We start from the raw sequence: 44089 nt of genomic DNA, 5'->3' as shown, positions 1-44089 counted from the left end.
AGCACCATGGCAAACGCACCCGTCTGCTCACTGACACTCCCCGAAGCACCCCCACCCAACACCACCGCACCCGACACCCCCGCCGGACTGGACACGGCCGCAGGCACGGAAGCAGCAGCAGTGACAACCGGCACCGTGGTCACCGCCAACACCAGCACCATCGCCAGAGCAATACGCCGCGGCCAGCCTGTATGGCGGCACGCCCCCTTAGCCCGGGGACGGTCAGCGGGCAGGAAGCCGGAGCCCGAACCGGGAAGAAGTGAACGCATTGCGGGTTCCAGTCGGCGGGGGACACTGTTGTGAGACCACTCAACCGTGCCCGGCTGCCGGGCAGTGTCCGGTGATCAGGCTGTTCCCGGCCGACGCGCCACTGGCCGGCCGGCCCGCACGCCGCCCGTACGCGGCGGGTGCCGGCTACGCGGCACCGCCTGCTCCCCGACAGCCGGCCGGGCCAGGGGCCAGGCCCTATGCAGACGGGACGGCAACCGGCCTGCCTTCCCAAATGTCCCAGAGAGACCAGCACGAGACCCCCAGACAGCCTGCTCCTGCACGCCCCCGCTCAGAACCATCCCGCCGCGCGCGGGTCCCGGTCTGCTGCGCGCGATGTCCTGGAACGTCTGCTAGCGCGTTCACGCCCGTCGGCCCGGCGCCCTGCAGAAGCCACCCTGTACCTCCAACCGGATAGGCGGCCTGCCCGCCAGCACCGGCAGCCCGCCGCTGTCACACAGCACCAACAGGATCCCGGACGCCATAACGGTGCTCGCGCGCCGTACCAGGACCGCCCCGGGGCTGCTATGTCGTGTCAAGCAGCTTGTGCAGGTTCCTCGATGCTTCCGGTCTTGGTTCGGTGAGTCCGTTCGGGGATCTTGAAGATCTGGCGGCAGGTGGTGCGCTTGAGGCATCGCTGTGCGTCGCGGGAGGTGTTGCCCTCGGTGATTCTGCGGGCGGTGCACGCCTTTGTGGCGGAGTGGAGCCGCATGGGAATCAGGGTGGTGGTGTGGATGGCCCGGTTGAGCTGCCGGTCTCCGCTGCGGTTGAGGGGGGTGCCGGTTGGTGAGTCCGGAGGAGGCGGGGACCGGGGAGGCTCCGGCGGAGGGCGCGAAGGCGGCTTCCGGGCGGAACCGGCCCTGGTGGGGCCGGCTGAGCAGGATCTGGGCTGCGGTGACCGGTCCGGTGCCGGGCAGGCCGGGAAGCTCTGGAGCGGCTCCCCTGGCCAGGGTGAGGATGTCCTTCTCAGGGTCTTTGGCCTCGGCCTGCAGGGCCTGGATGCTGTGGGCGGTGAAGCGCAGGGCCCGTGCTGTCATCCGGGGGTCCAGGTCCAGGGCGGGCCGGTCGCGGAGCTGGGCGCAGTAGGTGACCTGGGCCGGGCGTTTCAGTTGCGCAGTTCGGCGCGGAGGCCGTCTGGTGCGGAGAGGGTCGGGGCCTTGAGCTGGTTGATCGCCGCGGTCGGGGCAAGGACTGCGCCCTGGCGGGTGGCGAGACGGACGCGTAGTGCCTCGCGTTCGCCGCGGAGCCGGGGCTGGATCAGGTGCTCGGTGGCCAGGGCTTCCTTCGCGGCGCGCTTTGGCGTCGGGCATGCCGGATTTTCGTCCGCCGCGGCTGGCGGCCCGCTTGGGCCGGCAGACCTCGACGGCGTGCTCGCCGGCCTGGTCGAGGAATGGCGCGAGGCCGACCAGCGCCGGGCCCTGGAAGCCCAGATCAGCACCCTGCTGGAGGCCCACCCTCGTCACCCGGTCCTGACCTCGATGCCGTGCGTCGGAGTCAGGACCGCCGCCGTCCTCCTGGTCACCGCCGACGACGGGACCGGCTTCCCCACCGCCGCCCGCCTCGCCTCCTGCGCCGGCCTCGCCCCCACCACGAGGTCATCCGGGACCTCGGTCCACGGCGAACAGGCGCCCCGCGGCGGAAACCGGCAGTCAAACGCGCGATGTTCCTCTCCGCCTTCGCCTGCATGAACGCCGACTCCGCTTCACGGACCTGCTAGGACCGGCAAAGAGCACGCGGCAAAACCCACACCCAAGCGCTCCTCCGCCTCGCCCGCCAACGCATCAGCGTCCTCTTCGCCATGCTCCTCGACGGCACCTTCTACGAATCCCGCACCCCACCATCACCCTCGCAGCATGACCGCCCCAAACAACCAACCCCAAACCCGGCGCCACATCCTTGACGAAGGACAGAGAGACACCCCCCACCCTGACACGCCCTCACCACAACACCGTGCCCGCACCGGTCTGCCCCGCCACGGCGGGGCGCACCACCGCGCGCGTGCACCAGCGGCGGCTCCAGCCCGGGGGCCGCGGACGTCACCGAGGACGCTTGGTGCCGACTGCTGAAGCTCCGCTGGCTCCACGCGGCTTTCGGGGCCGCCCAGGCCCAGGGGAGCTCCTGAACTTCCAGGCACGGCCTGCCCAGCACATACACTTCCGCACCGCCTTTGCCCGGCGGCAGCCGGGTACCTGCCACCCGCGTGGCTGTATGCGGATACGGGGGCTGGCTCCAGCAGGACGTCAGGGCGCGGAACAGATTAGATGCAGGCGGCTGAGCAGTTCGGAACAACGGGTCTCAGCTGGTCCAGAAGTTCCACCAGCGGGTCAGGATCAGCATGCCGATGATCCCGATGTGCAGGACGGGCAGCACCCAGGTGAACTCGGCGAAGAAGGTCCGCAGGGCGCCCGGGGCCGGGATGACGCCCTGGCGGACGTTGTGCGAGGTCACGTACCAGAACATGACGATGGTGGCGACCCAGACCAGGCAGCACCACAGGCACAGGGAGTTGATCTCGTACAGCGACTGGTACATCAGCCAGGTGCAGAACCCGACGCCGAAGAGGGTGCCGGCGTTCAGGCCGAGCCAGTACCAGCGGCGGTAGCGGGCACCCGCGAGGAGGGCGAGGCCGATCGCGACGACCATGGCGTAGGTGACGAGGCCCAGCATGGGGTTGGGGAAGCCGAAGACCGACGCCTGGTCGCTCTCCATGATGTTGCCGCAGGAGACGATCGGGTTGAGGCTGCACCCCGGGGTGAAGTCCGGGTCCTCCAGCAGCTTGAACTTGTCGATCGTGATGACCCAGGCGGCGAGCACCCCGGCCGCGCCGGTGATCACCAGCATCCAGGCGAAGGCCCGGCTCGCGCCGAACGTGCCTGGCGGGCCTGTGCTCACTGCGCTTGGTGGAATGTGCTGATTCATCGCTCGCCGGTGACTGCGCGGTTCATGGCTGCTTGTGCTGCTTCCAGGAGGGTCCTGCTGGTGCCAAGGCCGCAGCCTTCCGTACCAGCATCACTATCCGCATCAGACTTCCTGAAACGGAGATACGGTGCATCTTGCCTGATTATATGGCCCCGCCGCATGGTGGGCGCCTCTCGCCCCGTCCGGACTCCAGTGTCGGCCACAGGGCCTTCTTTCCCGCCTGGTTCACGGCGGCGGCGTGGGCGGTCACCCCCTGGCGGACACCAGGGCCTGTATACACGCCGCTGGCCGTCTCATCCGTTACGCCTTCGCTCCAGCGCCTGCATTCTCCCCGGCCTCACCATGCGGCATCAGCGTGCCGGCATCCACGGTGCGACGAGAGTGCCCAGGGGAGGCTCGTGCCTCTGGCCAACGCTCTGCCCGGAGATCCAGCTGATCACCGGGCGGGCAGGTCTGGCCGTCTGTGCCGGGATGCCGGACCTGTATGACAGCCTGGCTGAGCCTGCGGGTCAGGGGCCATATCTGCCGGTCCCTTTCCGCCGCGGGCCCCGTCGGCGCACTCCTGGCCAGACCACGGCGGAACGGGACTCTTGCGCAGATGGCTGCGCGAATACGGCATCGCACACGCAAGGGGGGCCCAGTGGCCGCAGCGCCGGGGCCCTCGCCAGACCGTTGAACGGACCACGCCTGTGGCGCACCGGGCGCCGCCGGCTCCACCAGCGCTACGAGCGCAAGCCGGTCGCTCGCGTTCGCCAGGAAGCCTGCACCCTCGCAGAATCAGGCTCGTATGACCCACCGTCGCGCGGCTTCAGCGGCGCCGCTTCGGCCCCTGCTTAACAGTGGCCGGAAGCGGCGCCGCCGGGAACCGCTGGCCGGGGCATGCCAGTGCTAACCAGGCCAGCGTGTACACCTGAACGCATTTTCTACGAAACCATGAGCGCGCCCAGAACTCCAGCCGGGCGGTGCAGGGGCAGGCGGGACCTCTCTCACCGCAGATTTGCGCGGGTCAGTCCCCCGGGCGCCGCTGCCGGGGGGATGAACGCCTTGCTGGGGGCAGTACGGGGCTCGAAGCGTCCGGGGCCACAGGGGAATGTTTTTCCGTGAGGTGCCTCGAGGTTTCCGGACAGGGACCCAATAGGATCCTTGTGACGGGAAACGAGGTAACAGTGTCACCACCGAGCAAGTACTCGCCGGAGTTCCGCGAGGAAGCCGTCCAGATCGCGTTGAGGTCTGGCAAGACCGTCACCGAGGTAGCCCGGTAGCTCAACCTCGCTCCAGAAACCCTTCGTGGCTGGGTGAAGAAGCATAGGAGCCAGCAGAAACCGTCAGCCGATGCGGAACTGACGGTGACTGAGCGGGCACGCTTGGGGGAGCTTGAGCGGCGTAATCGCGAGCTGGAAATGGAGAACAGCTTCCCGAAGAAAGCCGCAGCGTACTTCGCGAAGGATCACCGATAAGCGAGAAGTTCGAGTTTATCGATCAGATGAGACTCGACACGGCGGAGTGCGCGTAGCCCATCGACTTCATGAGCATCAGACTCGGCGTCTCCCGCGCCGGATCTTGCGAGTGGCGCAGCAAACCGGATTCCGCGACGACCGCCCGCCGGGAAAAACTCAAGATTCTCGTTGCGGAAGCATTTGAGGATTACGACAGCACCTACGGCTACCGGCGCGTGCACGCACAGCTGTGCCGCTGGGGCGTTACGGGCCGGAGCTGGTCCGGCAGCTCATGCGGGAGCTCCGCCTCGTGCCCTGCCAGCCCAAGCCGAAGCGGTTCAGCCTGACCAAGGCCGGCCTGCCGATTCCCGTGCACGACCTGTCGGCCGCAACTTCACCGCAGATAATCCCGGAGAGAAGCTGGTCGGGGATATAACGTATATCCCTACCGGCCAAAGCTGGATTTTCCTGGCGACCGTTATCGACTGCCGCACCAGGGAAGTTGTCGGATACGCCATGGACGACCACTACCGGACAGCGCTGATATCCCGGGCGATCAACAATGCGGCCCGCAATCGCGAATTGGCCAAGAAGGCCATCGTCCACTCCGACCGGGGCGGTAATTATATGTCGGCCGAGTACGGCAAGACCCTCGACCGTTCCAGCCTTCGACGCTCCGCCGGCCGAACGGGTATCTGTTATGACAATGCCATTGGCCGAACCGTTCTTCGGTGCCCTGAAGAATGAGCGAGTAAGCCGCATCACCTACAGCACACGCGAGGAGGCCAAACAGGACATCACGAGGTACATCGAATTCTGGTACAACCGCAAACGGCTTCACTCGGCACTCGGAGACCTGACGCCGCATGAGGCATATCCTGAACGCTGCAGCATGCAGCTTGCGGCGTAATTTCAAGCGCATGGCAGCTGTCCGGAAACTTCGCAGCTCCTCATCCGTCAAGCCGGCCGTGATCTGCAGTTGTCCCTGGCCGGCGGGGATGTAAGCCTTCCGCACCGCCGCGGCGGCGGTGCGGGGCGCCGCTGCCCTATAGGGCCGGGGCGGGAATTGACGGGGCCCTGGCGCAAGGCACCCGCTGGAGACAGAATCCCGCCCCCGGGAAGCGGAGACTGGCATGCGGCCGGCGGCACACCGGGTTCGCCGAGGCGCTCGGCGGCCTGGCCGGGCAGGCCGGGGGCCGGACCGCCGACGGCGTCCTGGTCTGGCGTCCCGCCGCGCCCCTGGACTGGCGCCAGACCGTCAGGCACGCTGCCACGGCATGCCGGCCGCCTTGCGGGCGGCGGTCCGCACCGGAGGCCCGGGCGCTGTGGTCCTGGCCGGGCCGCTGCGCCCGGCCTGCTCATCCGCCGTGGCGTCCACGCATCGCCGCCGGGCATCCCTGAACGGACCGCGACCAGGACGCCGCGAACCTGTTCTTCCAGCTGATCGCGTCCCGCTACGAGCAGGGCTCGGTGATGGTGACCTCGAACCTGCCCTTCGGACGCTGGGGAGAGACCTTTTCCGACGACGTCGTCGGAGCCGCCATGATCGACCGCCTCGTCCACCACGCCGAGGTCTCACCCTCACCGGCGACTCCTACCGCACCCGCCAACGACGCGAACTCCTCGCCAGGGAAAACCGCACACACCGCGTCAATTCTGCGGGAGCAGAGCGTGCTCAATCGGGAGCATCGACAGCGACTCTTCGGCAAACTTCTTCTGCGCGCTCGGCCAGACCTCTCGCGCCGCCCGGTAGGCGGCCCTGAAAGCGGGGGGAGTGTCGCCCGGCAGGGGATCTGCCTTACCGGCCACCAGCACGGTGAGGGGGACAGGGGGCAGAGGGCCCAGGCGTGCGATCTGCTGCAGGCTCTGGTCCACGTCGTAACTCTCCCTGCCCGGCGCACTCGTGCGCACAGGGTCCTGCAGAAGCGTCTTCCAGTCTTTTGCTGACAGAAGGCTTTTGACGGCTGGCGCTGTGCCGTCGACCGACACCATCCCCCGTGCCTCGGCAGGGTAGGTACGGGCGTAGGCATAGTTGAAGAGTGAGCCCAGCGAGTGTCCCGCCAGCACATAAGGGCCCCGGACGCCGGCGCTGTGCAGCAGAGCATGCAGTTCCTGGACAACGTCCCTGGCCGTCCGGGGCATGTCCGTCAGGTCACAGCGCCCCGGCTTGAGCGGATTCCCCGTCAGAAGCGCGCCCGGGCGGTCGTAGATGCATACCCGGGTCGCCTTCGATACGGCAGCAACGACCGACTCAGGATGCTCTGCAGCATCCCAGATGTCGCCTGCATTGAGGAAACCGGACTGCAGGAGCACGGTAGGGCTGCCGTCGCTGCGCCCCTGGCAGCTGAGGAACACTCTGCGCCCCCCGCCGACATCGAACCGCCCGGAGGGGCTGCCAGTTGCCTGCGTTGGTGGCAGCGGTGTGGGGGTGCCGGCCGGGGCGGCCGCAGAGCCCGGCCCCGTGCCGCCGCTGCCCCCCGCCTGCCCGCCGACCGTTTCCGTACCTCGTGACCCCGTTTCCCCCGAACCCGCCGGGGCGGCGTGTCTGAGTGCCGCAGACGGCGGCGTCACCCTCCTGGCCCTGATTCTTTAGCTGCGTAAGCGCTAGTAGGGCTTGGTCAGGTCGGGGCTGGTGTGGGTATGCCGCGGTGGCAGGTGGGGCAGACGCCGGTCCATGTCGCGACGGAGACGAGGGTGACGTGGTGGTGCCATCCGTTGAAGGTGCGGCCCTCGAAGTGGGCGAGACCCAGGTCCTGTTTCATCTCCCGGCAGTCGTGTTCGATGCGCCAGCGGAGCTTTGCCAGGCGGACCAGGGTGGTCAGCGGGGTGTCGGCGGGCAGGTCGGAGAGCCAGAACTGAACGGGTTCGCTCTGTCCGGCGGGCCACTCGGCCAGGAGCCAGCACTCAGGCAGTTCCGGTCCGTCGACGGCCTGGCGGACCTCGCGTCCGGCAGGCCGGACCCGCGGGGCCACGAACCGCGAGTACATCCGCCTGAAGCCGCTGCGGCCCGTGCCGGGCCGGGAGCCCTCACACCATTGCACCGGCTTCGCCGCCTCCGGCCCGCCGCGATGACCAGCTGTTTCACCGGCCGGGGCTTGTCCGGGTACTTCGCCACAGGCCGGCGTCCGATGCCGGAATAGGGCTCAGTGGCCGGCACGGCTTCGCCGGGCTGGGCCGAGAGGGTGGCGGAGATTCCACGACGTAGTTGAGGCCGCGGGCCTGCAGTCCGTGCCGGAAGGCGGCCGCGTCTCCGTAACCGGCGTCAGCAATGGCCACCGGCACCTCGATGCCCCAGAAACGAGTCTCGTCGAGCATGTCGGGTGCGAGCTGCCATTTCTCCACGTGCCCGATGTCGTCGGGACTGCCGCAGGCGGTGCGGCGGGCGACCTTGTCGGGGTCCGCCTTCACAGACCCGGGCGCCCACGTCCGGGGCAGGAACAGCCTCCAGTTGACCGCAGCCGACGCGTGATCCGAGGCCAGGTGCAGTGACACGCCCACCTGGCAGTTCGTGACCTTGCCCGCGGTGCCGGTGTACTGCCGCGATACACACGCCGAGGCATTGCCGTCTTTGAGGAAGCCGGCGTCATCGAAGACCAGCACGGTGGGCCGGACCGCCTTTTCCATCTTCCAGGCCAGCCGGGCCCGCACATGCGCCGGATCCCAGGGGCTGGCCGTCACAAAGTGGGCCAGGGCCTGCCGGATTCCGTCCTCCCCCAGCCGGGCGGCCATGGGTTCGACCGACTTGCGCTGGCCGTCAGTGAGCAGGCCTCGCAGGTAGACCTGCCCCCACCGACGTTGGTCATTCCTGGCGAACGGCTCGAAAACCTCCGCCGCAAAGTCCTCCAACTCGCCACGCACAGCCGCAATCTCGTCCGGAGCCACGCTCTCTCAACGCAACACCGAACCACAAGGACACGCTCAACCACAACTGACCTGACCAAGCCCTACTAGGTATAGGGACAGGAGCAACGAGAATGCAGCACCCGATGCCCTGAAGGACGAAACACCGTGCGATGTGGGCGCTACGACTATCCCTCCGTGGCCTCGCAGGTCATCCACGAGCTGGGCGGCGTGCTGGTGCGCGAGTGCGGCATCCGCCAGGCAGACCGGGTCCTGGACGTCGTGGCCGGCTCGGGCACGCGGCCATCCCGGCCGCCCTCGCCGGCGCCGACGTCACCGCCTGCGACCTCACCCCCGAACTCCTGGAGGCCGGCCGCCGGTTCGCCGGGGCGCGCGGAGCCCGGCTCGACTGGCGGGAGGCGGACGCGGAAGCCCTCCCCTTCGCGGACGGCGAGTTCGACACGGCGATGTCCTGCGTGGGCGTCGTGTTCGCCCCGCACCGCCAGCGGGCGGCCTACGAACTGGTCCGGGTCTGCCGCCCCGGCGGAACGGTCGGCCTGATCAACTGGACCCCTGAGGGGTTCATCGGGAAGATGTTCGCCGCGATGCGCCCCTACGCTCCGCCGCCGCCGCCCGGTGCCCAGCCGCCACCGCTGTGGGGCGACCCCGAACACGTGCACTCGCTGCTTGGGGACCGCGTGAGCGACGTCCAGGCCCGCCGGCAGCAGCTGCGCGTGGACCGGTTCGCCCGGCCGGAAGAATTCTGGGAGTTCTTCAAGACCTGCTACGGGCCGGCCATCGCCACGTACCGCTTCATCGCAGACGATCCCGGCCGGGCGGCCGCCCTCGACACAGCCCTCGACGGCCTGGCCCGGCAGCACCTCGCCGACGGCGCGATGGACTGGGAATAACTTCTGGTCACGGCACACCGGACAGGCGCGTAGAAAAACAGGCCGGGGCGCGCCCAGGCGTGAGGCGGCCCGGGGGCACGTCTGCGGCAGCCACGAGCCGCGGGCATCTGCGGCCCTGTATGCGGCGCCGGGCTTGGGGCCGCATACAGGGGCCCGGCAGGCCGTCCGGAGCGGGAGCGCGGACAAGGACGCTACGGCTTCCCCGGCGGCCGTGTCCGTGGGCGCGGTATGCCGGGTCCCTCTGACGGGACCGCTCGGGATGCTGCCCGCGGTCCCCCAGCCTGCGTCCTGCGCCTGCGGGACGCGGACCCGCCGCCGGCGGTGGCGGCGGCGCCCGGGCATGACGCGGCCGGGCCGTAACCCTACAGTGCGCCCCGGGCCGTCACCGGGGTGCCGGGACCTGCGGTGCCGCGTCGCGGGACGGCCAGTGACAAGCACGAGCAGTGGCTGGTGCCGCACGGCCCGCGGGCCAGCACCGTCACCGATACGGGCGGCGCCCGGGACCTGACGCTCAGGCACGCTTGCGCAGCCTGCTGCGGAGCAGCCCCGGACGGCGGGATGACCCAGCTGCGGGCGTGCGGCGCCCTCCTCGGGACCCTGTGCTCCGGCTGCGGGCTGCCGTAGCACCACCCAGAGCGCCGCGTCCGGCCTCGGCATCGACCACGTCGTGGCGCTCTCCGAGGCCTGGCGCGACGAGCTCCATCTTTCAGCCGTCCATGTCCGCCCCCTGTGCCCGGCACACGCGGCCGGCCGGGGGTTTGCCGCTGCCTGGCGCACCCGGCCCGCTCGCTCCCGTGCCGCGCGTGCGTCAGCCCCGGCGGCGACGGCCAAAACGGCGGCATGCCGCCAAAGAAGCCCCGCCGGGACGCTCGGCCGCGTTGACGAGGCGCGCTGCCAGCCCGGCGGCCCGCTGCTCCCTCAGCGTGACCGCGGACGGAGCCCAGGGAGACCTGAGCGGGGGCCTGGGGGCGCGCGTGGAGTCGGTTCTCGTGGTGACGCCGGGCCAGCAACTGGACATTTACGTTGGCGGCGCCGCGAACGGCGCAGTCGGCGGGTTCTACGGCGGCGGGGCCAGCGATATCCGTCCCTCTGGCGGCGGTGCTGCGGACCGTCTGCTGGTTGTGGCCGGCGGCGGTGGCGGATCCGGCGCTCTGGCCGGCCCGATTCCCGACACCAGCCCCGGCAGAGCCGCCGGCGGAGCCGCCGACGGGGCCGGGGCCGGCGGTACTGACGTGCCGCCGTCTTTGACCGGCGGCCAGGGCGGTGTCCCACCCAAAGGAGGGCGAGCGGTGCCGCGGTGACGGGAGAGCCCGCATACGTGAGAGGGGGGCCTGCGTTCACACCGGTCAGCACGGCCAGGACCGGGCCGGGACCGGGCCAGGGCCTGCCGGGGCCACGAGCGGGAGCAGGGCGGGAACCGCGGGCAGGTTGCTGGCCAGGACGGCCCGCGGCGCCCGCGAACGTGAGGGCAGCCTGCCGCTGGGCCAGGAGGAGGCGGGCAGCCCGGCGCTGCCTGTCGTGACCGGTGCGTACGGCACCGCCCCGCGCCTGCCCTGCCAGGTCCCCCAGCAGCGCAGGCCGGGCAGGGGTCCGGGGTTCGGGGCGTGCAGCATCGTGACCGCCCGGTTGTTGCGGGCGGAGCCCGTCACGCCCGGGCCGCACACCGCCGCGATCCTCAGGTGGCCGCGGGCCGGGGCGCCAGCGGCGTGCCGCACCGGCTGCAGAACCGGGCGTCCGCCTCGATCGCATGCCGCTGGCACCGGCCGCACACCAGATGCACCGCGCACTGCTGCGCACCCGGTCCGGTCCTGGGCTGCCTTGCGATGCTCATGCCGGCCCGCCTGCGGTGCGCGGTGAGATAGACCAGCCCGTCCGGGCCGGCCTGCAGCCTGCGTGCGGCGCCCCGGGGAAGGAGCGTGAGAGCGCCGGGAACGAGGTCTGACGCGGCGCCGTCCACGGTGAGGGAACCTCCCCCCGCGACGGCCAGGAACAGCACGTCGACCTCGGCTTCCGTGTGGACGGCGACACCGGTGTCCGGCAGCAGCCGCACCAGGTTGGCGTCCAGCTGGCGCCCGGACGTGCCCAGCCGCCACAAGGCACCGCTCTGGCCGCCGGCGGCCTCCGCGATCAGCTCCGCGACCGTGACAGCCACGGCTTCCTCCTCGGCCACCCCGGTCCTCTCTTCGCACAGTGCCAGCACTGACGCCTGCCCCCGCCTGATCTTCGCAGGGAATCCCGGCCCTCGGGCGGGCGGGACTGCGGTCCCGGAAATGCACAGGCGCGCAGCGCCAGAATTGCCCTGCGCCTGCGTCATGACGCTCAGGCAGGCCGCTTGCGGTGTTCCGGTGCAGTCCTGGACGGTGCCCGGAGGCGCCCCGCCGCGAGGAGCGCACCACGCGGCGGGGAAGCCCCGAAGACGGATCCGGTGCCGGTCCGGTGGATGCGGCTGGTGTATCCGGCGCGCAGACAGCGGGAACCGGTGCCCTTCCAGACGCCGGCCGATTCTCCGGACGGGCGGTCCTGGACGGGCGGTGCACGGACAGGTGCTCCGGAGTTCTCGCATCCCTCCCCCATGGCCGCTTCGCGCCGGTTCAGCGCGGCGCCGAAGACCTCGCGCCGGCAGCCGGGGCAGGCCTTCCGGGGGGCAGGCTGCAGAGGGCGTGGATTTCCCGGTGCGCTGCGCGGTGAAGGGGGATGATCCCGGGGGGACGGAGGCGAGCGGTATCACGGCCAGGAGGTGGCGCAGCGGCCCGCGCACCGCCCCGGGGCCGGCCACTGGGAAGCGCAGGGACGGGCTCCTCCCTGAGGACGGCGTAGCGGTGGCCGCCTTCCTCGGCGGATATCCGGGTTCAGCGCGGAAGTGTCCGCCCGCAGCAGTATGTTGACCGCGCCGACGCGAAAAAGAAGGGGGCGGGCGGGGTGATCCGTACGTACAAATTCCTCATGGTGCGCCACGAGGCGCTGTTTCATCGAGTGGCGGTGAGAGACCGCCACCACTGAGTCGTCGCAGCGACTCGGCTGGGGGCAGTCTGAGCCGGGGAACGCCGGGGGTGGGGATGCCGGGCGGCTGGTCCGCCGCGCGGCGGCAGGGTCCCGGCTGTTCGCGGGGCGGAGCCAGTGCCCGCGCCCCTCCGGCGGCTGGCCGCCGCTGCCGCCCCTTGTATCCCCTGTCTATGGCCATGGCCTCCCTTCACGGGCACGAGGCGGTGCAGGCGGCGGACCGGCTAGTAGGGCTTGGTGGTGAAAGGAAGACCGGCCATGTCGGCGAGGGAGCCAAGGACACCTCCTCCAGGCCAGTGCCCGGCTGCTGCAGAGCGAGCCGTGCCCCCCCTTGCACCGGCGGACTGGCCGCGGCGGTGGCCGACAGGCGGCGCGGGGTCACCGCCGCGGCCAGCGGTTGCAGGGCCAGCGGTCAGGGCCGGGCGCGCGGGGGCGCCGTCCAGCTCACCGCCTGCACTGCAGCGGTGAGCCGGTTGCGGTGCGGGCGGACAGGCTTTGCTCCGCAGCCGGGGACATCCCGGGCACCCGGCCGGGCTGCTGCGGCCCGGCCGGTGGGGGGCTGCTGCGCGCCGGGCAGCCTGGGTTCCGGAAGCGGGATCAGCCCCCCGGTCTGCCGGCCGCCTTCGCGTGGGGAGGATGAAAGGGCGGGAGCGCCGGGCCGTGCGGGTGTTCAGCGCATGCCATTGATGATCTTGCGGTGGCCGTTGAAGATGCGGGCGGTCACCCTGGGGTCGGGGTCAGTGGTCGTCACCCCGGCCTCATGGCTGCCGCCGAGAACGATGCCGTCGCTGCGCGGGAACATGTAGAGAAACTCCTGGCCGTCGAGATAGCAGTAGTCGATGTCCTCCTGCGGCCGCAGGACCGTGAGCTGGCCCTTGACCGGCACAAGTTCCTCATCACCGAAAAGTGCCCTGGCGCCGAGCCCGGTGCAGTTGAACAGCAGCGGCTCTGCGAGCCCGGCCAGATCCTGCCGGGAGCTGAACGCCCGTACGGTGATCCTGCCGCCGCGGGCGGTGAATTCGCTGAGGAGGCGGGGAAGGAATACGTTCGTCTCGGCGATCATAGTGGGAAAGCTCGCCGCGTACCTTGCCGGGAAGGGGTGCTCGCCCGGCCCGTAGGAAGTCAGCGGGTAGATCTCCGGCGTCACAGCGAAGTCAGGCGGCTGCGTCTGCGGCTTCGGGCCGATCATCCAGAACGTCACCCACCGCACACCATAGGACTGGCCGACAAGGGGCTGGAAGTAGCGGTGCGCGAACCGCACAGCCTCCTGAAGCTGCGGCAGGAACGGGCCGCCCAGCTGGTCAGGGCCGGCGATCTCGGTGACAGCAAACACCCCGGCCGCAACATCCGACGTGGTTCCAGGAGGCAGCGCCGCGGCGTAGAGCGTCACGGTGAAACCGTGATCCTGCAGCATCCGCGCCGTGGTCAGCCCGATCACACCGCAGCCGATCACCGCCGCCTCGCGGTGAGGCGTTGCCAGACCGAGGCTGAGCGCCATACGGGCGGTGCCCCAGGAGAGCGTCACACCGCACCCGCCATGGCCATAGTTGTGGACCACGGTCTTCTCACCCAGGCTCTCGGCACGCACCACAAACCCGGACCGCCGGAAGGGACGCAGACCCGCCGCCTCCCGGATAACCCGCTCCGGCGCAATACCGACCCTCGGCAGCGACACCACCGGCACCACCGTCGGCGGCCAGCCCCCCACCCGGGCCGGCGAAGGCGGCACCAGCCCCACCAGTCCCGCAAGCGCGGCGCTCTTCAGCACCGACCGCCGGTCCCATCGCACTGCCATCAACCGACCCCGCAGAAAATAGCCCCGACCCCGATGATTTCCCTCAGTCATACCTGCTCCCCCGCCCCCAGCCGCCCCCGGCACGCCATCAGCCCCGCTCCCCTCCCGGCAGGAACCACCGCAGCTGCTGCCGGCCGGCCGGCTGCCCGCAGCAGACCTGCCCGGGCACCGGACCCGCCGGCGCCAACCGGTGAACAGCCCACCGGCCCCGGCATGTCCCCTCACCGGCAGCCTCCACGGCTGAGCACCGCTCTTCCTTCCGCCGCCCCCTGCACATCCAAGGCCCGGCTGGACCAATCAGCACCGACGGATCTGCACCGGCCTCCTGCCGGTCTGAACTGCACTTCTGCAGCACGCACCGTGTCCGGCAGGCAGCGGCGGGCATGCGGCAGCCCGGGCGGCGGGTGAGGCTGGTGACAGGCCATCCGGCCCCAGTCCCGGCGCCAGTGCCGACCCCCCGCGCCGACACACCGCTGCAGCCGGACCGTATTTTTCCACCCGTGTCAGGAGCCCCCATGCTGGAGCGCCAGCCGCGCGAGGACCGCACCGAAGTTACCTTCGTTCTGGCGCAGGAAACACCGCCAGGCCCCGTCAGCGTGGTGGGCGACTTCAACGGCTGGCAGCCCGGCACCCACACCCTGTCCCCCCGCACCGACGGTACCCGTGCCGTCACCGTGATCCTCCCCAGCGAAAGCGAACACTCCTTCCGCTACCTCGCAGCCGGCGACTACTGGTTCGACGAACCAGCCGCCGACCACCACGACGGCCTCAACAACCGCTTGCACACCTGACCCCAGCCCTTCCCGGCGCATCCGCCCCGCTCACCCCGAAGCAGGCACCGCTCCCCCCGGCCCGGCCCCCCGGCTGCTGCCAGAACACCGCCCCGGGCATCGCGCAGCCACTGCACAGCAGCCCCCTGGTCACTGCAGCTCTGCTGCCGGGACTGGGCGCGGTGCAGGTTCATCACGCCCCTGCGGTCGGCCGCTTTCTCCCCCGGCCCAGGACTGCTGCCGGGCCGAACCTGCCTCAGGGGATCCCCAGACCGAAAAGCAGGAATCCCGCATACCAGCCCGAGCTAACCGACAGGGAAACAAGCAGTACGGAGATACAGCGCACGCTGAGGCGGCGCAGGCCGGCAGCCGCAGGAATCACCAGCGGGAACAGCGGCAGCAGGAAGCGGTGGACTGTCCCGAACATCTGCATGCTGGACAGCATCAGCACAAGGGACGCACACGTATACACCATGAGGACTGCCGGAAGCCTGTACCTGAGCATTAGCACGAGCAGCACCGGCAGCAGGAAGAGAACAAGAAGAGCGGCCACGTCCTGGGCGGGAGACGGAAACAGGTAGTCCTGACGCCCCAGCAGGATGGCCCGGGCTGCGGCGAAAGCATTGCGGCCGAAATCGAAGGAGTGCGCCCACGCGCGGCGCTGCAGGATGAAGTACGCAGCCGGATCATCCAGGGACCAGCCCACCCACCCCACATAGAGGGCGGCCCCCGCAGGCGCCACGCAAATCGCCAGCAACGGCCCCCTCCAGTGGCCCTGCCGGGAGTACAGGGCTATCGAAGCAGCCGCACAGACCGCGATAATCAGGGCGACAGCCGAAGGGCGGGTCAGTCCCGCGAGGCAGGAAAGTAGCGCTGCCTCATGCCATGCGTGCCTCATGACCGCACAGCACGTCCAGGCAGCCAGCGCGGTGTAGAGGGACTCCGAGTAGACAGACCACTGCACCCCGGCCCCCGGCATCACCGCCCACAGGCACGCAGCAATCAGACCGGTCCGCGAGTCACCCGACAGCTCCCCGATACGGTAGATCCCGGCTGCGGCAGCGAACGACGCTGCAATGGAGACCGTCATTCCCGCGCCGTAGGGCCCGATACCGGCAGCCTGGACGGCCATGCCCATCAGCCCCGGATAGAGAGGGAAGAACGCCACCGAGTTCTGCTCTATCGTGAAAACCTGGCCGCCGGGAAGAGGCACCAGAGCCGGACTGTAGCCGTCCGTGGCGATCTGCATGTACCACCAGCCGTCCCAGGAACCCAGGACATCCCACGGACGCCGCCCTCCCCCGAACCGGCGGTCCGCAGCCAGATACCTCCCCGACCAGCCCAGCAGACCCAGAAAGACAAGCAGGCTGACACCCTTAACCCCAGCAAAAGCCAGCAGCGCGGGCCACACCCTCCCCCCGTCTGCCGCAAGACGGGAATCACACCGGTCAGCCATAGGCAGCATCATGGCGAACCCCGGCCGCCCGCAGCCGCTACACGCCGACCACCCCCCGCCCTTTCAGCAATCTGCCCCGCAGGGGTGCCAGCCGGCTGGCACCCCTGCGGGCGGCCAGGGCCCACACATCCAGGACCAGGACCTCCGGCGTGCGGGCAGCGCACTGTTTCCCCTGCAGCCCAGGAAAGACACCACACCGCATCCAGCCCGGCAGGCCCTGGGCGGGAGCCGGTCCAGGCGCGCCGCCACCGGCCGGAACACGGCAGCGGCCTGGCACGACGTACCGTCCTGCGGCGAACACCGGCACCCGCCTGCAGGCCATCCGGGCTGCTGGCCGCCGCCTGCGGCATGCCGGAACGGCCCCCTCAGCCCGCCCGGCCGGCCGGCGGGTGGCCGGTAACGGGCCGAGAGCCGTCAGCGCCTTCCGCACGGCCAGGGGAGTCAAGGCCGCACCGGCAGGCTTATAGGATCTTCACCGCCGTAGTCCGGCCGCCGCCCCACGAGTCGCTGCACTGCACCCGGTACACCTGCCACTCCCCCACGCGCTCGCACCGGCTCTCCCCCCACGGGCCGCTCCAGGCCCGGAAACTGACCGCATTGCCGGCACCGTCGACGAACGTGAAAACTGCAGAAACGTTCGCCTCATAGTAGAAAGCCACAGCAAACCGGACGCTCCCTGCCGGTTCAAGAACATAGGGGACGTATGGGTTCCACAAGCGGCCCTGGTCGTCCTCAAAGACCTGCCTCCCCTCTGCGCCGTCCGTCCTGATCTCAGCAAGGGGTGAGCCTCTTCCCGGTTTCATTCGACAGGTCAACGGTGGCATAGACCCTGGCTGGGGCAGCTGCCTGGCCGCCTGCCGCAGCCCGGGAGGGCTCCGGGACAGCGACAGCCGGCGAAACCCCGCACAGGCCCGCTACGGCAAGCACCGCCAGCAGCGCAGCACCGGCCCGCTTTTTCTTCATGACAGACACCTGGAACACACCTTCCGCATGCACAGCGACAGACGGCCTGACAGTACGGACCCGGCCCGCAAAGCGAAGCCGGCAGCACGGAGGAACAGCCCGCTGAATTCCCCCGGCCATCCGGCCGCCCACACCGCACCGACCGGCTGCCGCGCCGGGCTCCGGACCCAGACCCCGGGTGCACGAGGCATTCAGCCCCTTCACCCCCGGCAGCTGCCGGGGGTGAGCCTGCGGAGACTGCCCGGCCAGGCCGCCCTCCCGGGACCGCCCCGGCCGGGGACCCGGGCGGCGCACACTCGGCGGCCGGCAGCAATCCCGCTCCTGGCCGGCTGGCGGCTGGCGGCTGGCGGCTGGCGGGTGCCTGTACCGGGCAGAGCCGTCAGCGCACTGTGCACGGGCCGGGGGCGAGGCCGCACCGCCGGCCTACAGGTTGGTGATCTTCACCGTCGTATTCTGGCCGCCCCACGGGTAGCTGCACTGCACCCGGTACACCTGCCACTCCTCCACGCGCTCGCATATACCCTCCCCCCACGGGCCGCTCTTGGCCCGGAAACTGACCACGTTGCCGGCATCGTCGACGAATGTGAAGACGGCAGAAACGCTCGGAACGTCATAGTGGGCTATACCGAACCGGACTTTTCCTGCCGGCTCAAGGACGTACGGGGTGTGGGGATTCCACAAGCGGCCCTGGTCGTCCTCGAAGACCTGTCTCCCCTCTGCGCCGTCCGTCCTGATCTCAGCAAGAGTCAGCCTCTTCCCGGTTTCATTCGAAAGGTCGAAAGTGGCATAGACCCCGGCCTGGACGACCGCCTCCCCGCCGGCCGCAGCCACGGAGGACCCCGGGACAGCAGCAGCTGGCGAAGCCCCGCACAGTCCCGCTACAGCAAACACCGCCAGCAGCACAGCACCGGCCCGCTTGTCTTCATGACAGACACCCGCAACACACCTTCCTCATACGCAGTGATATACGGCCTGACAGTACGGACCCGGCCCGCAAAGCGAAGCCGGCAGCACGGAGGAACAGCCGGCTGGATTCCCCCGGCCGTCCGGCCGCACAGACGGCACCGACCGGCTGTCGCCCGGGGCTCCGGCCCCGGGGCACACGAGGCACCCAGGACGTCTCATCCGGGCTGTCCGGCAGCCTGGTGCCGCGGCAACAGTGGAGCGGCGGGCGCCGGATGAGTGCGGGGATGCTGTCCGGGCGGGGGGCGCCGCTGCTCCGTCACGGCAGCAGGGCAGCAGCCGCCGTCTACGAGGGCCGCAAGGTGCTGGCAGCAGTCACCTTCGCGGCCCAGACCAGGCGTGTACGCGGTGGCAGCTTCCGCCGCCCTCCGCGCCGTCAGAGGAGGCCTTTAAAACCCGGGAGATCCAGGCATCCGCTGCCAGGCGCAAGCGGCCCCGCATCCTTTGTCCAGGCCCGGGCCATCTGCATACGTACACACCGGATGAGGAGGCCCGACGGGTCCGGATCCCGCAGACGGGGAAAGAGCGGGCCGGAGATCCACTTGACCACCGGACGTTCCGCTCTGCCCCGTCCCGGACGGCACCCGGGCCCGGACCTGCACGACAGCCAGGCCCCCTGGGGTGGGCAGTGCGGGGCATCCCATCCGTCCGCTCACGCCGCCGTCCCCGCCGCCGGCGGCCGGCCAGACTCACCCCGGCAACGCCTGCGCCAGCCCTCCCCTTGCGCCAACGGCTCCGCTCCCGCGGCACCGCCCACCGGCCGCCCGCAAGGGGACCGGGTCCTTCGCCCGCCCGGGCCGCCACCGCTGGACCACCGGGCGCGATGGCACGGCCCGCCGGCTGCCGCCGTCCTCCACCGGCGCTGTCAATGCACAGCCGGCCGCTTCGCCGCCGTCACCAGCACCGCCTGCACCCTCATCTGCTGCCGCCGGCTCCCCGCACGAGACGGCTTCTCCAGCCCGGCAGTGCCCACTGCCAGATCCCGCCCGGGCCCCTGCCGTCCTGCAGAGCGGCATCATCCGTAGGGCCCGCGGAGCTGGGCGCCGAGGTTGGCCGGGAGCCAGACTTCCACTGCCCTCGGAAGGCCGATCTGGGCCTCGTCACCCGCCTCCCGCTTGAATTCTCCGACGGTTGCCATGTAACTCTCATGACCGAAAGCCAAAGAGTGCCGCCTCCCTACTGCATCCAAATAAATTTCTGAATTTTTGTAGTTCAGATATTCTGGCATGATTTCTTTAGCGAGTTCGCCGTAGTAGCCTCTGTACGAGACTCCGAGCGGAACTGCGGTCATCGCTGGTTAGGGACCTGTTGGCGGGGTGTTCTTCGGACCACGGAAGTGCTGGTCACTGTGGAACGGAGCTTCTCAGGTGGGTGCGCGACAGGCGCGGATATGGGTCGGTATCGATGCCGGCAAGGGACACCACTGGGCGGTGGCCCTCGACGCCGATGGCGGGACGGTGTTCTCGACGACGGTGATTAACGACGAGGCCCAGATCTTCACCCTCATCGGCACCGCAAAAGGGACGGGCCGATGAGTCCGGTGGGCGGTGGATATCTCCGGCCGCGCATCGACCCTGCTGCTGGCACTGCTGGCCGCGCATGACCAGCACGTGGTCTAAGTGACCGGGTCGCACGGTCAACCGGATGTCCGGCCTGCCGGGGCGAAGGTAAAACCGAAGCCAGGGATGCCCGGGTCATCGCCGACCAGGCCCGCATGCGACCGAAGGACTTCGTCCCGCTGGACACGCCGCCGGAGCTCGTCTCCGCGCTCCGGGTCCTGACGAACTCCCGGGCCGACCTCATCGCCGACCGCGTCCGGCTGATCAACCGGCTCCGTGACCTGCTGGTCGGCATCTGCCCCGCCCTGGAGCGGGCCTTCGACTACTCCGCGGCCAAGGGCCCGGTCGTCATGCTCACCGAATACCAGACCCCGGCCGCCCTGCGCATAATCGGGGCGAAGCGACTGACGACGTGGCTGGAACGCCGCAGGGTCCGTGGCGCAGACACCGTCGCGGCCAAGGCCGTCGAGGCCGCCCAGTCCCCAGCAGACCGCCCTGCCCGGCGAGAAGCGGACCGCCAGGCTCGTCTGCGAGCTGACCCACCAGCTGCTGGCCCTGGGGGAACGGATCAAGGACAACGATCGGGAGATCCGCGAGACGTTTCGCACCGACGAGCGGGCCGAGATCATCGAGTCCATGCCCGGCATGGGCCCCATCCTCGGGGCTGAGTTCGTCGCCATCGTCGGTGATCTGTCCGGTTACAAGGACGCGGATGTGCATGCTTCGCCGTTCTCGTCGGGGCACTCATCCCCGCTGTAAACCCTCTTGGTGTCTACCCCCACATTCCCGCCGGAGGGGAGGGGAGCCTGCTCGGCGGGCTTGCGATGCTGTTGCGGCCCGAGGAGAAGATCACCACCCTGGTCCTCACCGCAGGCCTCACCGGCGGGCTCGCTCTGCGGTCACCCCTTGCTCTGATCGCGCTGCCTAACCTTGCGGTACGCTTGGCCGGCGAAAACCCTCTGCACTGGGGAACGGGACTGCATTACAGCCTGGCAGTCATGCCCGTCCTCTTTGCTGCCGCGCTGGACGCCCGGCCCAAGTGGGCGCGCAGCACACGCGCCGCTGTCCGCGGCCTTGGCCAGCACACCGCTGCTGCCTTCCTCATCGCAGCGGCTCCCCTGTCCGCTGCGGGCCCCCTGCAGAGCTTCCTCCTCCACCCCGTAAAAGCATTTGGGACGAGCCCTCAGGCCCGCGCTGCCCACGACTTGCTGCGGGAAATTCCCGACGGCGCCACCGTGGAAGCCACCAACAGCCTCGCCCCCCATCTGGCCCACCGCACACGCGTCTACACCTGGCCGCTGACCCGGCACCAGCCCCAGTACGCCCTCATCAACCTCGACGACTCCTGGCCCGTCCCTCCCCCGGGCCAGCATGCGCGGGCAGAGGAACTCCTCCAGCACGGATACCAGCTCGTCACTGTCACGGAGAACATTGCCCTTCTGCGCAAACCCGGCTGACCGGTACAGGAAAGCCCCCGCAGTCTGCGAACGGCGATCCAGCACGGCAGCGACGGTGCCGCGGCTGCTGGAACAGCACGGCTGGGCCTGGAGCCCTGTTCACGGGACACTCCGGCAGCCGGCTCAGTCGGTGTCGCGGGTTCTCGAAGACCGACCCCCGACTCTTGGGTTCTAACGCTTGTCGCAACACTCTTTGAGAGTGATGGGTGTGCTGATGGCGAGGCGGGGCAAGAAGCGCAGGCTGGACCTTGTGGCCGAGTACTGGCGTCTGCTGGCGTCGGGTATGGGCACGGTCGAGGCGTGCAGGCAGCTTGGGATTGGCAGGAAGACCGGCTACCGGTGGAGGGAGGAGAGCGGCGGAGTCCCGCCGGCTCATCTTCCGGAGGCGCTCGGACCGCTATCTCTCGCTGCTGGAACGCAAGCGGATCGCCACACTGCGCGAACGCGGCCTGGGCGTCCGTGAGATAGCCGGGCGGCTCGGACGGGCACCGTCGACGGTCAGCCGCGAGGTGCGCCGCAACAGCCGTCGTCATGACAACGGCGTCTACGACGCCGACCTGGCCCACCAGCGGTCCCGGGAGCGGTTCCGACGGCCGCGGCGAGTGAAGCTGGCGGCCGATTTGGAGCTGAAGGCCGAGGTCCAGGACAAGCTCAATCTCGACTGGAGTCCCGAACAGATCGCCGCACACCTTCGTGTCCTCTAGCCCGGACAGCCGAGAGACACCTGTGCCACGAGACCACCTATCGCTCCCTCTACCAAGGCATCAGAGGTGGCCTGAGCAGGACTTTGACCAAGCGACTCCGCACCAGCCGGTCCCTGCGCAAACGACGCAGACGCTCCGATCAGCGGGCCGCCCGCTTCATTGCCCCACCCGTCCTGATCGACCGCCGGCCGCCGGCCGTCGAACTGCGGACACGCCTGGGCGACTGAGAGGGAGACCTCATCGTCGGTCCCCGCAGCCAGTCCGCGGTAACCACCCTCGTCGACCGCCGCACCCGCTACCTCCGCCTGATCGCCCTGCCCTACGGGCATTCGGCCGGACAGCTCCGCGACGCACTCATCACGGCCTTCACCAGCACCCTGCCCGAACACGCCCGCCAGACGCTCACCTGGGACCAGGGCTCAGAGATGGCCCGCCATCACGGACTCGCCCCGCACTTCACCGACGGCGTCTTCTTCGCTCACCCCGGCAGCCCCTGGCAGCGCAGCACGAACGAGAACACGAACGGACTCATCCGCCAGTACCTGCCCAAGCGCACGAACCTCTCCCTGCACACTCCCGAGGACCTCCGGATGATCGAGGACAGGCTCAATAACCGACCCCGCAAGACCCTCGGCTGGCAGACCCCGGCACAGGCATTCACCGCCGCCCTGACACCATGAACCCTGCAACGTTGCGACGATCACGCGAATCCGCCCGGTCCACAATGGGGTCAGCTCACGCAGCAGCCGTGACGGTGTTCCGCTTCGTCCTCTCCAGCACGAACGCACCGCGCCCCGGACGTCCCGCACACGGCCGGCGCACTGCACCCCCGAAGCGGCCGAGCGCACCCCCGGCCGCTTCTGCACTGGCGCAGGCGCAGACGTCAGGGGGGCGCGCGCATCCGCATGCCAGGGCGGCCGGGGACAGCGAAGCCGCCGACCGCGAGCAGGGATCCGGCCCCGCGGCCCGCACCGCAGACAGTGCAGCACACGCGCCCCGCAGCACCCGTTCAGGCCCTGCTACCCGCTTCGGCGCATCCCCCCAGCCAGCTCACCAGGCTGTCGGCGACAGAAGCCGGCCACAGTAGGCAGGACGGGCGCCGCCCGCGCGTCCCCTCACATCTCACGCCCCTGGCCCTAGTCCAGACCACTGCCACCAGGAGCGTCTACGAACGCACGAGCGGACAGCAAGCGGCACCCAAGCCCACCCCCGCGCCAGCAATTTCTGTACCTCCAGCACAACCACGACGCTGCCGACCGACTTGGCGAGGCCTTGATACGTCCCTGGGTCGAGTAGGAAATTGACTAATGTGCTCAAAAACGACACTCGAAGAGGTGCGCAACCTCCTACGGTAGCGAGATGGAGGGGAGGCTGGCAGGGTGCAACCGACTGAAAAGTGGATGATCAGGAGTGATGAGAGCGGAGATACGGGTACCGCTGCCTAGCCTGTTGCCATGACTTCGCAAGATGTGCCGTTCTCGCCTCGCCGCCGGACAATTGTTAAGGCGGCAGCCGCCACCAGCCTTTTCAGTACCGTCATTCAAGGTTCCCCCTCGTTTGCAGAAGAAGCGCCAGCATTCCTACATGGGGTTGCGTCTGGAGACCCGCTGCCAGACGGAGTTCTCCTGTGGACCCGGATTACACCGACCGCAGCGGCGAGCGCCGGGTCCGGCATCGGCCCAGAAGTAAATGTTGCGTGGGAAATATCACGCAATGCGGCATTCCAGCCGGTAGCGGCCACGGGTGTGGTCAAAGCCACTCCGGCCGCGGACCACACTGTCAAAGTCGACGTGCGGGGATTGCAGCACTCAACCACATACTTTTACCGCTTCGTAGTTGGCGCAGTACAGTCACCCGTCGGGCAGACCCGAACGGCACCGCTTTACGAGAGCAGCACACCTCTGCGGTTCGGCGTAGTGTCCTGCGCCAACTGGGAGGCCGGCTATTTCTCCGCATACCGGCATATAGCTGCCTGTAACGACCTCGATGCAGTTGTCCATCTCGGCGACTACATCTACGAATACGCATCCGGCGTTTACCCTGAGACTGCAGACGTCGTGCGAAAGCATGCTCCCGTTCATGAAATCACCACACTCGCCGACTACCGGGCCAGGCATGCCAAGTACAAAACAGACCCGGACCTGCAGGCACTGCACCGGGCCCATGCAGTGGTAGCGATATGGGATGACCATGAGTTTGCTGACGACGCCTGGTCGGGTGGCGCGATAGATCATACGCCCGAAGAAGCCGGGGACTGGGCAGCGCGCGTAAGTGCCGCGAAGCAGGCCTACTTCGAATGGATGCCTGTCCGGCCCTCTATTGCGGGGACCGTCTACCGTAAACTGCGATTCGGGAAGCTCGCCGACCTCAACCTGCTGGATCTGCGCTCATTCCGTTCACAGCAGGCGTCCACGGGGAGCGGAACAGTTGACCAGCCCGGGCGGACCATCACGGGGCGCGCCCAGCTCGACTGGCTGAAGAGCAGCCTTTCTGATTCTAAAGCGCTATGGAAGTTCGTAGGGACATCGGTAATGATATCCCCAGTTGCTTTTGGCTCCCTGCCCGCCAGGCTGCTTTCCCCCATTGTCGAGATGCTGGGGCTGCCGAAAGACGGACTCGCAGTCAACACTGACCAGTGGGACGGCTACACTAGTGACCGCAGGGAACTGCTTGCACATATTTCCGGGCAAGGTGTCAGCAATACTGTCTTCCTCACAGGCGACATCCACATGGCCTGGGCGAATGATGTCCCGCTGGACGCGGCAACGTATCCCGTTTCTCCGTCAGTTGCCACCGAATTCGTAGTGACATCGGTAACGGCTGACAACTTGGACGACACTCTCCATGTCCCGGCCCATTCTGTTTCACTGCTCGCCAACGCCGCGATCAGATCTTCCAATAGTCATGTCAAGTGGCTTGACATGGACTCCCATGGGTACGCCATTCTTGACGTTACTGAAGCGCATGCCCAAATGGACTACTATGCAATATCAGATAAAACTCGACGAGACGCTTCCGCCGAGTTGGTGGCATCCCACAGGACCCTGGCCGGCACCCACGCGGTGGCGCAGGTCGAAGCGCCCGCCGCCCGGTAGCGGTGACAGGGGGAGAAGCTCCTGTCGCTGACGGGCGCGGACATCCATGGGGCCGCCCGGCCAGCGGCTCCCCAGGCTGCCTCAGTCCCGGCCGGCGCAGCGCGCGGCGCTCCGGCAGATGGTCCGCAAAGCGGCTTCATTCGGCGCCAGGACAGGGCCGGTCGAGCCCTCACACGCGGTCCTGATCCAGGCAGCCGTCAGGGGACATGTCCTGGCCAGCGGGGTGGTGACAAGCCAGGCATCTCCTCGCCCACGCGGCGGTCTGCACTGCAGCAGGCGGGGTCCCGCGCAGACGGTACCCCCGCAGGCACGAGCGGCAGGGCAAGACGTCCAGGCGGAAGCCTGGTGTCCCTGCGCCCCTTGCCCGGCTGCCAGGCGCGGGCCCGGCTACGGGCTGCAGACCGCGTTCCGGCCCCGCCTGACGCCGATGGTGCTCTCCAGCGCTCCGGGTGCCCTCGATACAGAAAGGGGGGCGACCCAGGACACGGCCGGGCCGGACTGTAACGAAGCCAGTGCTCTCCGGCCGCACCCGCCATGCACCCCTGCACGAGGGGGCGGCAGCATGCCGCGTCCAGCTGCGAGCCCGCCAGGCAGCCGGGCATCGCGCTGCAGGGTGCCCGCGCAGCCCGTGGACCGGCGTCAGCCCTCACACTGCTGCCCGGCCCGTCTGCTCCGCGGCGGCCGGGGACAGCACCACCACCAGCGGGCACTCTCCCCGTGAGTGGCCGCTTCCCCTGCGCAGCCGGCCCGGGGGTTCACATCTCGAGCTGCGAAGAGAACACGTGAACAGTGCCACAGCAGGGCAGTACGCCCGTGCCAGCCTGCTGTCTGCGCAAATGTGACCAGTCCTGCAGTGAACAGAAAGGTGAGTCGATGACCGGTACCGGTATTAATACTGCCCGCGAGTACTTCCAGGCTGTCCAGAACGGCGATATGCAGACGGTGGGAAGGCTCCTCGATGAGGAGGTCATCTGGCACCAGCCGGGCTCCAACCGGTTCTCCGGCGATCACCTAGGCCGTGAGGCGGTCTTCGCCATGCTCCGCGGGATGATGGAGGCTAGCCAGGGCACCTTCGCTGTCGGCACGGCCGGTGCATTCATGACCAACGGTGACCTGGTCACCGCCGCCATCCGCTTCGCCGGCCGCCGCGGCGAGGTGACAATGGCCATGGACGGTGTCGACCTCCTCCGCATCAAAGACGGGAAGATTATTGAGGTATGGCTGTTCTCCACCGACCAGGCTCGCGAGGACGCCTTCTGGGGACCGTAGCCGCCCCCACCGTGCCAAGGGAGCCGTAGACCCGGACGCCGCCGCAACAGGCCGCGGCACACCAACACTGGTCCCCGAGCAGCAGGCACCCCGGCGTCCTCAGAAGAAGAGGACAACCGTCGGCCGCCGCCCCGGCCATGTGCGCACTGAAGGCGGCGTCGAAGAGCTGACTGCGCCATAGCGCGGCAAGACGGCCGAGCGTGGCGGGCCTTGGCAAGTTAGGAGAGGTATCTCGTCTCTGTCCTTGCAGCCGTGAGCTGGGAAGTTCGGGGCCCCTGTTGCGCAGCTGGCTCCGCCTCCGTAACAGGGGGGCGCGGCCCGTGTCCGGCAGGACAGCAGATGAACCGCAAGCCCTGCCCGTCCTTCTGTACGCGGTGCGGCAGGGCGGAAGCGGGTGCCCGCAGGGGGCCCCGCAGGTCCGCAGCCCATCACAGCGGACCTGGCCTGCGAGGTATCCGTGCTTCTCTGCCCTGCCCTGGCGCACGCCGAGGGCGGACGGGGGTCCCGGAAATGGCCGTGCGGGTGATCTGGTGACATGCGGGCGCGCCCTTGCGCCGGGCGGCCGACCCGGGCCGACGGACCGGCCGCCGTCCTGTGGTGCCGCAGCGAGGACGGCCTGAACCAGGCACAGGACCGGCAGATGACGGCACGCCGCAGCTCCGTGTAGCCGGCAGCCGCCCGGGAACCCTGCTCTGCCGGAGCCGGGCTGCTGCAGCCTGTACGGCGCGCCAGGAAAACGGCAGGAGACGCGACATCCCTGCCCGCCCAGCCCGGCCAGCGCGCCAGGGAGCGGCCTGCATCTATCTTCCGCCCGCGCAGGTGCCGCCGGGCGCGGTGCCCGTACTCCTCGGTGCCCGCGTGCACCGCCTGCAGGACTACGGCCGGATCCCCCAGCCGGCCCAGGAGGCGCAGACCAGTATGCGGACACAGATCACTAACGTTCCAGGCCGGACGGGGGATATCAGGCAGCACCGGAATTACGGAGTATAGAAGTGCATTCTTCCATGAACATGAAAGGGCCAGAAAGATGAATTTCGCGCGCAAGGCGGCTCTGGTAGCGGTTGTGTCCGGCTGTCTCACCGCAGGCGTTTCCGGAGGAGCCTTCGCTGCAGGAACGGCTTCAAAGGAAGAGTCCTCCTCCGCGACCGCCAGCCCTGCCCTGCCTGAGGCAGGACCGGAGGACGGGGCGGAAGCACAGAGCCTGGTTTCCAATACGGTAGAACTCACGAATAAGACGGGCCATAAGCTGACCCTCACCGATGTGAATGTCCGCCCCGAACACCGCATGATCGGCTGGCATTTCACTTACGACCAGGCCATTCAGAACAGGGACGGCCTGTGGCGCCCTGCCGCCGGGGACACCCTCGAGGCAGGCGAGAAGGGAACCTACGCGGTTACGGCTTTCGCTTGGAATACGCCTGAGGTAAGGCTCACCTTTGAGGACGAAGCGGGCCGCGAAATTACTTACGGGACGAGGGCGTGGACCGATGGCGGTTCAAGCATATGGCAGGACAGCCCTTATGACACCTTCAAGCTTGACGGTGAAAATGCGCGTCCCGGCAATCACACGATACTCAGCATCGTGAACCGCTAGTGATCTGTATTGAGTTCTGGGCTCGCCTCATGAGTCGTGTTCTGTTTCAGATCTTGGGCTTTGCCTGACGGAGCCGGATTCGGTCCGGTGTCCTGAAGAGATGGGTGATAACAGGCTGCGGCCGGCGGTGCTGTCGGAGGCTGAGCGGCTGACGTTGGAGAGCTGGGCCAGGCGTCGTTCTACTGCACAGGGCCTGGCCCAGCGAGCGCAGATCGTGCTGGCGTGCGCGCGAGGGTGGAACAACACCGTGGTGGCCGCGAGGCTGAACACAGAGCGCAAGACGGTGGCTCGATGGCGGACGAGGTTCCTCCGGGATCGTCTGAACGGTCTGTCGGACGAGCCGCGGTCCGGGGTGCCGCGGACCATCACTGACGCCCAGGTGGAAGAGGTCGTGGTCCGCACCCTGGAGGAGACACCGGCGGGCGGGACGCACTGGTCGAAGCGGGAGCTGGCCAAGGTCGTGGGGATCTCCCCGGCGAGCGTGCTGCGGATCTGGCATGCCTTCGGCCTGCAGCCGTGGCGGACCGAGACGTTCAAGATCTCCCCGGACCCGTTCCTGATCGACAAGGTCCGTGACGTCGTCGGTCTCTATCTCGCCCCGCCGGCGAACGCGGCGGTTTTCGCGGTGGACGAGAAACCGCAGATCCAGGCCCTGGAGCGCACCGCGCCGGTGCTGCCGATGCTGCCCGGGGTCCCTGAGCGGCGGAGTTTCGACTACGTCCGGCACGGCACCGTCGATCTGTTCGCCGCGCTGAACACCGCGACGGGAAAGGTGATCACAAAGCTGTCCACCCAGCACCGGGCCGTGGACTTCCGTGACTTCCTCGACGAGATCGACCGCCAGACCGACCCGGGCCTGGCGGTCCACGTGATCTGCGACAACCTCTCCGCCCACAAGGCACCGGTGGTGCACCAGTGGCTGCTCGCGCACCCCCGCTTCCACCTGCACTTCACACCCACGTACTCGTCATGGATCAACCAGGTCGAACGCTGGTTCGCCGAGCTGGAAAGACGCTGCCTCGAACGCGGAGTGTTCTGCTCCCTCGACGAACTCAAGGCCGCACTGGAGAACTGGATCAAGGTCTGGAACGACGACGCCCGGCCCTTCAAATGGACCAAGACCGCCGACCAGATCCTCGACCGCATCTGCCGCTACTGCGACAGGATCTCAAAACCAGATCACTAGGTGTATTGACCCGCAGCGTTGTTGACACGGCTGATCGGCGGGTGTCCGTCGAGTGCGGTGTGGCAGCGGTGGTGGTTGTAGGTGTGGAGGAAGTCTGCCAGGGGCCTCGGTCCGCTCGCGGTTCGAGGTGTAGGGCCGGATGTAGGCCCACTCGTCCAGGAGCGTGCGGTTGAAGCGTTCGACCTTGCCGTTCGTCTGCGGACGGTAGGGGCGGATCTTCTTGTGGGCGATGCCGGCCGTGACCAGGCCCTGGGTGAAGAGCTTGGACTTGTAGCAGGCGCCGTTGTCGGTCAGGACGCGTTGGACGGTGATGCCGGGAGCCTGGAAGAAGGCGTTTGCGCGTTGCCAGAAGGCAGCGACGGTGTGCTGGCGTTCGTCGGGCAGGACTTCGCTGTTGCCAGGCGGGAGTGGTCGTCGACGGCGGAGTGGATGTAGCTGTAGCCGATCACCGGCTTGCAGCTGCGGCGCTCGTGGGTGGTGGCCTGCCGGTTGTGATCGCCGGCCAGTGTGGTCGGCGGTTCGCCAGCCGCCGCCGTCGGGGATGTTGCCGAGTTCTTGATGTCGACGTGGACCAGGTCGCCGGGCCGGTCGCGCTCATAGCGGCGGATCGGTTCGCCGGTGAGCCGGTCGTGCCAGGCCAGACGGTGCAGGCCGTGCCGGAGAAGGATGCGGTGCACGGTTGAGGCGGGCAGGCCCAGGATCGGGCCGATCCGTGCCGGCCGAGTTTGCGGTCGGACGCAGGCGTCAAACCCGGGCCTCCAGTGCGGCCGGGGTGCGGTGTCATGCGGGGCCTGCTGGAGCGGTCGTGCAGGCCCGCAGCGACGGACCCATTTGCGGGCCGTGGGCCGAGATATCCCCTCTCCGCCGCCACATGCGCGACGGGACGGCCCGCCAGGACACGTTCGACCAGGATCCGCCTGCCGTGAACGGTCAGCCGGGCATTTCGGTGGGACACGAAGACCTCCGTGCGGTGTAGTCCTAGACACCTCCACCACACCGGAGGTCTTCGCCATGATCAAGACCGCCGAGTGTCAACAACGCCCGTCTGCAATACAGCTGGGGCGCGTATTTGGTCGTGACCAAGGGCTGGCCCGGGTGAGGTCTTTGATCCAGATCATCGAGGCGCGCAGGTGGTGGCCGGCGAGGTAGCTCTCAGGCGTTTTATCGTATCGAGTGGCGGTACCTCGCCAGGCTTTCAGCTTGTTGATCAGGCGCTCGACGGTGTTCCGCTCCTTGTAGAGGCCGACGTCGTGGGTGACTGGCCGGCCCCCCTGCGGCCTTTGTTCTTCCGGTTGGCGGCCTGGTCCATCTTCTCCGGGATGCCACACCCAAGCCCTCCTCCGCTCGCCCGCCAACGCATCAACGTCCTGTTCGCCACGCGCCGAGACGGCACCTTTTACGAGTCCAAAACCCGCACCGTCGCCCTCGCCGCATGACCAACCCAAACAGCCTCACACCCGGCACCACGTCCTTGCCGAAGGACGTAGAGACACCCCCCGCCTCCTGCGCACCGCCTGCGCAGCAGAGCCGGACAGGTACGGCTCTTCGGCGGCAGCTTCCCCGAGTCCCGTACTGCACAGCCGGACACTCCCCTGCTCCTGTGATGAGCAGGCTAATCACAGGAGCGTCCGGTTCCGGAAAACGTCCAGGCTGAGGGCTCTGCCGCCCACGGCAGAAATGACTTGTCGTCAGCCACGGAATCAAGGCTTCGACCTGCGGCGCTGCCGGACCGCCGACTGTCACACCCTGAACGGACATCCCGGCAGGCGCTTTGCACTCCGGGAGGGGCCCCCGGGCCGTCCCCCGCCGCCGGCACAGCTTCCAGGACCCCTGCCGCCTGCCTGCGCCAGTGCTCCCGCCACGCCAGCGCATTGCCGACCACGGAGCCGGTCGCGCGCAGCAGCTCCGGCGCGGACTGCTCGGCGGTCAGGACGACCAACCAGCGCATTCCTTCGCGCTTGACCGAGACGGTCCTGACCTTGCCCACCACCGGCCGGTGCTGGTGGACCCTGGCGTGCCCGACCCCTGGAAACGGACCCGGCTGACGGGGTCGTGCGGGGTGGCATCCCACCGGTCGCCGTCCCCGGGGAAGTCGACCGTGTCGAACCAGTACACACCCCGGAAGTGCGAATGTCTCGTACTGCCGCGGGACTTGACCCGACGGAGAAGCCCGGCAAGCGCCTTGTCCAGCCGACGAAGCGCCGCCTGCTGGGAGGAGAACGGCCAGCGGGCGTGACGCTCCGGATCGAACGCCCGGATTCCCCGCAGCTGCGCCGACTGCATCCCGAACCTGACGGACGTTCTGCGGTACGCACGAATCACCCGGCCCATCCCCTCCCCTACGTACGTTGCAGTGAACATAGTCCGGGGCCGGGCTGCGCGAGTTCAACGGCGAGGCCAACCACGTGCACTACCCGCCGAAGACCGCGCTGCCGAAACTGGTCAACAGCCTGGAAGGCGTCGCTCCCGCCACCTGCAAGGCAGGTACACCAGCCGCATCAACCAGACCGGGACAGGCTCGGTGTTCCGGGCACCTTCTACTTCGTGAGCTCCTGCGGCAGGGCACCATTCAGCACCGTCCGGAGACACAGGGCACTCCGGCGCTCCGCGCCTCCGCTTCCCGGGTCACATCCCCACCCGGCCTGGAGGCCGGGATTCCCTGCGAAGATCAAGGAATGGAGCGCTCCTGCACCTGCAAGGGCTGTTACACGCAGGGCAGGGGCAGTAGCCCGCACGCTCGCGCACCGGGGCGGCAGGGCGGCGGTAGCCGGGTCCGATCGTAGGGCCGTTGGGCGGAGCTGCTGCGGCGCAGCGACTGTGCACCATTGCCAGGTGCGGCGAAGCCATCCGGCGCTGCGTCACGCCCTGTATGCGAAGGAGTATGTAAGTTGGCCAGAAAATGGACTGTCCTAGCGGCCGCGTCCGCGGTAGCGGTTCTCCTCATGCCCGCCGGCCAGGCGGCCGCATCAGCGCCGCCCGCTGCGGCGCTGCCGACCGCTCCAGCGGGCACGCTGGAGCAACAGGCGGACTCCTATGTGTATTTCGGGCTGGTGCGCAACTCCAGCGGCACATGGGACGGTAGGCCTGTGTTCCTGCTTACGCCGGAAGCAGAACGCAGCGGTGAGGGTGTCTACTTCATGGTTTCTGCCGGTTCTGGCGAGGTGCTGCGCCGCAGCCTCGACCCCACCGGCACGGACCCCTCGGACTGGCGCCGCGTCCACTTCTCCCTGCCGCGCGGTGAACAGGCTGTCTGGATCAAGTTCGGAGACCCCGCTATCCCCGGTGCAGCACAGACGGTTGCGGGAGTCCTCGCCTGCGGCGGCTGACCGGGCGGGCAGTCCGCATTCGCGGTGACATGCGCGCTTCCGCCCCTAGTGTCCTGAGTCGGTAGTTGGCTTATAGTTCATGCATGACTCGTCCTGGTCCGAAGCTTGCGCCGCTGAACCTGACAGATGACGAACGGGTCGAGCTTGAACGCCGGGTGCGGCGGCGTAAGGGGGCCCAGGACATTGGACACAGGCGTGAGCGGTGCCCACGCTGATCCCCAGACCGGCGGCAATCTGTGTGAGCGTGTGGATATTGCGCAGGTACACCAGCGCGGCCAGGGCACGCTGGGACGGCGGTAGCTTGCACCGGCGGTCACCCTCGCGGGTGACGATCAGCATGGTGACCCACTCCACGAGCGCATGCGGGACGTCGAGTACGGCACGATAAGGAACCAGCGGAGCCCCAAGGCTGAAGAGTTGAGCTTAGACACCTTGCTCAACAGCCCTGGGGCTCCGCCCGTTCCACAGCCAGCCTCACGTCACCCGATCGGTGGCCACTCTGAAAATGCTCACTGCTCACGCTGGTCCACCTACGCAAGAACGAGACGTTTGCCCAGCTCGGCGCCGGGTTCGCGATATCGCAGGCCACCGCCTGGCGCTACGTGGACGAGGCCCTGGAGGTGCTGGCTTCCTGGGCACCAGGCCTCCACGAAGCCCTCACCGGCCTCGGTGAGGGCGACCACGTCATCGTTGACGGCACACGGATCCCCACCGACCGCGTCCGCGCCGATCAGCCGTACTACTCGCAGAAACACAAGAAGCACGGCATGAACGTGCAGGTCATCGCCCGCCCGGACGGCACACCCCTGTGGTTCTCCCGCGCGACACCCGGCCGCACACATGACCTGACCTCAGCCCGCGCCCACGGCATCGTTCAGGCCTGCCTGACCCGGCAGATCCTCGTCCCCGCGGACCGCGCCTACCAGGGCGCCGGCGCCACCTTCCGCACCCCGTACTACCACCACAGCGAACAGCCCGAGCGCTACCAGCAGTTCAACCGCGACCACGCTCGACTCCAAGCACCCGGCGAACGCGCCTTCGCCCGACTCAAGTCCTGGCACATCATGCGCAGAGCACGCTCCTCCCCCCGCCGAACCAGCCGCACCGTCCAAGCCATCCACGTACTACTGACCTGCGACTATTCAGGATGAAAGAGGCTCACTCAGGGGAAAGCGGCCCGCGCGTCGTCGACTTCCCGGCAGGCCGGGCATAGAAGAATGCCACGCCCTCTTCAGCTGCGGAGGTAGAGACAACCGACCGCTGAGGTGTTGGTGCTATAGAAGGCGCGGCTCACACCGGCGGCTAGAAGGGCTTGCTGACACCGCGCACAAGGGCGCGCCAGAGCAGACCCGCCGAAAGCGTTGAGACGGCCGATGTAAATGGACAGACCCGCCGCATCCCGCACTCTGCGCAGGGCGGCCTCTTCGGCATGAAATGTTGCATGCCGGAAATCGATAGTCGGGCGGTTCCTTGGAATATTAGGAGAGCAGGAAATAATCCGTCGTCCGCCCACCAAGATGGCCCCCACTCGATAACGGCATTGAGATCTTTTGGCTTCTCTCAATGCGCGTTGAATTAGTCGGCCGATTCCTCCGGTGTCGTGCAATATAGAGTCGCCTGCTGTAAGGCCGACTCCTCCTCCGCGGTGATATCGATCTGTGCCGGGCATGTTAGGTCAACCATCTCGAGGGGAACTGCTAAACGTCCACAGGACGCACCCATCATGGGTACGCCTGTTGCGACAGCTACTCCCCACCCTAGTAATCTGTTGGGGGTCAGTAGCCAGCATCTCTCATACGGTAGTTGCCTGCCATCCTGCAAGCGGACTCTCCTGGAGCCCGGAGAGTGTCCATCAAGAGGATGAAGAGGTGGGTCTACTCGGGCTAGTGCCCCCTCCGCCCAGCACCCAGCACCAAACCCGGAGATCGGTCGAGCCAACAGGAGCAAATGGCCTCCTCCATACGGGTCGCCCAGCTCGAGATCATAGTGCATCCTTTCGCACATGGATAAGGAGGACTTTCTCTGCTCAGATGGAGTGTCCACTGCTAGGTGCGATTATTATGAGGGAGGAAGACAGCGTGGCGCAGCTGCTTCTTATAGATCACGACGTCTCGGAGAGCTCTCGACTCGCCACATTCCTTGAAGGGCAGCGCCACGAAGTTCGAGTGGCACACACAGGATCTGAAGGGATCACGCTAGCCCTGACAGGAAACCCGCAAGTCATCCTCCTCGACCTCGCTTTGCAGGACTGCAGCTCTCTCGCCGTCTTGAAAATGCTGAAATCTGCTGGCCCTGTGCCAGTCATTGCGTGTGGAACTGAGCGGCAGGTGGTCGCAGGCCTCGGGGCGGGCGCAAATGGGTATATGCGAACGCCGTTCTCAGCAGACCTAGCGGCTGCTGTTATCAAGTCAACACTGTCAGCTTGCGAGCCGACAGGCGAACCGGCGGAACTCACAGTTGGTGATCTTCACATTGACATGCGCGCTCATTGCGCCACTCTCAATGGCCGACATCTCAATCTTCGCCCAAAGGAATTTAGCCTGCTATCCTACCTTGCCCGTCACGCCGGTCGGGTCGTGAGCAAGCAGGAGCTGATCAGCCATGTATGGGGAAATGCCTTTGGAAGCACCGCAAAGACAATCGATGTGCATCTCTCGTGGTTGCGCCGCAGGCTCGGAGAGTCTGCGGCTCGCCCTCGGTATCTCTACAGCGTTCGCGGGGTTGGAATAAAGTTTAGCGTGCCAGGCTGCACATACAGGCGCTCTGCAACCCACTCCAGCACGTTCTCTATTCCAGCATCCCACCACGCATAGCTACGGCAACCGCGGCCGCACGATCCGATACACCAAGCTTCTCGTAAAGACGCTGCACGTGGGTCTTGACCGTGCTAGTACTGATGAACAGGTCGCGCGCAATCTTAGGGACACTGTCACCCTGCGCGAAAGCACGCAAAACCTGCCTTTCACGCTCGGTTAGAATTGGCGTGTCACTCTTTGCTCGCATTCTTATCTCGCTTGCAAGATGGCCAGCTAGCTCCGGAGGGATCACGGTGTGACCTTTAGCTATCCTTAGTACCGCGTCCAGTATCTCGGCCCTCTGAGCATCCTTAGACAGGTAGCCGGCAGCGCCCTCTTGCATGGCCTTGAACACGACTGAACTGTCTGTCACAGCCGAGAGGAGCAAGACCCGCGTTCGCAGCTTGTCACGCGAAACAGCATGCACTATGTCCAGGCCATTGAGACGCGGCAGCCGATAGTCGATTACCGCAACGTCTGGATCCTCCTTGACGATCGCCTCGAGCGCAGCGGCGCCGTCCTCTGTCTCAGACATAATTTCAACCTGCCCGCTGAGGTTGAGGCTTCGCGCGATGCCTTCCCGGTAGATCGGGTGATCGTCCGCCACCACTACAGTGACCTTCTTCGGTTGTGTCACCTCGACTCAGTCCCCTCAAATCATCAACGAATAGTGTTATGTCAGGAGCGGAGGGGCCACATCATGCACAGTGGCCGTCGCTACCGAGATTTCTTCTTTCGCCCGGTCTCCGCTGCCGCCAGCAGCTCGACGACGAGCCTGGGCAGTCTGTTCTGCCGCCTGCCTTTCCCCGCGTCCGCATCCGCATCCAACAACGGTGACCACACCGATATGTAACCGCGGGGGTCCTCCAATCAGAGGACATCACCCGGTGCCAGAAGTCAAGCCAGGAGCCGATGCGCGACCACTCGTGAGCGCTCGACTCCACTGCGTGGAGGACCAAGAGTCAGTCTCGGAAGTTCAGGGAGCAGGGCGTCAGCGATGAAAGCAAGCACAGCTGGTCTTAGACTACGGAACTGTGTTGCATACCTGCGCTACACCCCTAGAGAGAGCGCCGTCCGCTGCAGCTCGGCAAGCTCGCGATGAATTGGAGCGAGCAACTCCGAGTGGGCCGCCGTGGCTGCAGTCGAAGCCTTCCGTATGGCGGAAAGAATCTCTTGGGAAAGAGCCGCATCGCTAACTGCCGCGCGATTGATCCGCAAATCGGTCAAGCCGATCAGGCCGTTAACTCTGGCCACCACGGCGCCTCCGGCTGAGGTTGCAACAAATTCTCGACACGACATCTGGTGCTGCACACTGCGCAACTCTACCTGCAGTCGCTGCATACCGCTTAATGCCTGCAAAAGGCGGCTGGGCGGACTATCGTATACGCTTGCCATTGTGTCTCCCTGTCTGATTGTAGCTTGCGGCCTGCCCCTGGCATCAATATCGCAACCACTCGGCAGCCCCCTTCTTCTTTGTATCTGAAACTGGACGGACGCGACATCCCTCCAATCGACCTACATCGCGGTGGAACTAGTGTTGCCTCCCCGTAGTTGTCGCCACGAATGTGTCCCCGATCGAGTCGGTGCTCACTGCGGCTCCGCCCCCGGCCCAAACCCCTGACCCGACAATGTGCCGCTCCGTGCCCGTCAGCCCCAAGTGGGAGCAGCCAAGGTCTGTTTCACTGGCGCCAAGAGACTGCGCCGCGTGTCCGTCAGCGCTCTCGCTCCTCGATGCATCATTGATCGGAGGAGCACAGACCCCCTATAGGGAGCCGACACAGCCCTCCTCCGATCGGGGTGCATCTGAGCAGCGATTGGCTACTCCTCTGGCCTTCAGGGCGGCTACTGACCTTGAAGTCGTCTTGTCGCAGGGGGCTGACGGTTGGTGATCGTCGCGGTATGCCAGGTGTATGAGGTATCCGCAGGGTGGGGGTCTGACCGCGGAGAGGCAAGCGTTCCGCGAGCGGATCCGGATGGAAGCGGTTGCACTGTTCGTCGATGGGCGGGGCAGTACGGAGATCGCCAGAGAGTTACGGGTCAGTGTCCGGTCGGTCCAGCGGTAGCGGCAGGCCTGGAAGGCAGCCGGTCAGGTCGGGGTCCGGTCCCGCGGCCCGGCGTCCCGTCCGAAGATGAGCGAGGCGTTGTTCGCCGTGCTCCACAGGAGTTGGCCAAGGGACCGGTTGGCACAGCTAGCCGGACCAGAGGTGGACGCTGGCCCGGATCAAGACGCTGATCGGACGGCGGTTCCATAACAGCATGACGCTGTCGGGCATCTCGCAGATGCTGCGCAGGCACGGCTGGAGCCACCAGGTGCCGGCCCGCCGTGCCGTCGAGCGTGACATGGAGGCCGTGGCCGACTGAGTGAAGGAGGTGTGGCCGCACCTGGAACCACCGCGGCGGCTCTCGGGCCTGGATCGTCTTCGAAGACGAGGCCGGCTTCTCGATGACGCCGCCGGCCCTCCCGCACCTGGAGCCAGCGCGGCACCACACCCGTCATCCGGGTCCGTGGCCGTTCCCAGCGCCGCTTCTCCATCGCGGCCCAGTGCTGCTGCAAACCGGGCGAACGCTCCCGCCTGATCTACCGGCCCAAACGGCAGACCGATCACAAGAGCGACGGCCGCAAGAGCTTCGCCTGGACCGAGTACCGCGACCTCCTCATCGCAGCCCACCAGCAGCCCGGCGGGCCGATCGTTCTCATCTGGGACTACTTGAACGTCCACAAAGACCGGCGGATGCGCGAGTTCATCGACGCCCATGAATAGGTCGTGGCCTACCACCTGCCGCCCTACGCACCCGACCTCAACCCCGTCGAGGGCATTTGGCCGGTACTCCGCCGGACCAGCCAGGCCAACACCGCCTTCGTCGACCCCGACGACCTCATCCGCCGACTACGACCCGGTCTTCGCCAGATCCAGTACCGAAGCGACGCTCGACGGCTGCCTCGGCGCGACCGGCCTCACCATCACGACATGACGCCTACAACCTCAGTAGCAGAGTGCCGACGGCGGGTGTTGTAGCGGGTCAGCCGGGCGAAGACGGTACTGCGACAGGCGTCGGCGTCGCCGTAGTCGTGGGCGCTCTGGAGGATCTCGCGTTTCAGGGACGCGTGGGAAACTCTCGCAGGCCGCGTTGTCGGCACTGGTGCCGACCGCGCCCGTCGACCAGGGCCACCCCGAGCTGGTCGCAGAGGCCGGCGAAGGCCCGGGATCCGTACTGGACACCATAGTCGGAGTGGAAGACTGCGCCGTCCAGGCCGCCTCGGGCCGAAGCGGCCATCCGCAGTGCGTTGGCGGCCAGAGCCTGAGCTGTGGCCGGCCGTGGACCAGCCGTCGACCATGCGGCTGAAGTAGTCCAGCACGGTCGCGAAATAGAGGAACGCCCCGTCCGTGAGCGGAAGATACGTGATGCTGCCCATGTACCTGCGCCCCGCCCAGGTGGCCGTGAAATCCCGCTGGCACAGGTCCGGGACCGGTGAGGTGGCCGGGTCCGGGACCGTGGTGCGCAGGCGCATGCCGGTGATGGAGAACGTCCGCCGTATTCAGGCGACCCGCTTCTCGTTGACCCGCCGCCCGAGCTCAGCCCGTCACGTGCGGGTAGCCGTAGCAGCCGCCGGGCTCGCCGTGGATCTCACGGATCTCCTGGGCCAGGACCCGGTCTTGTACTGCCGGGCGGCCCGCGCTTGGGCGTCGGCGAACCACTTGTGGGAGCTGGACCGATTCACGTCCAGGACCTGGCAGAGCCGCTTCACCTCGTAGGTGTCCCGGTGGCCGTCAGGGAACTGGAAGCGAATGGTCACCATTTCGTCCCTCCGGCGAGATACCTGGCCGCCTTGCGGTGGCGGGCTTGCGCTCACTTGCCTCAAGTGCGGCCACCTGCGCCTCCAGATGACGGACCCGCTCGCTGGGATCAGCGGACAGTGTCACCTTCCGGGCCTGGGCAGCCGGCTTCGCAGCCGCGGCGGTGAGGCCACGGCGGTCGCGGTCCCGCAGCCCCCCTCGCGCAGGGTTGGCCGGTTGATCCCCCAGGTCAGCGGCGATGCTCTTGTGCGTCGCCCCGGGTGTGGACTCGTACAGGGCCACCGCATCGGCCCTGATCTCCTCCGAGTGGTCCTACAACGCCATCGGCGGTCTTCTCGCTTCCTCCGGATCAAGCAGATCCAGTGTCAGCGTATCCACAACGCGAGGCCGCCCCAGGGACGCGGCCGCCCTGACATTGTCGTCGGAGAAGACGGTCACCGAGCCGCCACGGATCCGGGCGTGAGTGACGGCTGGTCAGCCCGTACGAGGAGCGACGCGAGACACCGGCGAAGGAGGCGAAGGAGGCTTCCGAGGGTGTTTCGATGACGTCATGCTGACCCGCTGCGAAGCGGTCAGGCGGGACGCCCGTGGCCGAGCTGCGCGAGTTCGGCCACGAGGGCGACCACGTGCACCTGCTCGTGCACTACCCGCCGAAGACCGCTCTGCCCAAACTGGTCAACAGCCTGAAAGGCGTCAGGTCCCGCTACTTGTAGCCGAATACACCAGCTGTATCCACCACACCGGGACGGGCTCGGTGGTCTGGGCGCCCCGTACTTCGCGGGCTCCTGCAGCGGGGCGCCGCTTCCGGGATCACTTCCCGCCCGGCCTGAAGGCCGGGACTCCTAGCGGCGAAGATCAGGGGATGGGGCCATGCGGGTGACCGCGCCCTTCTTAATGGGCGCAACTTCTGTGCGGCGCGCGTAGCCTGCCGCCACCGGCATCTCCGTCTTTGAGGAGCGCATTGTGACCTCTCGCCGTATCCAGGACATCGGCTCCTCTGGCGAGGCGAGTGAAACTTCTGAGGTATCCGCCGATGTTCTGGGCGGTTCCCGTGGCGTCTACAGCCTCCGCAGCTGGGATTTGGGGCGTCCCCCGAATATGCCGACGATTTCAGGGACGTTCTTGACTCTCCTGGGTGACCGCACCCAGCAAGCATGGAGCCGGATATCGGTAATCCGGCGCCCCACTCGATCGCCGACGCGCTGGCCACGCCGTCGGCCCACTCGCCAGGAGCGGTCGCAGGCCTGTCCTGCTCCGCTCGGGCCTTTTCGAAAGCGCGGATGGTTTTGCTCGCCGTCACAGTCATCGCCAGCATCCTGTTCGCCTGGTGCACCCTGGCACACCGACTCGCCCGATGGAGCATCACCGCGCCGATTTCCATGATAATCGCAGGAATCGCCCTCACCAGCGGCTCGAACCCGCCGCTCGCCTTCGACTTTGGGGACATGGCGGGCTTCGAGCACGCGGTAGAGGTTGTCCTCGCCCTCCTGCTATTCGTCGACGCGATTGAGGTGCCCGCAGGGGTCATCCGCCGGGAGCGGGCAGTCGCCGCCCGCCTCCTTGTCGTCGCGCTGCCCCTTACCCTGGGCGCCGCCTTCGCGATCGCGCTCGCACTCTTTCCGGGTCAGCCGGGATGGGTTCTCGCGACGCTGGCGACGGTCATTATCCCGCTTGACCTAGCCCCCACGGCGGCCGTCGTGCGGGACAAGCGCATTCCGGCCCGCTTGCGGCGGGTGCTCAACGTCGAAGGGGGACTAAACGACGGGGTAATTGCACCCGTATTCCTGCTCTGCGTCGCCGCCGCCGAGCCTCACACAGCCGAGATGAGCTACGCCGCTGTCGCCCTAGACGCCATGAAGTCAGTAGCGTGGGCCATCGCAGCCGGGTCACTTATCGGCGGTGTCGCTGGATGGCTGCTGTGGCGCTCCTGCGTGAAGGGCTGGATGCAGCGCCCTGCGACGGGACTCGCTGTGCTGAGCGTGCCCATCGCTGCGTACACGTTGTCCGCGGCTTTAAACGGCAACGGTTTCGTTGCCGCGTTTGTAGCCGGTGTCTGCATCGCGCCGGCGATGCGTCACCTCACTGAGAGTGCATACAACACGACCGATGATGTAGTCATCCTGCTGACTCTCGCGCTTTGGTTTCTTTTCGGTCAGATTATCAACGACCAATTCCGGAACGGCTTTAACTTGTCCGTCATTCTCTACGCTCTGCTAGCGGTCACCCTGGTTCGCTTGGTGCCAGTGGTGGTTGCACTGGCCGGCACCGACCTCGTGTGGAGCGACCGGCTGTTCCTCGGCTGGATGGGGCCGCGCGGAATTACATCTGTGGTCTTCGGGATCCTCGCTTCGATCGAACTGCGTGAGGCGGAAGGTGGTTTTGTCTTTCAGGTAATAGTGATCACTGTCATGACCAGCATCCTGCTGCATGGCCTAACGGCTGAACCCGTCAGCCGCCTCTACGCCCGCAGGCGCCCTCAGAGCGAACCGCACTGATGCCCACAAAGCCGCCTCGACATCGCGTGTGCCAGCACCTGCACTCCTCCGCAAGAGCACGGCAGAACCCGAAGCGGTGGCGTTTGCGGAGTGTCGTGAAGCACTGAGGTTTCCGGGTTGCCATCGGATGGTGCGGTTTAGATCCTTGCGGTTATGCCGGTGGGATGCGGTATCCGGAGGGTGGAGGCCTGACCGCTGAGCGCCGGGCGTTTCGTGAGGGTCTGGTTGCAGGCCGGGCAACGCTTCGCGGCGGGTGAGAAGACTGCGGGACCGGACCTGCGGGTGAGTGTGCGGTCGGTGGAACGCTGGCGCCGTGTCTGGTGCAAAGGCGGTATTGAAGCCCTGCGCTCGGCCGGCCAACTCCCCGATGGTCACTGAGGCCCGGTTCACCGTGCTGGAGGAGAACTCGGCCAGGATCCGTCGGCGCACGGCTTCGAGGACGAACAATGGACTCCGACCCGGGTCCACACGGTGCTCCGCCGCCGTCTGCGAGTGAGCCTGCCGGTGGCGGCGGTGTCCCGGCCGCTGAAAACGGCACGGCGCGTCCTGGCAGGCACCCCGCCCGCAGAGCACTCGAGCGTGATGAGCACGCGGTGGAGCTGTGGAAGAAGGAGGTGTGGCCCCGGGTAAAGACTCGCGGCGGCGTCCGGTGCCCGGATCGTCCTCGAGGACGCCGCCGGTCACCCGGACCTGTGGCCAGCGCGGGCACACTCCCGTGAGGCGCGTGCGTGGCAGGTCCCGCCGCCGGACCTCCATCGCCGCGCTGTGCTGCTACAGATCCGGCGAAAAGAGACGTCTCATCCCGCGGCCCCCTCACCACCTCCTCCTCAAGGGCCTACGCAAAGGCCTCTCCTGGAAGGACTAGACGGTCCGTCCTGGGAGGACAGGGTGCGGTTGAGGCGTTCGACCTTGCCGTTTGTCTGGGGCCGGTAGGACCGGGTTCGTTCGCGGGCGGTCCCGGCCGCTGCCAGGACGTCGCCCCCATCGCGGGAGCGGTAGCAGGAGTCGTTGCCGGTCAGGACGCCTTCGACGGTGATGCCTGCCGGAGGTGAAGAACGCCTGCGCCCGGGTCGAGAACGAGTGAGCGGTCTCTGTCTTTTCGTTGGCGAGGCTCTCCGAGCAGGGAAGGCGGAGTAGTAGTCGACGGCCGTGCGCATGCAGCTGTACGGCGTTGGCACGGTTCCTGCGGCCGGCCTGGCCGCCGAGGACCTTGTGGCCACCGCCGTGGGGGCCTTGACCCCGAATCCTGGACACGGGTTATGCGGCTTCGGCCAGCGCAGTTGATGTTGTGCGGAGTGCTGTCTCGTAGGCGATGGGGCTGCGGTGTCAGAGGCGGGAGTGACGTCGTCGGGTGTTGTAGCGGTTCAGCCACCGGAGGGCGTCGAGGCGGGCCTCGCGCTCGCTGGGCCAGACCTTTCTGCCCTGGAGAGTCTCGCGTTTGTAGGTCGCGTTGAAGGACTCCGCGAGCGCGTCGTCCGCGCTGGACCCGATCGCTCCCATGTCCTGGATCACCCCTGCTGACCTGCAGGTTCTGTAAGACGTCGTTTCACTTGGTGAGTCGTCGGTAGTTGATGAGGCTGGTGGCGATGGCTGTGAAGGCGAGGAAGTGTTCGGGCTTGCGTTCGTAGCGGCGGTGGAGCCGGCGGCAGCCGGAGAGCCGGGACATGGTCCGCTCGACGGCCCATCGGTGGCGTCCCAGACGCTGTGAGTTCTCCACACCACGCCGGGCGATCCGTGGTGTGATTCCCCGGCCGCGGAGCCATCGCCGCAGGTGGGGATAGTCGTAGCCCTTGTCACCGTGGAGCTTGTCCGGGCGTCTGCGGCGCGGTCCGCGGCGACTGCGGACCGGCGGTATGGAGGCGACGAGCGGCTGAAGAGCGAGGCTGTCGTGGGTGTTGGCCGCGGAGATGGCGACCGCGACCGGCAGGCCCGACCGGTCGGTGACGAGATGGATCTTCGATCCGTTCTTGCCACGGTCGGTCGGATTCGGTCCTGTCAGGAGCCCCCTTTGAGAGCCCGGACACTCACCGAGTCGATGGCGAAGCGGGACCAGTCCAGGCGTCCCTGGGCACCGAGTTCGTCCAGGATCACCCGGTGGAGGCGGGCCCAGACGCGGTCCGCGCTCCAGCGGGCGAAACGCCGGTAGACGGTCGACCAGGCCGGCCCGAACACCGGCGGAACCTGCCGCCACGTGCAGCCCGACGTCGCCACGAACACGATCGCCGCCAGACACTCACGGTCCCCCGACCGCCGACGCCCGCCCCCTTGCGGACGTATCACCACCGTCTCGGGCACCACCCGCCGGAACAACTCCCACAACTCATCAGGCACCAACCGCTCAGCAAGACTCGTCATGCCCAGCACAACGACCCACACCGCCAAAGGAAACGAGGTCTAAGAGGGCGTTTGAGGTAGGTGGATTGCCCTTTGATGCCCTAGTACGTCCCTCGCCAGGTGGGGGTGGTTTCGCCTGTTATGCGTTTGGTGAGGTT

General features: G+C 67.6%; 31 protein-coding genes and 11 pseudogenes. 25 read left to right on the top strand and 17 right to left on the bottom strand.

What is annotated here, in order from left to right; translation table 11 throughout:
* Nucleotides 1-629 precede the first annotated feature (629 nt).
* On the bottom strand, nt 630-1304 hold the full coding sequence (locus ACFZBD_RS32870; RefSeq protein WP_391146877.1) for a transposase: 675 nt from the start codon (nt 1302-1304) through the stop codon (nt 630-632).
* Between the two features lie 309 nt (nt 1305-1613).
* Between ACFZBD_RS32870 and ACFZBD_RS32865 the strand changes: the two are divergent.
* Nucleotides 1614-2167: pseudogene (locus ACFZBD_RS32865) on the top strand (transposase); the annotation flags it as partial.
* Between the two features lie 395 nt (nt 2168-2562).
* Here ACFZBD_RS32865 and ACFZBD_RS32860 read toward each other — a convergent pair.
* Nucleotides 2563-3186, bottom strand: coding sequence for a vitamin K epoxide reductase family protein (locus ACFZBD_RS32860; protein ID WP_391146874.1), 624 nt, complete (start codon nt 3184-3186; stop codon nt 2563-2565).
* A 1525-nt stretch (nt 3187-4711) separates the two neighbouring features.
* Here ACFZBD_RS32860 and ACFZBD_RS32855 point away from each other — a divergent pair.
* From ACFZBD_RS32855 to ACFZBD_RS32840, 4 genes and pseudogenes are all read left to right on the top strand, one after another.
* Nucleotides 4712-4969 (top strand): IS3 family transposase, encoded by a 258-nt coding sequence (locus ACFZBD_RS32855; protein WP_391146871.1) that lies wholly within the window; start codon nt 4712-4714, stop codon nt 4967-4969.
* A complete protein-coding gene (locus ACFZBD_RS32850; RefSeq protein ID WP_391146890.1) occupies nt 4938-5369 on the top strand; it encodes a DDE-type integrase/transposase/recombinase in 432 nt (143 codons plus the stop codon). The genes ACFZBD_RS32855 and ACFZBD_RS32850 overlap by 32 nt, the downstream gene beginning before the upstream one ends.
* The gene (locus tag ACFZBD_RS32845) at nt 5323-5532 is read left to right on the top strand and encodes an IS3 family transposase (RefSeq protein WP_391146870.1); all 210 of its coding nucleotides are present in this window, start codon (nt 5323-5325) and stop codon (nt 5530-5532) included. Before ACFZBD_RS32850 ends, ACFZBD_RS32845 begins: the two co-directional genes overlap by 47 nt.
* A gap of 560 nt (nt 5533-6092) precedes the next feature.
* A pseudogene (locus ACFZBD_RS32840) lies at nt 6093-6137 on the top strand (hypothetical protein); the annotation flags it as partial.
* A 135-nt stretch (nt 6138-6272) separates the two neighbouring features.
* On the opposite strand, the gene ACFZBD_RS32835 reads toward ACFZBD_RS32840, so the two are convergent.
* Nucleotides 6273-6935, bottom strand: coding sequence for an alpha/beta fold hydrolase (locus tag ACFZBD_RS32835; protein ID WP_391146868.1), 663 nt, complete (start codon nt 6933-6935; stop codon nt 6273-6275).
* 305 nt (nt 6936-7240) lie between these two features.
* Nucleotides 7241-8504: pseudogene (locus ACFZBD_RS32830) on the bottom strand (IS701 family transposase).
* A gap of 203 nt (nt 8505-8707) precedes the next feature.
* Between ACFZBD_RS32830 and ACFZBD_RS32825 the strand changes: the two are divergent.
* Nucleotides 8708-9373: a methyltransferase domain-containing protein gene (locus ACFZBD_RS32825; protein ID WP_391146865.1), complete on the top strand. Its 666-nt coding sequence runs from the start codon at nt 8708-8710 to the stop codon at nt 9371-9373.
* Between the two features lie 1675 nt (nt 9374-11048).
* Here the strand turns inward: ACFZBD_RS32825 and ACFZBD_RS32820 are convergent.
* Together ACFZBD_RS32820 and ACFZBD_RS32815 are read right to left on the bottom strand one after the other, a co-directional pair.
* Nucleotides 11049-11525, bottom strand: a complete 477-nt coding sequence (locus ACFZBD_RS32820) for a hypothetical protein (protein WP_391146863.1) — start codon at nt 11523-11525, stop codon at nt 11049-11051.
* Nucleotides 11526-13043: 1518 nt separating this feature from the next.
* Nucleotides 13044-14141, bottom strand: a complete 1098-nt coding sequence (locus tag ACFZBD_RS32815; protein WP_391146860.1) for an FAD-dependent oxidoreductase — start codon at nt 14139-14141, stop codon at nt 13044-13046.
* A gap of 542 nt (nt 14142-14683) precedes the next feature.
* Here ACFZBD_RS32815 and ACFZBD_RS32810 point away from each other — a divergent pair.
* Nucleotides 14684-14959, top strand: coding sequence for an isoamylase early set domain-containing protein (locus tag ACFZBD_RS32810; protein WP_391146859.1), 276 nt, complete (start codon nt 14684-14686; stop codon nt 14957-14959).
* 235 nt (nt 14960-15194) lie between these two features.
* Here ACFZBD_RS32810 and ACFZBD_RS32805 read toward each other — a convergent pair whose 3' ends face one another.
* From ACFZBD_RS32805 to ACFZBD_RS32795, 3 genes are all read right to left on the bottom strand, one after another.
* Nucleotides 15195-16187, bottom strand: coding sequence for a hypothetical protein (locus ACFZBD_RS32805; RefSeq protein WP_391146857.1), 993 nt, complete (start codon nt 16185-16187; stop codon nt 15195-15197).
* 1593 nt (nt 16188-17780) lie between these two features.
* Nucleotides 17781-18188: a hypothetical protein gene (locus ACFZBD_RS32800; RefSeq protein ID WP_391146855.1), complete on the bottom strand. Its 408-nt coding sequence runs from the start codon at nt 18186-18188 to the stop codon at nt 17781-17783.
* A gap of 1147 nt (nt 18189-19335) precedes the next feature.
* Nucleotides 19336-19458: a hypothetical protein gene (locus ACFZBD_RS32795; protein WP_391146853.1), complete on the bottom strand. Its 123-nt coding sequence runs from the start codon at nt 19456-19458 to the stop codon at nt 19336-19338.
* Between the two features lie 229 nt (nt 19459-19687).
* Here ACFZBD_RS32795 and ACFZBD_RS32790 point away from each other — a divergent pair.
* The 9 genes and pseudogenes from ACFZBD_RS32790 to ACFZBD_RS32750 all read left to right on the top strand — a co-directional run.
* Nucleotides 19688-20605 (top strand): annotated as a pseudogene (locus ACFZBD_RS32790) (IS110 family transposase); the annotation flags it as partial.
* Nucleotides 20606-20703: 98 nt separating this feature from the next.
* A complete protein-coding gene (locus ACFZBD_RS32785) occupies nt 20704-21336 on the top strand; it encodes a DUF2079 domain-containing protein (protein WP_391146850.1) in 633 nt (210 codons plus the stop codon).
* A 202-nt stretch (nt 21337-21538) separates the two neighbouring features.
* The gene (locus ACFZBD_RS32780; protein WP_391146888.1) at nt 21539-21799 is read left to right on the top strand and encodes a helix-turn-helix domain-containing protein; all 261 of its coding nucleotides are present in this window, start codon (nt 21539-21541) and stop codon (nt 21797-21799) included.
* The gene (locus tag ACFZBD_RS32775; protein ID WP_391146886.1) at nt 21711-22040 is read left to right on the top strand and encodes a helix-turn-helix domain-containing protein; all 330 of its coding nucleotides are present in this window, start codon (nt 21711-21713) and stop codon (nt 22038-22040) included. Before ACFZBD_RS32780 ends, ACFZBD_RS32775 begins: the two co-directional genes overlap by 89 nt.
* A gap of 239 nt (nt 22041-22279) precedes the next feature.
* Entirely contained in the window at nt 22280-22720 is a 441-nt protein-coding gene (locus ACFZBD_RS32770) for an IS30 family transposase (RefSeq protein WP_391146884.1), read from the top strand.
* A 774-nt stretch (nt 22721-23494) separates the two neighbouring features.
* Entirely contained in the window at nt 23495-25135 is a 1641-nt protein-coding gene (locus tag ACFZBD_RS32765) for an alkaline phosphatase D family protein (RefSeq protein WP_391146849.1), read from the top strand.
* A gap of 873 nt (nt 25136-26008) precedes the next feature.
* Complete coding sequence (locus tag ACFZBD_RS32760; RefSeq protein ID WP_391146847.1) at nt 26009-26404, top strand: nuclear transport factor 2 family protein; 396 nt, start codon at nt 26009-26011, stop codon at nt 26402-26404.
* A 1027-nt stretch (nt 26405-27431) separates the two neighbouring features.
* Nucleotides 27432-27998 (top strand): hypothetical protein, encoded by a 567-nt coding sequence (locus tag ACFZBD_RS32755; protein WP_391146846.1) that lies wholly within the window; start codon nt 27432-27434, stop codon nt 27996-27998.
* A gap of 100 nt (nt 27999-28098) precedes the next feature.
* Nucleotides 28099-29184, top strand: a complete 1086-nt coding sequence (locus ACFZBD_RS32750) for an IS630 family transposase (RefSeq protein ID WP_391146844.1) — start codon at nt 28099-28101, stop codon at nt 29182-29184.
* Here ACFZBD_RS32750 and ACFZBD_RS32745 read toward each other — a convergent pair.
* Nucleotides 29181-30139: pseudogene (locus ACFZBD_RS32745) on the bottom strand (IS481 family transposase). The gene ACFZBD_RS32750 and the pseudogene ACFZBD_RS32745 overlap by 4 nt on opposite strands.
* A gap of 178 nt (nt 30140-30317) precedes the next feature.
* On the opposite strand from ACFZBD_RS32745, the gene ACFZBD_RS32740 reads away from it, so the two are divergent.
* Nucleotides 30318-30620, top strand: coding sequence for a hypothetical protein (locus ACFZBD_RS32740; RefSeq protein WP_391146892.1), 303 nt, complete (start codon nt 30318-30320; stop codon nt 30618-30620).
* Between the two features lie 437 nt (nt 30621-31057).
* On the opposite strand, the pseudogene ACFZBD_RS32735 reads toward ACFZBD_RS32740, so the two are convergent.
* A pseudogene (locus tag ACFZBD_RS32735) lies at nt 31058-31488 on the bottom strand (RNA-guided endonuclease TnpB family protein); the annotation flags it as partial.
* A 638-nt stretch (nt 31489-32126) separates the two neighbouring features.
* On the opposite strand from ACFZBD_RS32735, the gene ACFZBD_RS32730 reads away from it, so the two are divergent.
* Nucleotides 32127-32510: a hypothetical protein gene (locus ACFZBD_RS32730; RefSeq protein WP_391146842.1), complete on the top strand. Its 384-nt coding sequence runs from the start codon at nt 32127-32129 to the stop codon at nt 32508-32510.
* A 186-nt stretch (nt 32511-32696) separates the two neighbouring features.
* Here the strand turns inward: ACFZBD_RS32730 and ACFZBD_RS32725 are convergent.
* Nucleotides 32697-32906, bottom strand: a pseudogene (locus tag ACFZBD_RS32725) (transposase family protein); the annotation flags it as partial.
* Between the two features lie 113 nt (nt 32907-33019).
* Between ACFZBD_RS32725 and ACFZBD_RS32720 the strand changes: the two are divergent.
* A pseudogene (locus tag ACFZBD_RS32720) lies at nt 33020-33661 on the top strand (transposase family protein); the annotation flags it as partial.
* Between the two features lie 80 nt (nt 33662-33741).
* Here ACFZBD_RS32720 and ACFZBD_RS32715 read toward each other — a convergent pair.
* Complete coding sequence (locus ACFZBD_RS32715; RefSeq protein WP_391146839.1) at nt 33742-34179, bottom strand: hypothetical protein; 438 nt, start codon at nt 34177-34179, stop codon at nt 33742-33744.
* Between ACFZBD_RS32715 and ACFZBD_RS32710 the strand changes: the two genes are divergently transcribed.
* A complete protein-coding gene (locus tag ACFZBD_RS32710) occupies nt 34178-35323 on the top strand; it encodes a winged helix-turn-helix domain-containing protein (RefSeq protein ID WP_391146882.1) in 1146 nt (381 codons plus the stop codon). The two genes, ACFZBD_RS32715 and ACFZBD_RS32710, sit on opposite strands and share 2 nt — an antisense overlap.
* Here the strand turns inward: ACFZBD_RS32710 and ACFZBD_RS32705 are convergent.
* Complete coding sequence (locus tag ACFZBD_RS32705) at nt 35298-35942, bottom strand: response regulator (protein ID WP_391146837.1); 645 nt, start codon at nt 35940-35942, stop codon at nt 35298-35300. The two genes, ACFZBD_RS32710 and ACFZBD_RS32705, sit on opposite strands and share 26 nt — an antisense overlap.
* Before the next feature lie 413 nt (nt 35943-36355).
* Nucleotides 36356-36700, bottom strand: a complete 345-nt coding sequence (locus tag ACFZBD_RS32700; protein WP_391146833.1) for a YbaB/EbfC family nucleoid-associated protein — start codon at nt 36698-36700, stop codon at nt 36356-36358.
* A 515-nt stretch (nt 36701-37215) separates the two neighbouring features.
* Between ACFZBD_RS32700 and ACFZBD_RS32695 the strand changes: the two genes are divergently transcribed.
* The 5 genes and pseudogenes from ACFZBD_RS32695 to ACFZBD_RS32675 all read left to right on the top strand — a co-directional run bounded on the left by ACFZBD_RS32695 (nt 37216) and on the right by ACFZBD_RS32675 (nt 41597).
* Nucleotides 37216-37368: a helix-turn-helix domain-containing protein gene (locus tag ACFZBD_RS32695; protein WP_391146831.1), complete on the top strand. Its 153-nt coding sequence runs from the start codon at nt 37216-37218 to the stop codon at nt 37366-37368.
* A 193-nt stretch (nt 37369-37561) separates the two neighbouring features.
* Nucleotides 37562-37666 carry a winged helix-turn-helix domain-containing protein gene (locus ACFZBD_RS32690; protein ID WP_391146829.1) on the top strand — a complete coding sequence of 35 codons (105 nt, stop codon included), beginning with the start codon at nt 37562-37564 and terminating at the stop codon, nt 37664-37666.
* An 82-nt stretch (nt 37667-37748) separates the two neighbouring features.
* A pseudogene (locus tag ACFZBD_RS32685) lies at nt 37749-38278 on the top strand (transposase).
* A gap of 1353 nt (nt 38279-39631) precedes the next feature.
* Nucleotides 39632-39812 (top strand): annotated as a pseudogene (locus tag ACFZBD_RS32680) (transposase); the annotation flags it as partial.
* 444 nt (nt 39813-40256) lie between these two features.
* A complete protein-coding gene (locus ACFZBD_RS32675) occupies nt 40257-41597 on the top strand; it encodes a cation:proton antiporter (RefSeq protein ID WP_391146827.1) in 1341 nt (446 codons plus the stop codon).
* Nucleotides 41598-42923: 1326 nt separating this feature from the next.
* Here ACFZBD_RS32675 and ACFZBD_RS32670 read toward each other — a convergent pair.
* Together ACFZBD_RS32670 and ACFZBD_RS32665 are read right to left on the bottom strand one after the other, a co-directional pair.
* Nucleotides 42924-43124: pseudogene (locus ACFZBD_RS32670) on the bottom strand (integrase core domain-containing protein); the annotation flags it as partial.
* Nucleotides 43125-43143: 19 nt separating this feature from the next.
* Nucleotides 43144-43958, bottom strand: a protein-coding gene (locus ACFZBD_RS32665) for an IS5 family transposase (RefSeq protein WP_391146879.1) whose coding sequence is annotated in 2 segments (ribosomal slippage) — nt 43144-43598 and nt 43598-43958 — 816 coding nt in all. Because the reading frame shifts where the segments join, the coding sequence is not laid out codon by codon here.
* Nucleotides 43959-44089: the final 131 nt, after the last annotated feature.

Source organism: Streptomyces sp. NPDC008121 (genome assembly GCF_042957155.1).
Taxonomy (GTDB): Bacteria; Actinomycetota; Actinomycetes; order Streptomycetales; family Streptomycetaceae; genus Streptomyces.
Note: the sequence above shows the minus strand (reverse complement) of the source record. Positions and strands in the feature narration are given on the sequence as shown.

Coding starts and splice junctions, on each gene's coding strand:
- ACFZBD_RS32870 (WP_391146877.1), bottom strand. CDS start 1,304: ATGACAGCACGGGCCCTGCGCTTCACCGCCCACAGCATCCAGGCCCTG.
- ACFZBD_RS32860 (WP_391146874.1), bottom strand. CDS start 3,186: ATGAATCAGCACATTCCACCAAGCGCAGTGAGCACAGGCCCGCCAGGC.
- ACFZBD_RS32855 (WP_391146871.1), top strand. CDS start 4,712: ATGAGCATCAGACTCGGCGTCTCCCGCGCCGGATCTTGCGAGTGGCGC.
- ACFZBD_RS32845 (WP_391146870.1), top strand. CDS start 5,323: ATGACAATGCCATTGGCCGAACCGTTCTTCGGTGCCCTGAAGAATGAG.
- ACFZBD_RS32810 (WP_391146859.1), top strand. CDS start 14,684: ATGCTGGAGCGCCAGCCGCGCGAGGACCGCACCGAAGTTACCTTCGTT.
- ACFZBD_RS32805 (WP_391146857.1), bottom strand. CDS start 16,187: ATGCAGATCGCCACGGACGGCTACAGTCCGGCTCTGGTGCCTCTTCCC.
- ACFZBD_RS32795 (WP_391146853.1), bottom strand. CDS start 19,458: ATGGCAACCGTCGGAGAATTCAAGCGGGAGGCGGGTGACGAGGCCCAG.
- ACFZBD_RS32785 (WP_391146850.1), top strand. CDS start 20,704: ATGCTGTTGCGGCCCGAGGAGAAGATCACCACCCTGGTCCTCACCGCA.
- ACFZBD_RS32780 (WP_391146888.1), top strand. CDS start 21,539: ATGGGTGTGCTGATGGCGAGGCGGGGCAAGAAGCGCAGGCTGGACCTT.
- ACFZBD_RS32765 (WP_391146849.1), top strand. CDS start 23,495: ATGACTTCGCAAGATGTGCCGTTCTCGCCTCGCCGCCGGACAATTGTT.
- ACFZBD_RS32760 (WP_391146847.1), top strand. CDS start 26,009: ATGACCGGTACCGGTATTAATACTGCCCGCGAGTACTTCCAGGCTGTC.
- ACFZBD_RS32755 (WP_391146846.1), top strand. CDS start 27,432: ATGAATTTCGCGCGCAAGGCGGCTCTGGTAGCGGTTGTGTCCGGCTGT.
- ACFZBD_RS32750 (WP_391146844.1), top strand. CDS start 28,099: ATGGGTGATAACAGGCTGCGGCCGGCGGTGCTGTCGGAGGCTGAGCGG.
- ACFZBD_RS32730 (WP_391146842.1), top strand. CDS start 32,127: ATGCCCGCCGGCCAGGCGGCCGCATCAGCGCCGCCCGCTGCGGCGCTG.
- ACFZBD_RS32710 (WP_391146882.1), top strand. CDS start 34,178: ATGTTAGGTCAACCATCTCGAGGGGAACTGCTAAACGTCCACAGGACG.
- ACFZBD_RS32715 (WP_391146839.1), bottom strand. CDS start 34,179: ATGCCCGGCACAGATCGATATCACCGCGGAGGAGGAGTCGGCCTTACA.
- ACFZBD_RS32700 (WP_391146833.1), bottom strand. CDS start 36,700: ATGGCAAGCGTATACGATAGTCCGCCCAGCCGCCTTTTGCAGGCATTA.
- ACFZBD_RS32695 (WP_391146831.1), top strand. CDS start 37,216: ATGAGGTATCCGCAGGGTGGGGGTCTGACCGCGGAGAGGCAAGCGTTC.
- ACFZBD_RS32690 (WP_391146829.1), top strand. CDS start 37,562: ATGACGCTGTCGGGCATCTCGCAGATGCTGCGCAGGCACGGCTGGAGC.
- ACFZBD_RS32675 (WP_391146827.1), top strand. CDS start 40,257: ATGGAGCCGGATATCGGTAATCCGGCGCCCCACTCGATCGCCGACGCG.